This window comes from Galbibacter kalidii, assembly GCF_026241135.1.
GTDB lineage: Bacteria > Bacteroidota > Bacteroidia > Flavobacteriales > Flavobacteriaceae > Galbibacter.
Map to the genome: position 1 here is coordinate 1 of NZ_JAPFGA010000017.1, position 57,671 is coordinate 57,671.

At 38.8% G+C, this 57,671-nt stretch carries 56 protein-coding genes (1 of these 56 running past the window's edge); 28 read left to right on the forward strand and 28 right to left on the reverse strand.

What is annotated here, in order from left to right:
* Positions 1-135: 135 nt before the first annotated feature.
* Both OOZ15_RS15820 and OOZ15_RS15825 read right to left on the reverse strand, forming a co-directional pair.
* Positions 136-579, reverse strand: a complete 444-nt coding sequence (locus OOZ15_RS15820) for a thioredoxin family protein (protein ID WP_265957411.1) — start codon at positions 577-579, stop codon at positions 136-138.
* Between the two features lie 44 nt (positions 580-623).
* On the reverse strand, positions 624-947 hold the full coding sequence (locus OOZ15_RS15825) for a YbaB/EbfC family nucleoid-associated protein (protein WP_265957412.1): 324 nt from the start codon (positions 945-947) through the stop codon (positions 624-626).
* A gap of 143 nt (positions 948-1,090) precedes the next feature.
* Here OOZ15_RS15825 and OOZ15_RS15830 point away from each other — a divergent pair, with 143 nt between their 5' ends.
* The 5 genes from OOZ15_RS15830 to OOZ15_RS15850 all read left to right on the forward strand — a co-directional run bounded on the left by OOZ15_RS15830 (position 1,091) and on the right by OOZ15_RS15850 (position 7,079).
* Complete coding sequence (locus OOZ15_RS15830; RefSeq protein WP_265957413.1) at positions 1,091-3,148, forward strand: S9 family peptidase; 2,058 nt, start codon at positions 1,091-1,093, stop codon at positions 3,146-3,148.
* A gap of 71 nt (positions 3,149-3,219) precedes the next feature.
* The gene (capA, locus tag OOZ15_RS15835) at positions 3,220-4,260 is read left to right on the forward strand and encodes a cysteate synthase (protein ID WP_265957414.1); all 1,041 of its coding nucleotides are present in this window, start codon (positions 3,220-3,222) and stop codon (positions 4,258-4,260) included.
* Positions 4,261-4,483: 223 nt separating this feature from the next.
* A complete protein-coding gene (locus OOZ15_RS15840) occupies positions 4,484-5,344 on the forward strand; it encodes an SDR family oxidoreductase (RefSeq protein WP_265957415.1) in 861 nt (286 codons plus the stop codon).
* Positions 5,345-5,433: 89 nt separating this feature from the next.
* Positions 5,434-6,696: a cysteate-C-fatty acyltransferase gene (capB, locus tag OOZ15_RS15845; RefSeq protein ID WP_265957416.1), complete on the forward strand. Its 1,263-nt coding sequence runs from the start codon at positions 5,434-5,436 to the stop codon at positions 6,694-6,696.
* A 152-nt stretch (positions 6,697-6,848) separates the two neighbouring features.
* Positions 6,849-7,079 (forward strand): addiction module protein, encoded by a 231-nt coding sequence (locus tag OOZ15_RS15850; RefSeq protein WP_265957417.1) that lies wholly within the window; start codon positions 6,849-6,851, stop codon positions 7,077-7,079.
* Between the two features lie 308 nt (positions 7,080-7,387).
* On the opposite strand, the gene OOZ15_RS15855 is transcribed toward OOZ15_RS15850, so the two are convergent.
* Positions 7,388-8,506 carry a GNAT family N-acetyltransferase gene (locus OOZ15_RS15855; RefSeq protein ID WP_265957418.1) on the reverse strand — a complete coding sequence of 373 codons (1,119 nt, stop codon included), beginning with the start codon at positions 8,504-8,506 and terminating at the stop codon, positions 7,388-7,390.
* Positions 8,507-8,550: 44 nt separating this feature from the next.
* A complete protein-coding gene (locus OOZ15_RS15860; RefSeq protein WP_265957419.1) occupies positions 8,551-9,534 on the reverse strand; it encodes a transporter in 984 nt (327 codons plus the stop codon).
* Between the two features lie 375 nt (positions 9,535-9,909).
* Between OOZ15_RS15860 and OOZ15_RS15865 the strand changes: the two genes are divergently transcribed.
* From OOZ15_RS15865 to OOZ15_RS15880, 4 genes are read left to right on the forward strand one after another with little or no spacing between them, the layout of a single operon-like run.
* On the forward strand, positions 9,910-10,179 hold the full coding sequence (locus OOZ15_RS15865) for a DUF4834 family protein (RefSeq protein ID WP_265957420.1): 270 nt from the start codon (positions 9,910-9,912) through the stop codon (positions 10,177-10,179).
* Between the two features lie 15 nt (positions 10,180-10,194).
* Positions 10,195-12,654: a glycosyltransferase family protein gene (locus OOZ15_RS15870; protein WP_265957421.1), complete on the forward strand. Its 2,460-nt coding sequence runs from the start codon at positions 10,195-10,197 to the stop codon at positions 12,652-12,654.
* Between the two features lie 8 nt (positions 12,655-12,662).
* Positions 12,663-13,934 (forward strand): glycosyltransferase family 4 protein, encoded by a 1,272-nt coding sequence (locus tag OOZ15_RS15875; protein WP_265957422.1) that lies wholly within the window; start codon positions 12,663-12,665, stop codon positions 13,932-13,934.
* Positions 13,935-13,938: 4 nt separating this feature from the next.
* Positions 13,939-15,405: an oligosaccharide flippase family protein gene (locus tag OOZ15_RS15880; RefSeq protein ID WP_265957423.1), complete on the forward strand. Its 1,467-nt coding sequence runs from the start codon at positions 13,939-13,941 to the stop codon at positions 15,403-15,405.
* Between the two features lie 45 nt (positions 15,406-15,450).
* Here the strand turns inward: OOZ15_RS15880 and OOZ15_RS15885 are convergent, their stop codons facing one another.
* Positions 15,451-16,701 (reverse strand): hypothetical protein, encoded by a 1,251-nt coding sequence (locus OOZ15_RS15885; RefSeq protein ID WP_265957424.1) that lies wholly within the window; start codon positions 16,699-16,701, stop codon positions 15,451-15,453.
* A gap of 372 nt (positions 16,702-17,073) precedes the next feature.
* On the reverse strand, positions 17,074-19,851 hold the full coding sequence (gene uvrA / locus OOZ15_RS15890) for an excinuclease ABC subunit UvrA (protein WP_265957425.1): 2,778 nt from the start codon (positions 19,849-19,851) through the stop codon (positions 17,074-17,076).
* A 232-nt stretch (positions 19,852-20,083) separates the two neighbouring features.
* Here uvrA and OOZ15_RS15895 point away from each other — a divergent pair, with 232 nt between their 5' ends.
* Positions 20,084-20,665, forward strand: coding sequence for an RNA polymerase sigma factor (locus OOZ15_RS15895; protein ID WP_265957426.1), 582 nt, complete (start codon positions 20,084-20,086; stop codon positions 20,663-20,665).
* Positions 20,666-20,892: 227 nt separating this feature from the next.
* Here the strand turns inward: OOZ15_RS15895 and OOZ15_RS15900 are convergent, their stop codons facing one another.
* A complete protein-coding gene (locus OOZ15_RS15900; RefSeq protein ID WP_265957427.1) occupies positions 20,893-21,561 on the reverse strand; it encodes an endonuclease III domain-containing protein in 669 nt (222 codons plus the stop codon).
* A gap of 91 nt (positions 21,562-21,652) precedes the next feature.
* Here OOZ15_RS15900 and bcp point away from each other — a divergent pair, with 91 nt between their 5' ends.
* The gene (gene bcp / locus OOZ15_RS15905; protein WP_265957428.1) at positions 21,653-22,108 is read left to right on the forward strand and encodes a thioredoxin-dependent thiol peroxidase; all 456 of its coding nucleotides are present in this window, start codon (positions 21,653-21,655) and stop codon (positions 22,106-22,108) included.
* 181 nt (positions 22,109-22,289) lie between these two features.
* Here bcp and OOZ15_RS15910 read toward each other — a convergent pair whose 3' ends face one another.
* From OOZ15_RS15910 to OOZ15_RS15930, 5 genes are all read right to left on the reverse strand, one after another.
* Positions 22,290-22,991, reverse strand: a complete 702-nt coding sequence (locus OOZ15_RS15910; RefSeq protein ID WP_265957429.1) for a head GIN domain-containing protein — start codon at positions 22,989-22,991, stop codon at positions 22,290-22,292.
* Positions 22,992-23,042: 51 nt separating this feature from the next.
* The gene (locus OOZ15_RS15915; protein ID WP_265957430.1) at positions 23,043-24,116 is read right to left on the reverse strand and encodes a serine hydrolase domain-containing protein; all 1,074 of its coding nucleotides are present in this window, start codon (positions 24,114-24,116) and stop codon (positions 23,043-23,045) included.
* Between the two features lie 82 nt (positions 24,117-24,198).
* Positions 24,199-25,869, reverse strand: a complete 1,671-nt coding sequence (locus tag OOZ15_RS15920) for a PspC domain-containing protein (protein ID WP_265957431.1) — start codon at positions 25,867-25,869, stop codon at positions 24,199-24,201.
* 12 nt (positions 25,870-25,881) lie between these two features.
* On the reverse strand, positions 25,882-26,205 hold the full coding sequence (locus tag OOZ15_RS15925; protein WP_265957432.1) for a PadR family transcriptional regulator: 324 nt from the start codon (positions 26,203-26,205) through the stop codon (positions 25,882-25,884).
* A gap of 126 nt (positions 26,206-26,331) precedes the next feature.
* Positions 26,332-26,802 (reverse strand): DUF4870 domain-containing protein, encoded by a 471-nt coding sequence (locus tag OOZ15_RS15930; RefSeq protein WP_265957433.1) that lies wholly within the window; start codon positions 26,800-26,802, stop codon positions 26,332-26,334.
* Between the two features lie 192 nt (positions 26,803-26,994).
* On the opposite strand from OOZ15_RS15930, the gene OOZ15_RS15935 reads away from it, so the two are divergent.
* The 3 genes from OOZ15_RS15935 (at position 26,995) to OOZ15_RS15945 (ending at position 28,980) form a co-directional block, all read left to right on the forward strand.
* A complete protein-coding gene (locus OOZ15_RS15935; protein WP_265957434.1) occupies positions 26,995-27,450 on the forward strand; it encodes a DUF4442 domain-containing protein in 456 nt (151 codons plus the stop codon).
* An 83-nt stretch (positions 27,451-27,533) separates the two neighbouring features.
* The gene (locus OOZ15_RS15940; protein WP_265957435.1) at positions 27,534-28,079 is read left to right on the forward strand and encodes a TPM domain-containing protein; all 546 of its coding nucleotides are present in this window, start codon (positions 27,534-27,536) and stop codon (positions 28,077-28,079) included.
* A gap of 100 nt (positions 28,080-28,179) precedes the next feature.
* On the forward strand, positions 28,180-28,980 hold the full coding sequence (locus tag OOZ15_RS15945) for a TIGR00266 family protein (protein WP_265957436.1): 801 nt from the start codon (positions 28,180-28,182) through the stop codon (positions 28,978-28,980).
* Here the strand turns inward: OOZ15_RS15945 and OOZ15_RS15950 are convergent.
* Positions 28,977-30,239, reverse strand: a complete 1,263-nt coding sequence (locus OOZ15_RS15950) for a D-alanyl-D-alanine carboxypeptidase (protein WP_265957437.1) — start codon at positions 30,237-30,239, stop codon at positions 28,977-28,979. The two genes, OOZ15_RS15945 and OOZ15_RS15950, sit on opposite strands and share 4 nt — an antisense overlap.
* Positions 30,240-30,394: 155 nt before the next feature.
* Between OOZ15_RS15950 and OOZ15_RS15955 the strand changes: the two genes are divergently transcribed.
* Entirely contained in the window at positions 30,395-30,769 is a 375-nt protein-coding gene (locus tag OOZ15_RS15955; RefSeq protein ID WP_265957438.1) for a DUF805 domain-containing protein, read from the forward strand.
* 213 nt (positions 30,770-30,982) lie between these two features.
* A complete protein-coding gene (locus OOZ15_RS15960) occupies positions 30,983-31,183 on the forward strand; it encodes a hypothetical protein (protein ID WP_265957439.1) in 201 nt (66 codons plus the stop codon).
* 240 nt (positions 31,184-31,423) lie between these two features.
* Here OOZ15_RS15960 and OOZ15_RS15965 read toward each other — a convergent pair whose 3' ends face one another.
* The 7 genes from OOZ15_RS15965 to OOZ15_RS15995 all read right to left on the reverse strand — a co-directional run bounded on the left by OOZ15_RS15965 (position 31,424) and on the right by OOZ15_RS15995 (position 38,893).
* Positions 31,424-32,368 carry a LysR family transcriptional regulator gene (locus OOZ15_RS15965; protein ID WP_265957440.1) on the reverse strand — a complete coding sequence of 315 codons (945 nt, stop codon included), beginning with the start codon at positions 32,366-32,368 and terminating at the stop codon, positions 31,424-31,426.
* Positions 32,369-32,666: 298 nt separating this feature from the next.
* A complete protein-coding gene (locus tag OOZ15_RS15970; protein ID WP_265957441.1) occupies positions 32,667-33,998 on the reverse strand; it encodes a DUF58 domain-containing protein in 1,332 nt (443 codons plus the stop codon).
* Between the two features lie 4 nt (positions 33,999-34,002).
* Entirely contained in the window at positions 34,003-35,034 is a 1,032-nt protein-coding gene (locus OOZ15_RS15975; RefSeq protein WP_265957442.1) for an AAA family ATPase, read from the reverse strand.
* A 3-nt stretch (positions 35,035-35,037) separates the two neighbouring features.
* Positions 35,038-36,249: a DUF4350 domain-containing protein gene (locus OOZ15_RS15980; RefSeq protein ID WP_265957443.1), complete on the reverse strand. Its 1,212-nt coding sequence runs from the start codon at positions 36,247-36,249 to the stop codon at positions 35,038-35,040.
* A complete protein-coding gene (locus tag OOZ15_RS15985) occupies positions 36,246-36,989 on the reverse strand; it encodes a DUF4129 domain-containing protein (RefSeq protein WP_265957444.1) in 744 nt (247 codons plus the stop codon). Before OOZ15_RS15985 ends, OOZ15_RS15980 begins: the two co-directional genes overlap by 4 nt.
* 7 nt (positions 36,990-36,996) lie before the next feature.
* The gene (locus tag OOZ15_RS15990; RefSeq protein ID WP_265957445.1) at positions 36,997-37,929 is read right to left on the reverse strand and encodes a hypothetical protein; all 933 of its coding nucleotides are present in this window, start codon (positions 37,927-37,929) and stop codon (positions 36,997-36,999) included.
* A complete protein-coding gene (locus OOZ15_RS15995; protein ID WP_265957446.1) occupies positions 37,916-38,893 on the reverse strand; it encodes a stage II sporulation protein M in 978 nt (325 codons plus the stop codon). Before OOZ15_RS15995 ends, OOZ15_RS15990 begins: the two co-directional genes overlap by 14 nt.
* A gap of 60 nt (positions 38,894-38,953) precedes the next feature.
* Here OOZ15_RS15995 and OOZ15_RS16000 point away from each other — a divergent pair, with 60 nt between their 5' ends.
* The 9 genes from OOZ15_RS16000 (at position 38,954) to OOZ15_RS16040 (ending at position 49,817) form a co-directional block, all read left to right on the forward strand.
* The gene (locus OOZ15_RS16000; protein WP_265957447.1) at positions 38,954-39,697 is read left to right on the forward strand and encodes an RDD family protein; all 744 of its coding nucleotides are present in this window, start codon (positions 38,954-38,956) and stop codon (positions 39,695-39,697) included.
* Positions 39,698-40,315, forward strand: a complete 618-nt coding sequence (locus tag OOZ15_RS16005; protein WP_265957448.1) for a trimeric intracellular cation channel family protein — start codon at positions 39,698-39,700, stop codon at positions 40,313-40,315. It abuts the gene before it with no gap.
* Between the two features lie 341 nt (positions 40,316-40,656).
* Positions 40,657-43,470: a type I restriction endonuclease subunit R gene (locus OOZ15_RS16010; protein ID WP_265957449.1), complete on the forward strand. Its 2,814-nt coding sequence runs from the start codon at positions 40,657-40,659 to the stop codon at positions 43,468-43,470.
* A gap of 2 nt (positions 43,471-43,472) precedes the next feature.
* Complete coding sequence (locus tag OOZ15_RS16015; protein ID WP_265957450.1) at positions 43,473-44,744, forward strand: DUF6161 domain-containing protein; 1,272 nt, start codon at positions 43,473-43,475, stop codon at positions 44,742-44,744.
* A 193-nt stretch (positions 44,745-44,937) separates the two neighbouring features.
* A complete protein-coding gene (locus tag OOZ15_RS16020; protein WP_265957451.1) occupies positions 44,938-45,612 on the forward strand; it encodes a DUF433 domain-containing protein in 675 nt (224 codons plus the stop codon).
* Between the two features lie 20 nt (positions 45,613-45,632).
* Entirely contained in the window at positions 45,633-46,025 is a 393-nt protein-coding gene (locus OOZ15_RS16025; protein WP_265957452.1) for a PIN-like domain-containing protein, read from the forward strand.
* Between the two features lie 3 nt (positions 46,026-46,028).
* On the forward strand, positions 46,029-47,264 hold the full coding sequence (locus tag OOZ15_RS16030) for a restriction endonuclease subunit S (protein WP_265957453.1): 1,236 nt from the start codon (positions 46,029-46,031) through the stop codon (positions 47,262-47,264).
* Positions 47,261-48,784 carry a class I SAM-dependent DNA methyltransferase gene (locus OOZ15_RS16035; RefSeq protein ID WP_265957454.1) on the forward strand — a complete coding sequence of 508 codons (1,524 nt, stop codon included), beginning with the start codon at positions 47,261-47,263 and terminating at the stop codon, positions 48,782-48,784. Before OOZ15_RS16030 ends, OOZ15_RS16035 begins: the two co-directional genes overlap by 4 nt.
* Before the next feature lie 274 nt (positions 48,785-49,058).
* On the forward strand, positions 49,059-49,817 hold the full coding sequence (locus OOZ15_RS16040) for a glycosyltransferase family protein (RefSeq protein WP_265957455.1): 759 nt from the start codon (positions 49,059-49,061) through the stop codon (positions 49,815-49,817).
* A gap of 71 nt (positions 49,818-49,888) precedes the next feature.
* On the opposite strand, the gene OOZ15_RS16045 is transcribed toward OOZ15_RS16040, so the two are convergent.
* The gene (locus tag OOZ15_RS16045) at positions 49,889-50,104 is read right to left on the reverse strand and encodes a hypothetical protein (RefSeq protein ID WP_265957456.1); all 216 of its coding nucleotides are present in this window, start codon (positions 50,102-50,104) and stop codon (positions 49,889-49,891) included.
* 138 nt (positions 50,105-50,242) lie between these two features.
* Between OOZ15_RS16045 and OOZ15_RS16050 the strand changes: the two genes are divergently transcribed.
* Positions 50,243-50,677 (forward strand): hypothetical protein, encoded by a 435-nt coding sequence (locus OOZ15_RS16050; RefSeq protein WP_265957457.1) that lies wholly within the window; start codon positions 50,243-50,245, stop codon positions 50,675-50,677.
* 175 nt (positions 50,678-50,852) lie between these two features.
* Here the strand turns inward: OOZ15_RS16050 and OOZ15_RS16055 are convergent, their stop codons facing one another.
* Complete coding sequence (locus OOZ15_RS16055; RefSeq protein ID WP_265957458.1) at positions 50,853-51,572, reverse strand: peptidylprolyl isomerase; 720 nt, start codon at positions 51,570-51,572, stop codon at positions 50,853-50,855.
* Between OOZ15_RS16055 and OOZ15_RS16060 the strand changes: the two genes are divergently transcribed.
* Entirely contained in the window at positions 51,573-52,220 is a 648-nt protein-coding gene (locus tag OOZ15_RS16060; RefSeq protein ID WP_265957459.1) for an NUDIX hydrolase, read from the forward strand. It abuts the gene before it with no gap.
* 50 nt (positions 52,221-52,270) lie between these two features.
* On the forward strand, positions 52,271-53,074 hold the full coding sequence (locus OOZ15_RS16065) for a lysophospholipid acyltransferase family protein (RefSeq protein WP_265957460.1): 804 nt from the start codon (positions 52,271-52,273) through the stop codon (positions 53,072-53,074).
* 12 nt (positions 53,075-53,086) lie between these two features.
* Here the strand turns inward: OOZ15_RS16065 and OOZ15_RS16070 are convergent, their stop codons facing one another.
* From OOZ15_RS16070 to xerD, 6 genes are all read right to left on the reverse strand, one after another.
* Positions 53,087-53,590, reverse strand: a complete 504-nt coding sequence (locus OOZ15_RS16070; RefSeq protein WP_265957461.1) for a VOC family protein — start codon at positions 53,588-53,590, stop codon at positions 53,087-53,089.
* Positions 53,587-53,982: a DUF1801 domain-containing protein gene (locus tag OOZ15_RS16075; protein ID WP_265957462.1), complete on the reverse strand. Its 396-nt coding sequence runs from the start codon at positions 53,980-53,982 to the stop codon at positions 53,587-53,589. The genes OOZ15_RS16070 and OOZ15_RS16075 overlap by 4 nt, the downstream gene beginning before the upstream one ends.
* Positions 53,983-54,127: 145 nt before the next feature.
* Positions 54,128-55,414 carry a serine hydrolase domain-containing protein gene (locus tag OOZ15_RS16080; protein ID WP_265957463.1) on the reverse strand — a complete coding sequence of 429 codons (1,287 nt, stop codon included), beginning with the start codon at positions 55,412-55,414 and terminating at the stop codon, positions 54,128-54,130.
* Between the two features lie 179 nt (positions 55,415-55,593).
* Positions 55,594-56,220 (reverse strand): DUF8845 family protein, encoded by a 627-nt coding sequence (locus OOZ15_RS16085; RefSeq protein ID WP_265957464.1) that lies wholly within the window; start codon positions 56,218-56,220, stop codon positions 55,594-55,596.
* The gene (locus OOZ15_RS16090; RefSeq protein ID WP_265957465.1) at positions 56,217-56,711 is read right to left on the reverse strand and encodes an RNA polymerase sigma factor; all 495 of its coding nucleotides are present in this window, start codon (positions 56,709-56,711) and stop codon (positions 56,217-56,219) included. The genes OOZ15_RS16085 and OOZ15_RS16090 overlap by 4 nt, the downstream gene beginning before the upstream one ends.
* A 223-nt stretch (positions 56,712-56,934) precedes the next feature.
* Positions 56,935-57,671: the 3' portion of a site-specific tyrosine recombinase XerD gene (gene xerD / locus OOZ15_RS16095; protein ID WP_265957466.1), read on the reverse strand. 166 nt of this gene lie beyond the right edge of the window; 737 of the gene's 903 nt are visible here — the last part of the coding sequence; its start codon lies off the right edge, out of view; it ends in the stop codon at positions 56,935-56,937.

The window sequence follows — 57,671 nt, forward strand, 5'->3', positions numbered from 1 at the left end:
GTAAACAGAAGAACAGAATTCAGATTGATAAATAACTAATATCAACTCAGGATTATAAATATGAAAAGAGCCGCAATCTGTGGCTCTTTTTGTTTTTATCAACTGATTGTAGAACTAACCGTTAGATTTCAGTTACTACTTATATTTTTCGATAATTTCAAAATAATTACTCGGATCTCTCAGGGAGTTATAACCGGAAACCTCATCCATTTTCTTTCCGCGATGATTAAGGAAAACCATTTTCGGGAAAACTTTTTCCTCATTATATTCTCCAAGCATTTTTCGGTTTTTCTTAAGTTGTTCGGGAGTTATAATGTCAATTCTTCTTGGTATATCCACTTTTACCAAAACGTAGTTTTCAGACAATTTTGCGAATCTGTCACTGTCAAATAAATCCTCTTTTAGCATTTTACACGGACTGCACCAATCGCTTCCCGTAAAATACATCAGGATATTCTTATTCTCTTTTTTAGCTATATGTTTAGCCTCAGAGATATCAGTAAGCCATTCAACATTATTACTTGTTGTAGTATTTATATTGAATAGGACTAAAAAGAAAAAAGGAACTATAAATTTCATCTTTTTCGTTTTTCTGGTTACAAAGTAACAAATTCTAGGCCAAACTATTTAAACATGTCCATTCCGGGGATGTTGGGCATCCCTTCTTTGGCCACTGCTCCCAGCTCCGCTTCGTTTATTTTTGTCGCTTTTTCGATGGCTTTGTTGATGTGTAATACCAAATAATCCTCCAGTTGTTCTTTATCCTGCAACAACTCGTCAGACAGGGTAACGGATTTCAATTCCCTGTTGGCCGTCATGGTGACAGATATAAGCTTGTCATTGCTTTCCTCTGCTACGGTTATTGTATCCAGCCGTTTTTTTGTTTCCTCAATTTTTTGTTGGGTTTCTTTAAGTTTTCCCATCATTCCCATTAGGTCTCCAAACATAACTCACTAATTTTTTTATCTCGGTAAAATTACTAATTTAGGTGTAATTATTCCTAAAATTAATATAAATGAATTTACGCTCTTCTATTCTTGTCCTATGTGTTATTTTTGCGGCTTCCTGCAAAAAGAAAGACAAAAACACTATGAAACACATCATACCTCCAACAGCAGAAAAAAAACCTGTTAACCTGGAAAAGCATGGAGATATCAGAGTAGATGATTATTATTGGCTGAACGAAAGGGAGAATCCTGAAGTGATCGATTATCTGGAAAGGGAAAATGCCTATTACGATCAAATGACAGCCCATACCAATGACTTTAAGGAGGCTTTGTTTAAGGAAATGAAAGGGCGCATCAAGGAAGATGACGAGTCAGTTCCGTATAAATACAACGGCTATTGGTACATTACTAAATATGAAGAAGGAAAAGACTATCCCATATATATCAGAAAAAAAGATGGAGAAGGAGCCGAAGAAGAGGTGATGTTCGACTGCAACGAAATGGCTGAGGGCTATTCCTATTTTAATTTAAGGGGAATCAACATCAGTCCGGACAACAAATTAGCCGCTTTTGGGGTGGACACGCTCAGTAGAAGAAAATATACCATCAGAATAAAAAATCTGGAAACGGGCGAGATTTATCCGGCTACGATAGAAAACACCACGGCAGGGAGTACATGGGCAAATGACAATAAAACCTTGTTCTATACCCGAAAAGATCCTCAAACCCTACGCTCAGATAAGGTTTACAAGCATGTTTTAGGAACTGATGTCACTGAAGACGAATTGGTTTATCACGAAGAGGATGAAACTTTTAGCGCTTTTGTTTATAAGACGAAATCCAGAAAATACATCGTTTTTGGGTCGGGCAGCACTTTAACATCAGAATACAGTATTTTGGATGCCGATAGTCCTGATGATGAGCTTAAGGTCTTTCAACCAAGGGAAAGAGGCCTGGAATACAATATTGCCCATTATGAAGACTCATTTTATGTGATTACCAATGCCGACAAGGCGACCAATTTTAAATTGATGAAAACCCCAGTGGAAAAGACCACTAAGGAAAACTGGGAAGAAGTGATTCCACACAGGGAAAATGTGTTACTGGAAGATATCGATATCTTTATGGATTACCTGGTGGTGAGTGAGCGAAGCAATGGTTTGAACAAAATAAAAGTAAAACCTTGGGATGGAAGTGATGAATATTTCATTCCGTTCGACAACGAAACCTACACCGCTTTTCCTTCTACCAATCTGGAATTTGATACCAATACACTTCGTTATGTGTACAATTCCTTGACCACACCGGCTAGTACAATCGATTTTAACATGGTTACCAAGGAGAAAGTGGTAAAAAAGGAACAGGAAGTCCTGGGAGGAAAGTTTGATAAAGACAATTATACCTCTGAGCGTGTGTGGGCAAAAGCTGCGGATGGAACTATGATCCCAATTTCCATGGTCTATAAGAAAGGGATAAAGAAAAATGGCAAGAATCCGTTGTTGTTATACGGTTACGGTTCTTATGGAGCTACAATAGACCCGTATTTCTCTTCGGTACGTTTGTCTTTGTTGGATCGTGGCTTTATCTATGCGATAGCCCATATCAGAGGAGGGGAGTACCTTGGACGAAATTGGTATGAAAATGGCAAGTTAATGACAAAAAAGAATACGTTTACTGATTTTGTGGATTGTTCTAAGTTTTTGGTTGAAGGAAATTATACCTCAGAAGAGCATTTATATGCCATGGGAGGCTCAGCCGGAGGTTTGTTGATGGGAGCTGTGATCAATATTGCTCCGGAGCTTTATAACGGTGTGATCGCTGCTGTTCCATTTGTGGATGTGGTAACAACCATGCTGGACGAATCCATTCCGTTAACAACTTCGGAATATGACGAATGGGGGAATCCGAACAATAAAGAATATTACCATTATATCAAATCCTATTCACCATATGATAATGTGGAAACCAAAGAATACCCAAACTTATTTGTAACAACAGGGTTACACGATTCTCAAGTGCAGTATTGGGAACCGGCAAAGTGGGTGGCAAAGTTAAGAAATGTTAAAAAAGGCGATAATCAGCTCTTGTTTCATATTAATATGGATGCCGGTCATGGTGGGGCTTCAGGGAGATTTGAAGCTTTAAAAGAAGTCGCAGAAGAATATGCCTTTCTATTGGATTTAGAAGGAATTCAGGAGTGATTAAAAAAAAAGTAATTAAATTTGCAAGGTTTGAAGTAATTCATAACAAATTTGTATCTAACCAAATTTCTATGGAACAAAAGATAAAAGCTTACAACAATGTTTTAGATTTAATAGGAGATACTCCTTTACTAAAACTAAGCAAAATAACCCAAAATCTTACTGGTAATTTCTACGCTAAAGTAGAAGCTTTTAATCCGGGTCATTCAAGTAAAGACCGAATAGCACTTCACATTATTGAAGAGGCTGAAAGAAGAGGTCTTTTAAAACCGGGAGATACAATTATTGAAACCACATCGGGAAACACAGGTTTCAGCATCGCTATGGTCAGTGTGATCAAAGGTTATGAGTGCATACTTGCTGTAAGTTCCAAATCCTCAAAAGATAAAATCGATATGCTCCGTTCTATGGGAGCCAAAGTATATGTTTGTCCGGCACATGTTAGTGCAGACGATCCAAGGTCGTATTATCAGGTAGCGAGAAGAATTCATGAGGAAATGAAAGGCTCTATCTATATCAATCAGTATTTTAACCAATTGAATATGGATGCGCATTATCAAACCACAGGACCTGAAATATGGAAGCAAACCGGTGGACAACTCACGCATTTAATCGCATGTAGCGGTACCGGGGGAACTATTTCCGGAACAGGGCGTTATTTAAAGGAAAAAAATCCAAACATCAAGATAATAGGTGTTGATGCCTATGGTTCTGTACTGAAAAAATATCACGAAACCCGGGAATTTGATTCAGAAGAGATTTATCCGTACCGCATCGAAGGTTTAGGGAAAAACCTGATTCCTGCTGCAACAGATTTTGATGTGATCAATAAGTTTGTTAAAGTAACCGATGAGGAAAGTGCTCATACCGCAAGGGAGATTTCTAAAACAGAAGGCTGTTTTGTGGGATATACCAGTGGCGCAGTGATGCAAGCGGTAAAACAATTGGATAAAGAGAGCGAATTTTCTAAGGATAGCAATATCGTTATGATCTTCCCGGATCACGGTTCGCGTTATATGAGCAAGATCTACAGTGATGGCTGGATGCAAGCGCAAGGATTTTTTGATTCTGTCAACACAGAAGAAACTCAAAAAATAGAATATATAAAGTAGTTCACCTTGGGCACGAGGCATTACGTTGACTGCCCTTATGTGTTTTCAATACATTTCCAAACCCTAAAAAAAAGGTATATCCGTTTTTACCGAGTCAGTCGGGATTACTTTCCAACCTACCATTACCGATCCAACTGCGGGAAATACCAAAAAAGCCATAAAGGAATTGGAAAGAATGAACTAATACAATACCTTTCTGATCATTCAAGGAAAAATTTAATAAATGAAGAATATATTGATCACCGGAGTATCATCCGGTATTGGGTATGCAACCGCTAAACTTTTTTTAGATAAAGGGTTTAGGGTGTTTGGAAGCGTACGCAAACAAACTGATGCCGATGTGTTGACAAAAGAATTGGGTGAGCATTTTCATCCGTTGCTTTTCGACGTAACTGATGAAAAAGCCATCAAAGAAGCCTTAAAAGAAGTGGAAAGTGTTCTTGGAGATGCACCACTTGATTGTTTGGTGAATAATGCAGGAGTGTCTGTAAACGGACCTTTGGCTTATATCCCGCTTGATGAATTTTCCAATCAGCTGGATATAAATGTGATAGGAGTTATGAGGGTTACGCAAACTTTTTTACCTTTATTGGGATTTAATAACAACAAACCCAAGGGTAGGATCGTTAACATAAGCAGTGGTTCAGGAAGAGTTACCCGACCGTTTATGGCGCCCTATTCGGCTTCAAAATATGCTGTTGAAGCCATTTCTGATGGCTTGAGAAGGGAATTGCTCGATTTTGGGATCGATGTTACGGTTATAGAGCCGGGTCCAATTAAATCAGAAATATGGAACAAGGCTAAAGCCGATGCTGGAACACAAGTAGATAAATATAAAGACACGCCTTATGGGGAGATTTATACTCATATGAATAAGGTTGTAAAGCAGATGGAAAGCAACGCGCTGGATGCAAGTGAGGTAGCAACTTTGATTTATGGAATAACTGAAGGAAAAAAGAAAAAGACCCGATATTTGGTCGCTCCAAAAAAATGGTTATTTTGGTTGGCGATCCATGTACTGCCGGACAAGTTTTTGGACAAAATGTTTCAAATGCAATTCAAGAAGCTGGTAGAAGAAAAGTGAAAAGTTTATGATAAAAGCTTAAATTTAGTTACTTTTGCGTGCTATAAATTTTACATTTATTTCTAAACAAAAAGAAAACCTCCATTTACATGAGAGACTTATTTGATAGGATTATTGAGAACAAAGGGCCATTAGGAAAGTGGGCTTCTCAGGCAGAGGGATATTTTGTTTTTCCGAAGTTGGAAGGACAAATTTCTAACAGAATGAAGTTCAATGGAAAAGAAGTCATTACCTGGAGTATCAATGATTACCTTGGTCTTGCAAATCATCCCGAAGTGCTTAAAGCAGATGCAGCTGCTGCAGCAGAACACGGAGCAGCATACCCGATGGGAGCTAGGATGATGAGTGGGCATACTGACCTTCACGAACAACTACAAAACGAACTGGCGGAATTTGTAGACAAAGAATCTGCTTACTTATTGAACTTTGGTTATCAGGGAATGGTGTCGGCGATTGATGCTTTAGTAACCAAAGATGATATCATTGTTTATGATGTTGATGCACACGCCTGTATTATAGACGGGGTGCGACTCCATATGGGAAAACGCTTTACCTATCAGCACAACGATATGGAAAGTTTGGAAAAGAACTTGGAGCGTGCTACCAAAATGGCCGAACAGACCGGAGGAGGAATTTTAGTGATTTCTGAAGGGGTTTTCGGTATGAGAGGAGAACAAGGCCGTTTAAAGGAAATTATAGCGCTGAAAGAAAAATATACATTCAGATTGTTGGTTGATGATGCTCATGGATTCGGAACCCTTGGTGAAACAGGAGCCGGAGCCGGAGAGGAGCAAGGCGTTCAGGAAGATATCGATGTTTATTTTGCCACTTTTGCAAAGTCAATGGCGGGAATCGGTGCGTTTTTGGCCGGAGATAAAGAAGTGATCGACTATTTGAAATACAATTTACGTTCTCAAATGTTCGCAAAATCATTGCCGATGATTTACGTAAAAGGGGCTTTAAAGCGTTTGGAAATGCTGAGAAACATGCCTGAACTTAAAGCGAAGTTGTGGGAGAATGTAAATGCGCTTCAAAACGGACTTAAAGAAAGAGGTTTTGATATAGGAACTACACAAAGTTGTGTGACACCTGTTTACCTTAACGGAAGTATCCCGGAAGCCATGGCTTTAGTAAAAGATCTTAGGGAGAATTATGGGGTTTTCTGCTCGATAGTAGTATATCCGGTGATTCCAAAAGGATTGATCTTGTTGAGAATGATCCCAACAGCTACCCATACTATGGAAGATATTGAAGCTACGCTTGAAGCATTTTCAGCGATCAGGGATCGTTTGGAAAACGGAACCTACAAACGTCTTTCAGCAGCTGTAGAAGCCGCTATGGGCGATAAATAATTGAAACAGAACATGTCAATATAGAAAAATCCGCTTTTTAGCGGATTTTTTGTTTTTTCGGGTATATAGATTTATAAGATTAACGGTGTATTTGGATAGTAGGTAATTAATAATTTAAAAATAATGCTAACTTTGATATAAACGGCAGAATTATGAGTACTCAAGTAATACAAGATGACAACGGTAAGCCAACTGGTGTTTATATTCCTATTAAGGATTGGGAAAAAATAAAAATGCTGTATCCGGGAATTGAACAATTTGATGACGATTTACCGCAATGGGAAAAAGAACTTATCGATCAACGTTTGGCAACGATAGCCGAAAATCCTGAGAAGTTACAACCTATTGAGTCTTTATTTGCCGAATTAAAGCGTGAGATATAAATGTACAAAGTGCTATATTTTGATGAGGTTTTTACCGATATTCAAGATGCTAAAATCTGGTATAAAGAACAGTAAGAGGGATTAGAGAAGCGTTTTGCGTTGGCTATTCTCAAAATTATTAAAATGCCTACGGTTTATTCCATTCGTTACAAAAACATAAGAATAGCTCATCCGAAAATTTTTCCATATAATATTCACTTCTACATTGACGAATCTGTAAAAACGATTGTCATTATCGGTATTGTGCATAATAAACGACAAGATACCGTGGATTTAAATAGGATTTCAGAATAAATTTAAGATAAACCCTACAACTCCTTCCTATATGTCCGCCATTTCTTGATAAGCTGTGGATTGTAGTCTTTCCAAAGAGCTTGTACTTGGTTGTTGGTTTCCAATTCCGGATTGGTTTCTAAAGTTGTAATGCCCCTTTTTACAAAAACCTCATAACATTTGTGGAAAATAATGGCGGTAAGTCCTTTCCGCATATATTCTGGCGCAACGCCAATGAGTAGTAATGTAGCTTTAGCATTTTTCTTTTGTGCTTTCAACAAATGATAAAACCCAAAAGGGAAAAGTTTGCCTTTTGCTTTTTGTAAAGCCTTGGAAAAAGAAGGCATTATGACGGAAAAACCGACTAATTCTCCATTTTCATCAGCAATGAGATTGACGAAATCCGGATCGAGGAATTTGAGGTATTTGTCCTTGTAATGTTCAACTTGATAGGGTTTGATGGGAGTAAAGGACTCCAGGTGTTTATACGAACGGTTCATCAAATCAAAAATATCTTTAGCATAGGGGAGAAGTGCCTTGGTGTTGGGCAGATCAATGACCTTAAGTTTGAATTTCTTTGTTAGCAAATTGGAGAATTTGACTAATTTTTCAGGGACTTCAAGGGGTACCATGATTTCAAACTCTTTCCAATCGACTTCCTTTTTAAAACCAACCTGCTCTATATGCTTGGGATAGTAGGGATAGTTGTAGTTGGTAGGCATGCTGCCAATACGATCAAATCCTTCAATCAGCATTCCTGCTTTGTCCATATTGGAAAAACCTGCCGGGCCTTCTACATATTCCAATCGGTTTTGTTTTCCGATCTCAAAAACCTTGTCAAATAGCGCTTTCGTAACATCTACATCGTCTATCGCGTCAAACCAACCAAACCTAAGTTTGCTTTTACCCTGATTTTTCACCTCATTCCAATTGATAATCGCACAAACCCTTCCTGCAATTTTATTGTCTTTATAAGCGAGGAAAAAATAAGCGTCAGCATCTTTATAAGCCGGGTTTTTGTCTTCATCAAAATTAGCCAGCTCTTCTTTGATAATGGGTGGAACCCAGTTTTCGGAATTCTTATAGAGTCTAAACGGAAATTTAACAAACTGTTGTAACTGTTTCTTTGTAGTTACTTGTTTTATCTCAATCATAGATTTTTTGATTCGTTATTTTGATTTTTGGGGAGGGTTGTCTATCACTCCTGATTTTGGTCAATTTCTTCAAAAGGATTTTCCTTGTTTTTCTTGCCTCCAAACAATCCTTTTAAAAACCCTTTCTTCTCTCCGGAAAATTCATCTGTGGATTTCCATTTATCTTGATGAAAATCCAATCGATAGGAGAGTCCTGCTGCTCCAAAAAACCGTGAAGGCGTATCTTTTATGTTAACACCCATAGAGATATCAACTTGCATATTGTCACCAAACAACCGGGCTGCTCCGCCTCTAAAGACACCATCACCATAGGCATCACTTTTAAAGCCTTGGTGTTCTATAAAAACGGAATATCTCGGATCGGGCAGGGCATGTGTTAGTGTCATAACATAGTTGAATATGGGATCGTCTGAAGTAAACTTATCATATATAAAATTCATCACCAACACCCAATTTGCGCCAAGATGATTTTGAGTAGCAACCATTACTTTTGGGGTTACGGTGGGCTCGTCCGGATAAAACGGATTGTCGCCAAGGTTGAAATTAGCTCCGGCATAAACAGCTACAGCGGGGATCAAATCACGCCATTGCACATAGTTGTTAGCTTTCCAGCTGTATAAATTAGGTTTGTTCTTTTCAGGATTTCTAAAAGGGTCAAATACCAAGTATTTGGCTCCGATGGTGTTTTTGGTAAAATTACTCCGACTGTATTCCGCCGAAGGCGATGTGGAAAGATCAGTTATATTTTCTTTGGTATAAGTTCCGTCAACAATAAGTTCGAGTTGCTCAAAAAGGAAGCCGTATCGAATAACATAGTCCATACCATAACGATTACCTTCAGTCTCAAAACCTGAGTGATCCCTACGTTCATAATAAAATCCGGCTTCGCCTTGTATCACTTTGGTTCCAACAGCAAAAGCACTGTAGGATGCCCCGGGTCTGTTTGAATTGATGATTTCGGTATACTGGGAGCGCACTTGTAGGCTTGTTAGTGACAGGATAGTGATGAGGCAGAAAAACTTATTCATATCAAAATCAGGTTTTATTCAACGAAAATAATTTTTTTAAGGCAAATCAGACTATAAAGATCGTGAAAAATATATTATCGGCTATTGATTCAAGGTTTATGGTTTAATATTCAAGGGTTTTTTGATTTTGTCTACCCCTGTGTGGATCTGTCAGGTTTTGAAAACCTGAGGAAGTTTCAAAGGGTAACCAACACCCAAAAAAGTATAATAATATCGGGTTTTACGGGATTTTATTATTTTTTTAAGGGATAAAATCCGGTTTTAAGCCCAATGTATTGTATTTTTGAATTATTAATCAACTACCTCGGGGCAAGCCTATGAGGTATTCAAACAAATAAATAAAACCCACTTAGTGGGATTCAAAAGAAACGATTTATGCAGTTATTAAGAACCATATTGATCATACTTCTTGTCTATTACGGCATCAAGATATTGTCACGTTTATTTGGGCCTTATCTGATGAAATATGCCTCTAAAAAGATGGAGAAGAAATTTAGCGAGAAATTCGGACAACAATATCAGAAACAACAAGAACCGGTTTATAAAGAAGGAGAAACGGTAATTGATAAAAAACCGGGCAATTCACAAAACGAAAAATCCTCTGAAAAAGTTGGAGAATATATCGAATTTGAGGAAATTGACTAACCTAAATCCGTATTAATGACTGACCAATTGAAAAGAATATGGCCACATGCTGTGGTTTTTTTAGTTTTTATCCTTGCCTCTTTAGTCTATTTCTCGCCGGTTCTTCAAGGAAAAAAGATCTTCCAAAGCGATATTGTTCAATATATCGGGATGTCTGAAGAGCGTGATAACTACAAAGAACAAACAGGGGAGGAATCCTATTGGACCAACAGTGCGTTTGGTGGGATGCCTACCTATCAACTCGGGGCAAACTATCCGCATAACTATATCAAAAAACTAGATAAAACGATTCGTTTTTTACCAAGACCTGCCGATTATCTATTCTTATATTTTATAGGATTTTATGTCTTGCTTCTGGTCTTGAAAGTAGACTGGAAACTGGCAGCTATAGGAGCGCTGGCCTTTGGTTTTTCTACCTATCTGATCAGTATTCTAGGGGTAGGACATAACGCTAAGGCGCATGCAGTAGGGTATTTCCCTTTTGTGTTGGCAGGGATTGTGTTGGCTTTCAGAAAAAAATATGTGGTTGGATTTTTATTGACGGCCTTTGCCATGGCTTTGGAAATTGGTGCAAATCACGTTCAGATGACTTATTATTTGTTGCTCTTGGTCTTGGTGATGGGCATAGTGTATCTTATCGACGCATTTAAAAAGAAAGAATTATCTCATTTTTTCAAAACTGTAGGAATTCTTGCGGTAGCTGTGGTTTTGGCTATTGCGACCAACGCGACGAATTTGATGGCTACACAGGAATATGCACAGTGGAGTACGAGGGGGGAAAGTGAACTGACCATCAATCCGGATGGTATGCCTAAAGAGCAGACCAGTGGCTTGGATAAAGAATACATTACACAATATAGTTACGGACTATTCGAATCTTTAAATCTTTATATTCCGAGACTGACAGGTGGAGGAACCGACGAAGATCTGGGAGATAATTCGAGCACCTATCAATATTTGGTGAATCAAGGCGTGCCAGCCAATCAGGCGCAGGAATTTGTGAAAGGCCAAGCCTCCAGAATGATGTACTGGGGCGATCAACCTATTGTAGCTGCTCCGTTTTATATCGGTGCAGTGGTTATTTTCTTGTTCATCATGAGCTTGTTTTTGGTGGTAGGAAAGCTGAAATGGTGGCTCCTTGGAGGAACTGTGCTTTCTCTGGCCTTGTCCTGGGGGAAGCATTTTGGGATTCTAACCGATCTAATGATTGATTATTTCCCCATGTACAACAAATTTCGGGCGGTAACTTCAATTCAAGTGATACTTCAACTGTGTGTTCCCGTGTTGGCTGTACTCGGACTCCAACGCCTGTTTAACAATAAAATTGATAAAAATGAAAAGCTAAAAGCCTTAAAATGGTCGGCTATCGTTGCTTTGGGAATGATTGTATTGCTTTTTGTTTTTAAAGGAACATTGGACTTTTCCCATGCTAATGATGCTTATTACCGTCAGCAGTTTGATGAAATGGGACTGAACCAATTGATGGCTAAAATTAAAGAAGACAGGATGTCGCTGTACAACAAAGATTTGTTCAGGAATTTTGTTTTGGTGGCTATTGCTGCGGGACTATTGTGGTTATTTATTAAAGAAAAACTTAAGCAAAACTACCTGATTATCGCTATCGGACTATTATTTCTGATCGATCTTGTAGGCGTGGATAAACAATATGTAAACGATGATAGTTTTGTAACAGCAAGGATGTTGGATACCCCTTTCCAAGCATCAGCTGTGGATAAGCAAATCCTTGGAGATAAAGGATATTACAGGGTTTTTAATACTTCGGAAGGCGTTAACGGAGCGAGTACTTCCTTTTATCATAAATCTATAGGTGGATATCATGCGGCAAAACCAAAACGTTTACAAGATTTGTTTGAATATCAGATCGCGAACAACAATGTCGGTGTCTTGAATATGCTGAATGTAAAATACATTATCCGTCCGAATGACAAAGGTCAATTGTACCCTGCAAACAATCCTTATGCAAACGGTCCGGCATGGTTTGTTGAGAAGTTGATTCCGGTGAACAATGCGGATGAAGAAATGCAGGCTTTGGACAGTCTGAATGTAAAAACGGAAGCTGTTTTTGATCAAAATAAATTCAATGATGTTGATGGGGCACAATTTACAGTAGATTCAACAGCAACCATCGAACTCACGGAATACGAACCCAATCGATTGACCTACAAATCGGCTAACTCACAAAAAGGAATTGCTGTTTTTTCAGAGATGTACTATCCGCATGGATGGAAGGTGAGTATCGGCGGACAAGAAGTAGAGGAATTCAGGGCAAATTACGCTTTGCGGGCTTTGGAAATTCCGGCAGGAGCGCATGAAATCACTTTTGTTTTCGATCCGGATGTGGTCAAAAAAGGAAGTAAAATAGCACTTGCGAGTTCGCTTTTGCTAGGTCTTTTATTGTTGGGCGGTATCTTTTATACTTTTAAGAAGAAATCTTCTGAATCAACAGATAAGTAAGCTCCGGCATGAGGAAGGTATTGATCATATGCTATTATTGGCCTCCTGCAGGAGGGCCGGGAGTACAGCGTTGGTTGAATTTTGTAAAATACCTGCCTGAATTTGGGATCGAACCCGTAGTGTATGTTCCTGAAAATCCGCATTACCCGATGGAGGACGCTTCATTTTTGTCTGAAGTGCCCCAAGATTTGAAAGTTATCAAAAAACCGATTGTAGAGCCCTACCGTTGGGCATCTATCTTTTCAAAAAAGAAAACAAAGCAGATTAGTAAGGGGATCATTTCAGCTAAAAAACAATCACTGGTTGAAAAATTGCTTTTGTGGATCCGAGGGAATTTCTTTATCCCCGATGCCAGAAAATATTGGATAAACCCTTCGGTTACTTATTTAAAACCCTTTCTTAAAAAAGAAAAGATCGATACGGTCATTACCACAGGCCCGCCACATAGTTTGCATATCATAGGTTTAAAGCTGAAAGAACAATTGGGAATCAATTGGGTGGTCGATTTTCGAGATCCGTGGACCAATATCGGTTATCATTCTGAATTGAAATTGACGACCTATGCGCAAAAACAACACAAAAAACTGGAAAGAAAAGTGTTGAATATGGCAGACAAGATCATAACCACCAGCTTTACCACCAAAGCGGAATTTGAAAGCATCAGCAAACAACCTATTGAGGTCATTACCAATGGTTTTACAGCACATCAATTAGAAAAAATAAACTTAGATAAAAAGTTTACACTATCACACATAGGTTCTTTGTTATCAGGTCGCAACCCTGAAATTTTATGGGAATCCATCGAGGAATTGATCCGGGAACACAAAACCTTTAAGGATGATGTTCAGTTAAACCTCACCGGTGTGGTTAGTGAAGATGTTTTGGCGAGTATACACAAAGCCGGGTTGGAACCGTATTTAAAATTGTCCGGATATATTTCCCACGAAGAAGCCTTAAAATGTCAACACTCGGCTCAGGTGTTGTTGCTCATCGAGATTGATGCTGAAAAAACACGAGGGATTATCCCCGGAAAACTTTTTGAATACATGGCTGCGGAGCGGCCTATTTTAGCAGTTGGACCAAAAGATTGGGATGTCGAGCGTATATTAAAAGAAACAAATACAGGGGCATATTTTGCTTATCAGGATAAGGAAAGGCTCAAGAAAAAGCTACTTTCCCTGTATGAAGCCTATAAAAATGAGAATTTGTATGTAAATTCATCGGCGATCGATAAGTTTCACCGAAAATCATTGACAAAGCGTTTAGCCGATTTTATTTGAGCTCATGGGGATAGTTATTAAGCAGACTTTTAAGAACACAATCACCACCTACCTCGGTTTTGCCATTGGTGCGGTAAATACCTTGTTTTTATACACCAATTTTTTAACTGATGAATACTACGGACTGGTGGGTTATTTACTTTCAGCGGCAAATGTGATGATGCCCTTGATGGCATTTGGGGTGCAAAACACCTTGGTGAAGTTCTACAGTTCGTATCAAGAGAAAAAAGAACTCCATGCGTTTACGGGCTTTATGTTTCTTCTTCCTTTATTGATGATGATTCCCGTAGGGTTAATTGGTGTTTTGTGCTATGATTGGATCGTTTCCTTATTGACAAAAACCAATACCATTTTAACTCCCTATGTGTGGACGGTTTTTGTGATTGCTTTTTCCATGGCCTATTTTGAAGTGTTTTTTGCATGGGCAAAGGTGCATATGAAATCGGTTTACGGGAATTTCCTGAAGGAAGTCTATCACAGGGCTGTGATTATGGTCTTGCTCCTTTTGGTGTTTTATGGTTATTTGAATGTAATACAGTTCATTTATCTGTTAATGGCGGTCTATTTGTCCAGAATGTTTTTGATGGTAATAAGTGCTTATATGATTAAAAAGCCGGTTTTCACTTTCAAACTGCCCAAAAATTATAACAGTGTTTTAAAATATTCTTTTCTGATTATCCTAACGGGTTCGATTGCGGCTGTTTTACTGGATATTGACAAGGTAATGCTGGGTCAATTTGAAGCGATTGAAAACATTGCCTACTACAATGTGGCTGTTTTTATAGCAGTGGTCATTGCGGTTCCGGCACGGGCGATGCATCAAATCACATACCCAATCACCAGTAAATTGTTGAACACCGGAAATTCTTCAGAATTGAAAGTGCTCTACAAAAAAAGTTCGATCAATCTTTTTATCATTGGCGGGTTCATCTTTTTACTGATTGTTTTGAATATTAACGAACTCTACAAATTACTGCCGGAGCAATACAGCGGGGGAGTGGTAGTGGTTTTTTTGATTTCACTGGCCAAACTGTTCGACAATCTGATGGGAAACAACAATGCGATTATCTTCAATTCTGATTATTACAGAATGGTGCTGTTCTTTGGAGTATTGTTGGCTGTGCTTACTATAGTGCTGAACATCATTTTTATTCCACTTTGGGGAATTAACGGAGCTGCATTTGCTACTTTTATAGCTTTTGTTATTTACAATACCATCAAACTATATTTTGTGAATGCCAAACTGCACATGCATCCTTTTACGTGGAAAACATTGAAGGCGCTTGGCGTGATCGCTTTTCTTCTACTCGTTTTTTATTATTGGAACTTTAACTTCCATCCCATCATAAACATTGTTTTAAAATCAATTTTGATATCAATTTTGTTTGTCGGTGCCATCTACACATTAAAACTTTCCGAAGACATCAACGGACTGATAGGTAAGTATATAAAAAAAGATCCGCGAGAATGATTTCCCACGGATCCCTAACGAACTATTTAACTAACAAACTTAAGTCTATCCTCTATCTCTTGTTCTTGCACTTCTGCTTTTGCTTGAAGAACTCGACTTTGTAGCTTTTCTGTACGTTCTCGCTTTTGAAGCAGAACTACTCATGTTACGCGAGCTACTTCTTTTTACCTTTGCAGAAGGCTGACGTTGAACAGACCTTGATGGTCTTTCTACTCTAGTCGATGATCTTTTTTGCACACTTCTGTTATTGGTGCTAGGTCTGTTTACTCTTGCTTTTGTGCTAGACTTTTTTGTTGCTCGTGTAGGAGTCTTTATAGTCCTGCTTTTAGAGTTTGCCCTAGTCTGTGCGGGAGTTTTTCTCACACTGGTCCTGTTATCCATACTTGTACTTTTTGAAGTACGTGCCTTACTACGGCTGTTGTTCGGACTGAAACTAGTACGTGTTCTGGCGCTGTTACGTGCTTCAGTGTTGTTGCCGGCACGGTTTTCAGAACGAACACTATTACGTGTTCTGGCACTGTTGTTTCTGGCAGTGGCCGATCTAGTGTTGTTACTTCTCAAACTTCTGTTACGTATATTGCTTATAGTAGCATTATCTCTTCTTCTTACCACACGTCTATCGTTTCTATAAATCGATCTTCGTGAGTTGTTTTCCTTATAGTGATACGTTCTACCTACATTGGCATAAGCCCTTCTGCGATTGTTTCTGTAAGGTTTGTAGTATGTATATCTATAAGGTGTGTAATACCTTCTGTAAGGTCTGTTGTAGACCATGCAGAATCCAATTCTCGGTCTCACAAAAAACCTGTGGAATGGTCTGTATACATACCCTCTGTTATATATGTTGATATAACCGCTAAAGTGTGAAAACGCAACACCGTTGTAATAAACATGAAGTCCACCTACACGATATACACGGTTATGTCTATAAAGGATATCAACTCTTCCGATCCTTGACACACGTCCGTAAAAGTCATAATAAATAGGTGTGTTTTCAACTTGAATCACCGCTCCATAATCGTCATACTGAACATAGGGGTCATAATATCCGTGACCGGAATTAAAACTGATATTTACATTTCCTGTGCGGATGTCTGCTCCAAAATAGGAAGGGTTGTCGATATAAAAATCGAATTCACCATCAGGATATACTGAAAATGTAACTCCATCTTCAACAAATATAATTGAGTTTCCATACCTGGGAGTCAGCATTTCTATATTCTTCTCATTAGTTCCTGCGATACTTGTAAAAGTACCTAAGAACACTGCTATCGTTAAAATAATTAATCGCTTCATAATTTCTAGGGTTTAATATAAAATCACATAAATATGATTTTCACTCTATAAGGTTCAAACTCTGTGCCAAAAAATAAAATTGAGTTCAATGGTGTTTATATATAACTGATTATTAGTTAATTATATGTTTGTTGCTTTTATATAAAGAAAACCTCGATATTTTGAAAAAGATCAAGGTCACGAGGTTTTCTTAACTAACCAACCAAAAAATTCAACTGTATAAAGAACTATGATGTTTCAGTTGATGTTCAACTGAAAAAGTTCATCAGGTAAATTTCATCTTAATTATGTGTGATGAGATTTACTGTTTAATATAACTCAAACAGCATGCCAAAAATGTATTTATCGCTTGAAAGGTAGGCTGTGTAGGGCTTAAAGTTTAGACTTTAAATAATGCCCGGTATGGCTCTTTTTTACTTTTACGACTTGTTCAGGAGTTCCTGAAGCGACTAGATTTCCGCCTTTTTCACCACCATCAGGACCGAGATCAATAATATGGTCAGCACATTTTATCAGATCTAGGTTGTGCTCAATTACAATAATGGAATGTCCGTTTTCCAACAGGGCATCAAAAGATTTCAACAGTTTTTTGATATCGTGGAAGTGGAGTCCGGTTGTCGGTTCATCAAAAATAAAGAGGGTTTTGTTTTTTGTTTGACCCTTTACCAAAAAGGAAGCTAGTTTTATACGCTGTGCCTCGCCACCGGAAAGGGTAGAGGATGATTGTCCGAGTGTGACATATCCCAAACCTACATCTTGCAAAGGTTTTAGTTTGCCCGTGATTTTTGTTTGTTTGTGTTTGTTGAAGAAGTCCACCGCATCGTCGATAGTCATATTCAAAACATTGTCGATGTTCTTTTCTTCAAATTTTACTTCAAGAATCTCTTTTTTGAAACGTTTTCCGTTGCAGGTTTCACATTCTAGATGTACATCGGCCATAAATTGCATTTCGATAGTCACTTCACCTTCACCTTTACAGGTTTCACAACGTCCGCCATCTACATTAAAAGAGAAGTGTTTCGGTTGATATCCCCGGATTTTTGATAGTTTTTGCTTGGAAAAAAGTGCTCTGATATCGTCATAAGCCTTAATATAGGTCACCGGATTGGACCTTGAAGAACGCCCAATCGGATTTTGATCGATAAACTCTACACTGGAGAGGTTGCTGTATTTTCCATCAATCTTTGTGAACTGCCCGGCTTTTTCGCCATAACCACCGGTTTCTTTTAGAATGGCCGGATATAATATTTTTTTCACCAAGGTGCTTTTCCCGCTTCCGGAAACACCGGTCACTACGGTAAACGTATTCAAGGGGAAAGTGACATCAATATTTTGCAGGTTGTTTTCACGACCACCCACAATTTGAATAAAATACTTGCTCGTTCTCCGATTTTTAGGGACGGGGATTTCGTCTTTTCCGTTAAGATAGTTGGCTGTGAGGGTGTTTTTGCTCAGGATGGTATCAAAATCCCCTGTAGCGACCACTTCACCACCCAAAGTCCCTGCTTCGGGACCAATATCGATGATCTCGTCGGCTGCTTTCATGATGTCTTCATCGTGTTCGACCACAATTACCGTATTGCCTAAATTCCGAAGGGATTGAAGCACAGAAATAAGCCTTTCTGTGTCTTTTGGGTGTAAACCTATGCTGGGTTCGTCCAAAATGTACATAGAACCTACCAAGCTACTTCCCAAAGAAGTTGCGAGATTGATACGCTGGGACTCCCCTCCGGAAAGGGTGTTCGATTTTCTGTTGAGGGTCAGGTAATCGAGTCCGACATCAGTCAAAAATTGAACACGATTGTTGATTTCTTTCAGCAATCGCTTTGAAATCGCTTCATCGTTTTTATCGAGTTTAAGCCGGTTAAAGAAATCCTTGAGCCTGTGTAACGGCATGCTTACCAGCTCACTAATGGTTTTATCACCAACTTTCACATAATTGGCTTCTTCACGGAGTCGGGCGCCTTTACACAAAGGACATCTGGTCTTTCCGCGATAGCGGGAAAGCATCACCCTGTTTTGGATTTTATAACTTTTTTCTTCCAGCTCAGCAAAAAAATCGGTTAATCCGGTAAAATATTTATTTCCTTTCCAAACCAGCTCCTTTTGTTTTTCAGTAAGATCATACCAAGGTTTGTGAATGGGAAAATCAAATTTATAGGCATTGTTGACCAATTGATCCCGAAACCAGCTCATGCTATCACCACGCCAAGCGAAAATGGCATTCTCATAGATAGAAAGTGCTGTATTGGGAACAATAAGATCTTCGTCCAAACCGATCACATCCCCATAGCCTTCACATTTCGGACAAGCCCCGTATGGATTGTTAAAACTGAACAAATGAACGTTGGGTTCCGGGAATTGAATACCATCCAATTCAAATTTATTGCTGAATGTAGTTTGTTGCTTGTTTTCCAGATTTTCGATGATGCATTTGCCTTTACCTTCAAAGAAGGAAGTATCAACAGCATCGGCAAGACGATTGTAGAAGTCTTCGTCGTTTTTGACGATGATTCGATCCACCACCAAAAAGAAATCGTGCTCTATTTCTTCTTCAATTTCATCAATGCGAAGCACTTGATTCTTATATTTAATACGCGCGTACCCTTGTTGGGAAAGGATTTCGAGTGTTTTTAAAACGTTTCGTTCTTCAGGAATATGAACAGGAGCCAACAATAAGAGTTTGCTACGCTCTTCAAAAGTCTTTACAAAATTGATCACATCGCTCACAGTGTGCTTCCTGACTTCCTTTCCCGATACCGGAGAAAAGGTCTTACCAATACGAGCGTACAGCAACTTTAAATAATCATAAATCTCTGTTGTGGTACCGACGGTAGATCGCGGGTTGGTAGAGTTGACTTTCTGTTCGATAGCTATGGCAGGGGCGATCCCTTTGATATAATCCACCTTAGGTTTGTTGAGCCTCCCGAGGAATTGCCGTGCGTATGATGATAAGCTTTCTACATACCTGCGTTGCCCTTCGGCATAAAGTGTATCAAAAGCTAAAGAAGATTTCCCACTTCCCGAAAGTCCGGTTATGACCACCAATTTGTTTCTTGGGATAATAACATTGATGTTTTTCAGGTTGTGGAGTTTAGCTCCTTTTATTATGATGTTTTCCTTTGGATTTACAGTGGTGATGTCTGTCATAGCGTTAAAACAAACCACAAAGATAACAATCTAATGCCAGCTATTGAAACGGACTTAAAAAAGAAAAATTATGATTTTTACCTAAAAAATTATTTTGTTTTTCATAAAAAATATTATATTTGATTGCTATCAACTCAATAAATGAACGCCTATACAATAAAATTACTTTATAAATTAATGTATTAAAGAGTTGCTTTCGGGCAACCTCAATTTGTTTATTAAAAGTAATTTTATGGAGCAAACACTTCAAGATTCTGCCCTTGTGGCAAAGTATATAAAAGGCGACGAAAAAGCACTTGAGATGTTGATCAACAGGCATTCTCATCGTATTTACAGTTTTATTTTCTCTAAAGTTTATGATAAGGATATTACAGAAGATATCTTTCAGGATACTTTCATTAAAGTGATCAGGACTTTAAAACGGGGAAATTATAACGAAGAAGGGAAGTTCCTGCCATGGGTAATGCGTATTTCCCATAATTTGGTGATAGACCATTTCAGAAAAAATTCAAGAATGCCCAAGTTTGAAGGGAGTGAGGATTTCAACATCTTTTCTGTTTTAGGGGATCCGGCTTTGAATGCCGAGAAGCAGATCATTAAAAATCAAGTAGAAACCGATGTAAAAAAACTGATCGAAGAGCTGCCTGAAGATCAAAAAGAAGTATTGATGATGCGTTTGTACAGGGACATGAGTTTTAAGGAGATTGCTGAACAAACAGATGTGAGCATCAACACGGCTTTAGGGCGAATGCGCTATGCTATTATCAACCTCAGGAAAATAATTGAAAAAAACAATATAGTTTTAACAAATTAACACAATATTAAGTGTCTGACTCCGTTATTTTATTATTATTAAAATATTTGGGGCAGCATGGAAAAACTTTACTCTTATCAAGATTTTGAATTAGAACGACTACAACCCAAGGAATCTACCATTGAATTTATACTTGGTTATTCTAAGGCTTTAAGTGTTATTAAGTACAAAAAGTTGGAGTTTGATACACTCCTTAATTAAAAGTTTTGTCAGAAAAGGCTCGTTGTTTAATGGGCCTTTTTTGCTTTTGAAGCATAATATTCTTTTATAACGCTTTTTCTTCCAATGGTTTTTGTGATGATATCCTTTTCGAGCTTCCAACCTCTGGCAGGAGAATATTCCCTTGCGTAATAAATAATTTGAAGGTGGAGTTTGTTCCATTTTTCCTTTGGAAATAAACGCTTGGCATCTTTTTCGGTCTGTTTCACATTTTTTCCGTTAGACAACCCCCACCGGTGCATCAAACGATGGATGTGTGTATCTACCGGAAATGCCGGAATACCAAAAGCTTGGGACATAACCACGCTGGCGGTTTTATGACCTACGGCAGGAAGCGACTCCAAAGCTTCAAAATCCGCCGGAACCTCACCGTTGTATTTGTCGATAAGAATATGGGACAGTTCATAAATACCTTTCGATTTCATAGGGGAGAGCCCTACCGGTTTGATGATTTCCCTGATTTCATCGACTGAAAGCTTGATCATTTGATACGGATTGGACGCCCTGTCAAACAATAAAGGTGTGATTTGGTTAACCCGGGCATCGGTACTTTGAGCGGAAAGCAATACGGCTATTAAAAGCGTATAGGGATCGGTATGGTCGAGGGGAATCGGTACGGTTGGATAGATGTTTTCGAGCGTATCTACAACAAAATCAACCTTTTCTGTTTTGGTCATTTTTACGTAATTTTAGAAACCCGTTTAAGCTTTTTTGATTGAAACGGACTCTAGGCAAAAATAACAAACAATATCAAAATAAAAACTGTTTATGGATACATTAAAAGCAGGAGACAAAGTACCTGATTTTACAGTAGCAGATCAAGATGGCAATAAGGTCTCATTATCAGACTACAAAGGAAAAAAACTGGTTGTTTTCTTTTATCCGAAGGCGAGCACTCCGGGATGTACGGCAGAAGCCTGCAACTTGCGTGATCACTATCAGGAATTAAAAGATAAGGGCTATAGTCTTTTAGGGGTAAGTGCTGATTCGCAGCGACGACAGACTAATTTTAAAAATAAATACGAATTCCCATTTCCACTTTTGGCGGATGAAGACAAAGAAGTGATCAATGCCTTTGGTGTTTGGGGACCGAAAAAGTTTATGGGAAGGGAATTTGACGGAATCCACAGAAAAACATTTATTGTCAACGAAAATGGAGTAGTGGAGCGTGTTATCGACAAGGTAAAAACCAAAGATCACGCCGCTCAGATTTTAGCGGAATAAGTAAGAATAAGCTTAAGAATGAATAACTTGAACGTTGTCAGGTTGAGCGCAGTCGAAACCTAATTTGTTTAGTTCTCGACTGCGCTCGAACTGACAGTTATCATAACCTCTTTTGTTCGGTAAATATCTCAGGGGTAATCCTCCTACAAGATATTCAATGGAATAAACCCCACTAAGTGGGTTAAAACATACTTTCCTTGCTCACCACCTGTGGATCTCCTTTATAGTCCACATCGCCACCGGAGCTGGTGCTTATGGAAATCTTTTCTTTGGCATGGACCGAAATCCTGCCACCGCTACTTGCTTTGGCTTTTACTGAGTTTGTTTCCAGTTTTTCTGCTTCAATTTCAGCGCCGCTGCTTGCCCTGGCTTCCAGAAAATTAGCAACTCCATACACAACGATTTCGGCACCGCTGCTTGATTCAGAATTAATATCCTTGGCTTGGATCTCCACATCGAGTTCACTCCCACTACTGGCATCCAGTGTGATAGCATCGCCTTTTATGGTACCGATGCTGCTAAGCTCTGCTCCGCTGGAACTTTTTAACGCGGTAATTTCAGGAATGGTGACATAAACTTTCTTTGTGGCATTGCCAATAGGGTCTTCACAATCGATATGTAATTCTCCGTTTGATACTTGGGTGCGGATCAAGTCGATTACGTTTTCATCGGCTTCTACCTTGATAGTCGTTTTCGGACCTTGGCTTACAAATACATCCAGGCCTTCTGTGGCTTTGATAGCACTAAAGGTTTGATCAACCTCACGTTGATGGGTTACTACATTTCCGTTTCCTTTAACTCCACTTAGATTGATGTCGAATTGACAAGAGGTTAGAAAAATGGAAATAACCAGTGCGATTACTACTTTGATTAGTGTGCTCATAATGTTCGTTTTTTTTGATTTTGTCCTGACATTTATCGTCAGGATGATAGTTTATAATTCATTGATTGCCATAGTGGCAATATCTTTAGTGAGTTGTGTGGGCGAATTACAATCGCAATTGCTAAGCCCAAGTACATAAATGTCTTTTTCAGGAACATAAACCCCCATAGATTTATACCCAAAAATACTTCCGCCATGCTGACGGGTATTTTGCTCTTCAATTTCTTTCAACCACCACCCGTAGCCGTAGGAGATTTGCTCGCCATTATTTAAGGTATAATCGGTAAAGACCTTTTTTATGGTTGAAGGTTTTACCAGTTTATTGGTGTTAAGCGCATTTTGCCATATAAGCATATCGTCTGTGGTAGACATAAGTGAACCTGCTGCGTATGGAATACTATGGCTGATGTATATTTTGTTGACAAGCCCATCTCTGTCGTAATACCCCGATGCCCTGTTTTTAACGATATCCATATCACTTGTATAGCAGGAATTTTCCATTCCTATTTTTTGAAAAATATGGGTTTCAATAAAATTTTCATAGGTTTCACCTGAAACCAATTCAATAATGTAGCCTAAAATAACATAGCCTGAATTACAGTATTTAAACTGTTCACCCGGATCGAAGTCCATAGGTTCATTCTTAAAAAAGTCAACCAATTCCTTTGGTGATAGGTCGTCTTTAGCAATATCCATAATCGACTTTAGGCTGGTGTAATTCTTTATTCCCGATGTATGGGTAAGCAGGTGATGAATAGTGATGCTTTTACCACGGGTTGGGTAATCAGGGATATGTTTTGTAATGTCGTCATTCAAACTTAGCTTCCCTTGTTCTTCCAACATTAAAATTGAGATAGCGGTAAATTGCTTGGTCATAGAACCTATTTGAAAGACACTTTCAGGTGTCATATTTACATCCAATTCAAGGTTGGCTTTGCCAAAAGCCTTTCTGTAAACAGGTTTACCATCTTTGGCGATTAAGAATGATACGCCCGGGCCATCTTGGGAAAAGGTATCTAAAAGCATGCTATCGATTTTGGTTTCAAAACTCTGACTGTAAGTTAGGTGCACCAGCAATACAGCGAGACATAAGGTTAAATTCTTAATTAGAAAGGTTGATTTCATATGTTCGTTTTTTGATTTTATCCTGACATTTATCGTCAGGATGATGATTTATCTTGGTTTGACTGATGTTTCTTGTTTATGGTTACATGATACTGTCCGTTTTTACAGAATCAACAGCGATACTGTCTTTTTCCTCAGGTTCAACTTCTTTTTTGTCTTCTTCCTCTCCGTTCCATTCTTTTTCCGGACAATCCAAACAATTCAAAATACCTTGGTTGTCCATTTTCCAAACGTGATTGGCCAAACTTCTGTGGTAATAATTTTTATTGTTTTTTATTCCGTAGCCAATATGATTGTGGGTGGAATGGTGAAGCTTCAGAATAGTGTTTTCAGGAACGTAGATAGTGATGTTTACTTCCTGATCCCTGAATTTGTTATCGATATCAGTAGTCAGATAATGGTTCAGTAAAATACTATTGTCTACGACTTCATATGAATATTCAATCTGTTCAGCCCTTTCAAAAGCATTGTTATAATTGTTGCCCTGTGAGGTTTTTTCAATTTCAACACGGGCTTGTCCGTTGCTCGATGGTTTTATATTGAAATCCACATCTTCACTATAGATCATTTTTTTGTTATTCTCGATCACAATATCAAAATCGGCATTGTTGTAATATCTGCTTTTCAGATCGTTGGTGTTTAAAACTTTTACTTCCAAAGTGTCGTTTACATCAAATTGAAAGTTTTCCGTTTCGGTAGCCGAGGCTTCAAAAGAATATTCCGTAGCTGTTTTTATTCCAAAACTGATGAGTCCGATGAGGGACAAAAGCCAAACGCCAAGCAAGGTGAATTTTGCTGTGTTTCCAATTGATTTCAGATTGTTGACCAATATTTTCATTCCCAGATAAAACAGGAAGAAAAATGGAATACCAATCGCAAAGAATGCCAATATTGATATCAACCAAACCGGAGTGTCTACCGTTGTGTCTATATATTCCCTCCACGGTTGCGCGCCAAAAATATCGATGGTTCCAGCAGTAAAGAGACTTACAAAAAGACCGATGAGGACAGCAGCGGAGGTAATAAGAATGATAATACCTATAAATTTTGCTGTTACTTTCACCAAAAACATCACGATTCCGGCCAAGCCGTCAAAAACACTTTTTGAACTTTTTTTTACAGATTCTCCCATTTTGTCATAATCGACGCTTTTTACTTTCTCGGTGACGTCGTCCAATCCTTCACGGATTTTTTTTTCAATATTACTGATGTTTACCGGTTCTCCGGTCATAGCAATCTTTTGCGCCGTAGTAACGGCTTCAGGCACGAGAATCCAGAACAGTATATAAATAAGAATACCAAAACCGGAAGAAAGAATCGTTATCAAAATAAAAATCAAACGAACCCACAATACGTCGATACCCAAATAATAACTCAATCCTGCACAAACACCTCCAATGTATTTTCGATCGATATCCCGATAGAGTTGTTTGTGGTTTTTCTGGAATTCCGTTTTTTTAGCTTTGGGTTCATCTTCAAAAATCTCTTCATCTACGAGATAGTCTTCAGGTTGTCCCATGATGGCAATGATCTCATCGACCTCTTTATTGGTGATGACCTGCCGTTCGTTTTGTATTCTTTCAGTAAACAACTCGGCAATACGCGCTTCGATATCGGCAATGATTTCGGCTTTACCCTGTGAATCGGTAAAAGAACGTTTTATGGCATCGAGATAGCCCTGTAGTTTCTTATAGGCATCTTCATCGATGTGGAAAAATGTATTTGCCAGATTAATATTGATTGTTTTGTTCATTGTTAGTGTTTTTTATTTCGTTACCAGGTTGACTGCGTTCCTCAACTCATCCCAAGTGGTGTTGAGTTCTTTTAAAAATAACTTTCCGTTTTCTGTGAGGGTATAATATTTTCTAGGCGGCCCCGAAGTGGATTCTTCCCAACGGTAATTTAGCAAGCCCGCATTTTTCAATCTTGTGAGCAGGGGGTAGATAGTCCCTTCAACCACAAGCATTTTTGCGTCTTTTAAGGTTTTAAGGATCTCTGAAGCATACTTATCTTCATTTTCAATGATCGATAAAATGCAGTATTCCAAAACCCCCTTGCGCATTTGTGCTTTTGTATTCTCTATATTCATGGTTTCATGATACTTTATTAATAGTTACTGTTCGTTTTTTGATTTTATCCTGACTCCCTAGCTATTGGGACGTCTGGATGATGAATTTTGATTGATGATGATTGATGAATAAGTATTGATTGATGATTATTTAATAAATTTTATACTGAACGGATATTGATACTTAATCCCTTCATTGGCCCTGATGGTTGCAATGATACTGCAAAACACATCCACAACAAGGAGCCCCACACTTAAGATTCCCAACAGACCTAAAAAGATGACATGAATCCCAAACTCTGATAGGTGATCAAAATCAAAATCGATGTCATGCCTGTTGTGCTCCATAATATTGACAAAGCCGATAAAATCCCATGCCGAAAACAGCACAATGGGGATAGCGATAATCCCTAAAGCGATGCTGTAAAGCAAAATACTGATCTGGAAATTGATGGCCTGTTTTCCGTTGAAATCCACAAAAGCGGATTTTTCTTTATTGGATGTCCACAACAATAAGGGAATAATAAAATTCCCAAACGGAATAAGGTACTTTGAGAAAGTGGACAAATGTATAAATGCCGACACGTTTCTTTGATGTTTGTCTATGGATTCTTCCATGGTTGATTACTTTTTTTGATTGATCTTTTCAGCTTAAAAATACATAACAAGCTAATTTCTATTGCAAATATATATCTAAAAAAAGGTATTATGCAAAACATAGTACTAAAATTTAACAAAACATTAAGATTTTAAGTTTGAACAATATTTGAGAAATAATGAATATCTTGTGCCTTATAAAACACATATTACATGAACTTAACATCTTCTCAACTCAATAAATTTTCCATGTTAAAACTTCCGTCAGCTTGGTTGTGTGGGGTTAGGGTAGCGGCTATTGATGACACTCAGTGTCTTACAACCGTTAAACACCGTTGGATCAATCAAAATCCGTTTAACTCCATGCTTTGGGCGGTGCAAGGGATGGCGGCAGAACTTTCCACCGGGGCTATGGTCATTGGGAAAATAAGGGAAAAGAAAGAGAAGATCTCGATGTTGGTAGCCAACAACAATGCCAATTTCTCAAAAAAAGCCAAAGGAAAAATCACTTTTGAATGTAACGACGGACATCTCATCGATGCTGCTATAGAAAAAACGATAGCAACAGGGGAGGGACAAACTTTTTGGATGAAATCCGTTGGAAAAGACGAAGCCGGCGATGTGGTTTCTACCTTTAATTTTGAATGGACAGTGAAGGTGAAGGGGTGATTTGAAGTGTGGAATTAGAAGTAAGAAGTTAGAAATTTTGAACCTGGTCAACTCTAATCAGGGACGTACAGACCAAAACAATAATGAAAACAGGAAAAGTAATATTAACTCTAATTCTGGCTTTAAGTTTAGTTTCTTATAAGGGTTCTGCTCAAAAAAAGGAAACTAAAATATCGACTCCTGAATTTGACTTTTCGGAAACAGAAAAAAATAAATTCCCGGAACCGGTTGGATATGTTAATGACTTTGAAGAATTATTTACAGCTGAACAAAAAAACGAACTCGAAAAAAGCATTTCGGATTACGAAAATGAAACAACAAGAGAAATTGCAATTGTAACAGTAAATTCCATAGCACCTTATGATAACATAGCAGATTTTGCAACTGACTTATCAAATAAATGGGGAGTTGGAAAAGCAATGATTGACAACGGACTTGTAATCGTATTCAGTAAATCACTTCGAAAAATTCGTATTTCAACAGGAAATGGAACTGAAAAAATACTAACGGATGAAATCTGTAAAAATATACTTGATCAAACTATCATTCCCGAGTTTAAAAAAGGAAAATATTATAGTGGAATTGAAAAAGGATTAGCTGAGTTGATAGATAAATGGGATGGGTATTGAATTCTGTTTTTATAAATGAGTTGTGTGTGATTGAATACTTAATTGTAACTTTTTAAATTAAACCCTGACTAATAAAATGAATCAATAAAACCAAAACAAAATGACTTCACACGAGATAGATTACCACATATACGGAGAGGAAATGCAATATGTAGAGATCGAACTGGATCCTCAAGAGGCTGTAGTGGCAGAGGCCGGGAGTTTTATGATGATGGACAACGGACTAAAAATGGATACGATTTTTGGAGACGGTTCTAATCAGGATGAAGGAGTTCTGGGGAAATTGTTTTCTGCAGGAAAACGTTTGCTTACAGGAGAAAGCCTTTTTATGACTGCTTTTCTGAATGTGGATAGCAACAAGCGCAAAGTGAGTTTTGCTTCACCTTATCCCGGGAAGATTATTCCCATAGATTTGACTAAATATCAAGGAAAATTTATTTGTCAAAAAGATGCATTTCTTTGTGCAGCTAAAGGGGTTTCGGTCGGTATCGAATTTTCCAAAAAGTTGGGTCGCGGACTCTTTGGTGGTGAAGGTTTTATCATGCAAAAACTGGAAGGCGACGGAATGGCTTTTGTGCATGCCGGGGGTACTTTGGCAAGAAAAGAACTGGCAGCCGGGGAAACCCTGAAAGTCGATACCGGATGTATTGTAGGTTTTACAAAGGAAGTGGATTATAACATCGAGTTTGTCGGGGGGATAAAGAACACGGTTTTTGGAGGTGAAGGACTGTTTTTTGCCACACTTCGCGGACCGGGGGCAGTGTATATCCAATCCTTACCATTCAGCCGATTGGCAAATCGTGTGTTGGCGTCTGCACCGCGACAAGGCGGAAAAAGCAAAGGTGAAGGCAGTATTTTAGGAGGTATTGGCGATATCCTGGATGGAGACAACAGGTTTTAGTAATTATCCCGAATCCACTCCAATAAAGGTGTCATTTGTTGTTTTACTTCGGTGCTCCCACCGCGGTAATGATTGTTCATGAAACTGAAAATAAGGGTCTTACCTGATTTTGTGATCAGATAACCACTCAAGCAGTAATTATTACTCAGCGTACCTGTTTTTGCGTGGATGTAAGGTTCGGGATCTCCTTTAAAATAATTTTCCAAGGTTCCTGTTTCCCCGCCGGTAGGGAAGATGTCAAACAATTTTTCTTTGGAGATTTCTTTATAGAGTTCGTTGAGCACAAACACAATGGATTGTGGTGTAAACAAATTATATCGCGACAAACCGGAACCGTCAACCCAACGCGGATTTTGCTGGATCTCCGAAAGTTCGTTTTCAAGGATATGCTTGCGCGCTTTTCCACCATTCAAAGTATCTGAAAGGGTAGAGGAAGCGAGGATCAAAAGCTGTTCGGCTATAAAATTATCGCTTACCCACATCATTCTTTTGTAAACGGAGTCGGCTTTAATTCCGTAGATCAATTTCTTCTCCTCTTCGGGAAAATACCGGGTGATTTGTATTTCTTGATCTATAACATCTTCCAATACTTTTTTTATGGTGACACTATCAGTAATGAATGGGACTGCTATGGTGTCTTTCCTCGTTGGGGGAAGATAAAACTTGTTTTCAGATTGCACTCTTCTGTACGTATTGTTGGCAACGATAACGTCCTTGCTGAAATAATTCGGGGAAACATAAAGTGAGTCCCCTTTTGACAAACCAACGACATTTCCATACAAAGGCAAGGCACTGCGTTCGGGGGAGTAATAGGTATCATAATCATCCCAAGCCCATCCGGGACCAAGACTCTTATCTTCAAGATTCTTGAGATAGAGCTTTATATTGTTTTGTTTTTTTAGGAAATTGACCAGGGAGCTGTCTTTTAGATAGGGGTGCAGACTTGCCGGATTTCCGATTCCTTCCATATATATAGTGTCATTGTGTACTGCATATCTTAAAGTAGGAAGATATTCCGGGAGTAATTTATGGGCGGTATAGAACGTAAATATTTTCGTATTGCTGGCCGGAGTGAAATATTTTTCCCCGTTGTAATTGATCAGCGTATCTCCCGTAGCCGGATGATACACAAAAAGTCCGGTAAACTGATTTTTATAAAAACCGGATTCCAAATTGCGGTCTACTTCTTTTATTAATAACCGATTTGAAGAGCATCCAACGAGGAATAAAGCAAGGAGTAAACTAAGGGTTTTCTGCATTTTTATGGTATTATATTGAGAATTGAAAATTAATAAAAAAACAAAGAATATGTGTTTATACAGCATAAGTATTATTGAAATAGCTGCATTTCATCGAAAAAATTAATAAAAGCTAAATAAATTTATATATTTGTTAGTCCTAAATCTTAATTACTATGTTTAAAAAACCTTTTTCTTTCGATGGAAGAATTAGACGAACTGAATATGGACTAAGTCTGATTCTTTATGTAATTGCCTACTCTGCTGCTATTATTTTAACTTCTGTGATATCAAACGCTGTTGATACCGATGCCACCGGAATTTCCTTATTGTTTTGGGTGTTTTTTGTCCCTGTATTATGGTTCAATATTGCACAAAACACAAAAAGATGCCATGACCTTGGTAACAGTGGTTGGTATCAACTAATACCGTTCTATGTATTTTGGCTTTTGTTTGCTGAAGGGGAATCTGGATCTAATGAATATGGCTCCAACCCTAAAGAAGTCGGAAACTATGATGAATTATCTAAAATAGGTAGGGCGGAGCGTTAAAAAATAGTCTATTGGACTACTTTAGCGAACGAGCCAGGTGGTGCGCTGATATTAATTATGCTCAAAAGAGCTCCCAACGTTTTGGGATTTAACCAATTGGAAAAAATTTAAATCATTTCATTAACATTTTTATGGTTGGATTTAACGATTAACCAACAATTTTGTATATTAAGGAACGTTATCTTTAAACCAACTATCATAAATAAACCAAAAATGGCAAGAGCTATGTTTGAGTACACCAAAACGGTGCTACAAAAAGTGAGTTTTGACCCTATACTATTTTGTAAAGAATTGGAAAAAGCCGTAAAAAGGCTGTTACCCTACGAATTGGATGAATTGAGAATTTGGATTAATTATTACATTCAGGGTAAACCGGAATTGTCTAGATGCTTGATTTATTTCAATCAAAGTTAAAAATCCTGGAAATTGTCAGGTAATCTCCACATATTAGAGTAAAACTGACATAAATTCTTTATAAAAAAACGTCTTTATTAAGACTGTGATTAATCGTACAAGTAACCGAGAAACTTTATCTATTACGGTAAAGTTTTTTGGTTATTTTTTTATCCCCACCTAGTCTCCCGCCCGAGGCGGGGAGGATTTTTTAATCGCCATTTTGAGGTGTAGAGGAAATTTAATCTTCTTTTAACAATCCTACTTCCCTGAAGAAACCGGACTTATGATCTTTACATTCTGAAAAGCAATGGCCCCGCGGACAACACCGGCGATAGTGTCTCTCAAGGCTTCTGTAATCTGAAGTTTCAATTCGTTTTTATGATAGATCAGGCTTACTTCCCTTGCCGGATTGGGGTCTTCAAAATAACGTAAATGTACTTTTTGGGCTTCACTGATCTCCATAGTGTGCAAATAGGGGAGCAAGGTCATGCCCATACCTTCATCGGCGAGTTTCATCATGGTTTCAAAGCTTCCGCTTTCCAATTGAAAATGCTCGTTATTGAAACCTTTTTTGCTCTTGCACAGGTTGATAACTCCTTCCCGGAAACAATGACCGTCTTCGAGCAATAAAATGTCGTCCAGGTTAAGGTCACTTACCTTTATTTTTTTCAGTTTGTTTAAGCGATGGTTTGATGGAACATAGGCCACAAAAGGTTCATAATACAATACGCGCTCTTTGATGTTTTCATTTTCCAATGGTGTAGCTGCAATAGCGGCATCCAAATACCCTTCTTCCAGCTTTTCCATAAGGATATTGGTGCTTTGCTCTTCTATTTTAAGGTTAACTTTGGGGTACTTTTTGATGAAATTATTTAAAAACAAAGGCAGCAGGGTAGGCATGATCGTCGGAATGATCCCCAAGCGGTATTCGCCTCCGATATACCCTTTTTCCTGATCGACAATATCCTGAATGCGATAGGATTCATTAACAATGTTTTTGGCCTGTTCAACGATCTTTTTTCCTACTTGAGTGAGCTGTATCGGTTTTTTGCTTCTGTCAAAGATGAGTACGTCGAGTTCGTCTTCCAGCTTTTGTATCTGCATACTCAGGGTAGGTTGTGTGACGAAGCTTTTTTCAGCCGCATGGGTAAAGTTTTGATATTCTGCTACGGCGAGCACATATTGTAGTTGGGTAATGGTCATATTCAATTTTTTTAATCTTAAAAATTCTCCGTATGCCTACCTATCAGCAGACAGGTTTGTATCGGGGTGTCCTATTTACCTCTTCCGCCTTAGGCGGATCAGAACCACTATTTTCAGCAGTTCTGGGTGAGGCATCAAAACTACAAAAACTATTAGAAAAGTTTATCGCTATATGTGTTTTTGATTCAAAAAACTGATTATAAAGTTGTTTTGTCACAATTTGGATATGTTACTGTATAGATACAACCGAACCCTTCGAGGGTTTCAAACCCTCGAAGGGTTAAGGAGGATGTCCTTATCAAATAAGCCCCCTCGCTTTAATTTCCAAATACTTGTTAATCGTATCTATGGTAAGATCCTGTGGAGTAGTGAGAATGGAATAGATCCCGTATTTTTTCAGTTCGTTGACGATAAGACGTTTTTCAAAAGCAAATTTCTCTGCGATCACCTTGTCATAGACCTCTTGTATGGAGTCAGCTTTTTTGTTGATGAGACTGTCCAACTCTGTATTTTTAAAAAAGATAACGACCAACAGATGGTGTTTTGCAATGGCTTTGAGATAGGGGAGCTGCCGGTGGAGCGCATCCAGTGTTTCAAAATTGGTATAAAGAAAAACGAGGCTCCGCTGCCTGATATTCGTTTTGATATCGACGTAGAGTCGGTTAAAATCACTTTCAAAAAAGTCGGTTTCAATATTGTAGAGCGTTTCCAGAATAAGGTTCATCTGGCTGTTCCTGCGTTCTGCTACTACGATATTTTCTACCTTCTTGGAGAAGGTAAACATGCCCGCCTTATCTTGTTTCCGAAGGGCAACACTACTGATTACCAATGAAGAGTTAATCGCATAGTCAAGCAAGCTCAATCCATCAAAAGGCATTTTCATCACCCTTCCCTTATCAATAACAGAATACACCGGTTGTGACTTTTCATCCTGATATTGATTGACCATAAGTTGGTTTTTTTTGGCGGTCGCTTTCCAGTTGACAGTCCTGATGTCGTCTCCCTGAACATATTCCTTGATTTGTTCAAATTCCATAGTGTGACCAATGCGGCGGATCTTTTTGATACCATACATATGCAAGTTGTTGGAAATTGCCAGTAAATCGTATTTTTTTAACTGAAGAAATGCAGGATAGGTAGGGATCATCGTCTTATCTGAAAAAATGTAGCGCTTGGAAACCAGCCCCATAAAACTCGACGCATAGACATTCAGTTTTCCGAAGTGGTATTCGCCCCTTTCCGTAGGTCTTAACTCGTATTTTACCGTGGAGATTTCTGAGGGTTTTAATTTCCGTTTGATCTTGAAGTTCCGAATTTGAAACTGTTCCGGAATTTCATCAATAACCATAACATTTACCGGAAAAGTATAATGATTTTCAAGGCGGATATAAATGGGATTTTGATCGCCGTTTGAAAATTTATCGGGTAATTCCCGTTGTGCGATCAGGCCTCGTCTAACAAAGAAGAGAATAAGAATATCTAAAACAAAAAAGCTTAGCAGGATAAAAAGTGCCAGTTGCGCAATAGAAAACAAGGGCTCAACAATAAAACTCAACAAAAAGAGCAGCACGACACCCACGGCGCCATAGTAAAATCGGTTTTCTATGTAGAGGCGTTTGATGAATTTCATCGTTTTATCTTGGGATCTCGATGGATTGTATAATCTGATTTACAATCTGTTTGCTCGTCATTCCTTCCATCTCACGTTCGGGCGTGATGATAATTCGGTGTTGAATTACGGGTAAAGCCACAGCCTTGATATCTTCCGGAGTCACAAAATCGCGTCCGTTGATGGCGGCATAAGCTTTGGAAGCTTTTAAAATCGCAATCGAAGCCCTTGGCGATGCCCCCATATAGAGGAATTCGTTGTTTCTGGTGTTGTTGATGATCTCGGCGATGTATTTTATCAAATGGGGTTCTACAACAATCTCGTGTACCAAGGTTTGATATTTCATGACTTGTTCTTTCGAGAGAAATGCAGTTACCTGATCGATCTTCTTGTTTTCTTTCAGCTGGTGTTCCCGTAAAATAATTTCCACTTCATCATCCAATGTTGGATAATCGATCTCGATCTTAAAAAGAAAACGATCCAATTGCGCTTCGGGAAGTCTGTAGGTTCCCTCTTGCTCAATGGGGTTTTGTGTGGCCAATACCATAAATGGCGGAGGCAATAAAAAGCGATGTCCGTCGATAGTGATTTGTTTTTCTTCCATCACTTCAAAAAGGGCAGCCTGGGTTTTTGCCGGGGCACGGTTGATCTCATCAATCAGCAACATATTGGTGAAAACCGGTCCTTTTTTGAACTCAAATTCAGATTTTTTCAGATCGAAGACCGAAGTCCCCAAAATATCCGAAGGCATCAGATCGGGGGTGAATTGTATTCTGTTGAAATCGGCTGTGAGGGTTTTTGCCAGCAGTTTGGCGGTAAGGGTTTTGGCGATCCCGGGAACGCCTTCGATCAATACATGTCCGTTGGCCAAAAGGGCGGTGAGGAGCATGTCGATCATCTGCTTCTGACCTACGATAACGTTACCCAGTTCTTTTTTGATCTGATTCACGGCCTGCTGCAACTCACTCAGGTCGATCCTGTTTCGGAAGGTCAGGTCGTTGTTGTCAGGTTGTGTGCTGTTATTTTGTTCTTCGGACGGATTGTTTAGCTGATCCATAAATTATTCTTTACGTTGGTAAAAATCTTCGATATGTTTGTTTAAATCTATAAGGTTTTGTTCGCTGTGCTGTTCACTACGCTTTAAAAGTAGGATAAAATCAACGAGTTTCTTCACTTTGTTTTCTGAATTTCCTGATTTTAACGCCAGTTGATGAATGAATTTCTCATCCAATTGCTGGGTGTTCAAATGATAATCGCTTCGTATGCGCTCTAGGAAAAAAGTAATTTTTTTATCGATGATATTGCTGTGATCCTTGGTTTCATAATATAGATTAGCCACCGTTTTTGTGAATTGAACCGTGGTGTTCTGCAACGGTTGGATAATCCTGATAATACGCTGCCTTCTTTTGGCGTTGAAAAGCATAAACGTGATAATAAAAAGAAGCGACAGCAACCAAGCCCAATGCAAAGCCGGTTGTGAAAAAATAAAACGCAGGGGCGAATTGCCCATTTCAAAAGCGGTTTTGTTTACCGAATCAAAAAATACGGGAGCATCCGGGAGGTAGGACAACACCGCTTCGGTATATTGATAATGATCGTCTTTCAGCAGGTGATAATTGGTAAAAACATAAGGTTGGGTGTGTAACAGAAAAGCGCCATTCCCGTGTTCTATTTTTACGAAGTTGATGTGCTCTTCATCAAAAGTTTGAGTTCCTAAAGCGGTGGTTTTAAGACTGTCTAACTTACTAAAATAAACATTATTCAATCCTCTTTTAATATGAATGGAATCGGCTGAAAAATTTTCATTGTAGAATACAAGTTTCGCTTCTCCTTTAAAATCATACTTATTGTCGAGTTTAAAATTAAGGGTATCTGACAAATATGCAGGGAAATATTCCGAAGAAATAAAAATGGTGTTCCCCTCAGCAGCAAAATTTAAGAGTTCGTCTATAGAAACATTGTCGACATCAAAATAGTTCTTGATATAAAGATAATTTCCGTTGATAGTATAAGCATAAGTGGAATCTTCATACCGATACTCATAAAACGAATCCAAAAACTCATAGGCACTGCTATGGACATCAGTAACGGAATCGTTCGGAAGCAAATCCGGCAACTGATCGTGAAGCACTTTCAATCCGTAGGGGATGCTGTGTTTTTCATTGAATGTAGGCGACCAATCGATGGGCTTCGGACGTAAAACCTCAAAAACAACAGCCCCGATAAACAACAAGGCCAAGATGCCGATATATATTTTTATCGTCTTGTTCATTTTCCTCCGCTGTTTATAAAGGTTTGAAATCGTTTTGAGGTAGTTTCATATTCCGCTTCAGCTATACTGAATTCCCCATACCAAACATAGTTGTACAGATAGGAAGCGTAGGAGAATTGCTTTTTTAGGGAGTCGCCTTCCAGTTCGTTCACATAATCGCTATTGGTTTTTTCTACGTCATATTCGATGAGTTCTTTATTTGAAAGCACTTTCAGCAACCATAAATAATAATAACGGATGGCGAGCCTGTAATCCCGATCTTTTTCGGCATCGGCAATCAGTGTTGGAAAATCTACCTGATGAATATTGTTCTCAACATCCTGGATTTTCGATAGTTTTTTGTCGGAATACCTTCCGAAGATCCAGTTCCCTTCCTTGTTCAGTATCGCCCTTACGATAAAATAGATTACCAGCAGCACGATAACAGCATAAAGCACCCGCATCAGGATTCTTGAGATTTCCGCAGCCTTTTCTTGATTCCCTAAATTGAACAGTCTGTTGATAAGATCGTTAAACCATTGTTTTAACCGGTTGAACCAATTGTTGGGATTGACCACGGTTTCGTAGATATATTCTTTTCCGCTGTACTGCTCTTTAAAACCCTCCGGGAATGTACGCCTGTCCATTACCGTAGCCCGGTCTGTTTTTAGGGTGTCACTCGGAATTTCAGCCACAGCCGAAAACCCCAAAGCAATATTGGCGATACAGATAAAGGCAAATAATAGCAGGCGTTTTTGCATATCGATCTTAAGAATTCCCTATTTCGTCAATAACACTGGTGGAATGAATGTTTTCGTTTTCTTCTTTAAGGCTGTAATAGATAATACTTTGGTTGGTTTCCAAAACGGTCGAGAGGAACAAATTCAGGAAAAAAGAAATCATATAGACCAAGGTGAGCATACCTACAAATGTAGATGTATTCCCTTGCATGGGATCATCTGATACTTCAAAACCGGAATATATCGAAGCAAAACCGAGTAAATACGGAACCAGGGTAATAACGGTTTGTACCACTTGAATCATCAGATAGAAAAGTGCGATACAACCCGTAGTCGCCCAAAACTTCTTGAAAGAAAGGCTAAAACTGTAGGAGAAACACTCAAAAACACCTTTGTCACTTTTCAGATATTCTATAAAAGCGATATAGTAGAACAAGCCAAGCCAACCAAACACTATAAGAATCAAAGGAATACCAATCATGGTCACGGCAAGCCCTACGACAGCAATTCCGGCAATTATAAGTAAGGGAATGCTGATCAATAAACTGGCAAAAGTATAGAGGATAACTTTCCCAAAACGTTTTTTTAAAGCATTGATCAAATCTTTACTTGTAAAATCGTTTCCGTTCTTCTCTTCATACAAAATAAAATAAACAGGAGTGTAGGCATAATTGATAATAACTATCAACACGAAAACAATCATAAAGAGAAAGAAAAACAAGGCAAAACCTACCAAGTTATCCTCCATATAGGTACTCATGGTGCCGGTGCCGGTGCCCATCGAACTTGCCAAAAAAGTAGAATACATCCTCCCAAAAAAATAGGTCATGATCAACAGGATAAGGATAAAAATACCGTTGATGAGGAAGTAGTTCCTGTAAAAATGCTTTCCGTTGTTTTTTATAAAGCTGAAAGTGTCTGAGAAGTAATCTCCAAAAGACCTTGATTTATAGAGTTGCATAGTTTTTGGTTAGTTTTTTATGGACAAAATAAGGGTAAATTAAATAGTAAAAAGAGATAATTGCAAGTGTTATGACGATAATTCCGCCCGAAACCACATTCGGCATGGTGTTGGAATAGCGGGTCACAAAACCCTCCAAAAATCCGGCGGCAAAAGTAAAAGGAAAAGTGCTGATCAATATTTTCACTCCGTCTTTTACGCCCATTTTAAAAGAATCTATCCGTGAAAAAGTTTTAGGGAACAAAATACTGGCACCGAGCACCAATCCGGCAGCACCTTCGATAACGATGGCAAATATTTCCATCGCCCCGTGGATCCATATCCCTCTCACACTTTCCCAAAGCACGCCTTCGGCCTGAAACATATATTGAAATGCGCCCAGCATGATTCCATTGTTCAAAAGCACCCAAGCCGTTCCCAAGCCACCAAAAACCCCGAAGATAAACGATTTTATCCCCACATAGAGGTTGTTGAGCGTTATTCCGACAAAGCTTCCCCAATTGCTTCCGCTTTTATAGATCGCTACGGGATCCCCTTTTTCGATATTCTCTAAGGTAGTGTTTACATAATGATCCCCTAGAATAAGGCGGACAAAAGTGTCGTCATAAGCAGCAGAGATCACCCCGATGGACACAAAAGCGAAGAAAAGTACAAAAGCATACAGCACATAACGCCGGTACTGATATACAATAAGTGGCGCTTCGGTTTTCCAGAAATAGGTAAACCTGTTGGTGTCCTGCCTTTTGGTCTTGTATATTTTCTGAAAAGCTTTGGCCGCCAGTTGGTTCAAATATTTAATAAGCTTACTTTTGGGATAATAGGTTTGTGCAAAAGCAAGATCATTGATCAGTTGGATGTACTGTGAAGCCAGATCGTCCGGGTCTTTAAAACGATTATTGAAGATGGCCTTTTCAAAACTTAGCCATTTTTCTTTATTTTGTTTAATGAATGCGACTTCCCTCATGGTGTGATGAAACGGGCATGAATAAATTTAAGTGTATAAAAATCTAAATTAAGAAATAAAATGTCAGAGTTACAAATAAATACTACGCAAAATGTGAACATTTCGTTCACCGCCGCATCTATAGGAGAGCGAATTCTGGCGTATTTAGCTGATTTATTGATCAAAGCAGCTTATGTATCGACCATCGGATTTTTTGTGTTCAACCTTATGGGCTTGTGGGAAACCATTTCACAAATGGACGATTGGTCGATGGCAGCCGTGATCATTTTCTTCCTGCTCCCCGTCATGTTTTATTCCCTAGTATTTGAGTCTTTGCTTGAAGGACAAACCATAGGAAAACGGGTAACCAAAATAAAAGTGGTAAAGATCGACGGATACCAAGCCTCATTTCCCGATTATGTGGTACGTTGGTTTTTCAGGATTATTGATATTAATATGATGAGCGGACTTATCGGACTCATATCAGTAATCATCAGTAATAAAAGTCAGCGTCTGGGTGATATCACGGCGGGCACTTCCGTTATCAGTCTAAAGAACAAGGTCAACATCAGCCATACCATATTAGAACACCTCAAGGAAGATTACAAACCTACCTATCCCGATGTGATCAAACTGAGTGACAACGACGCACGCATTATCAAGGAAACCTTTAAAACCGCCAAGAATGCGATGGACCATAAAACCATGATCAAGTTAAAGAACAAGATTGAAGAAGTCACCGGCATTCAGTCCCAACACAGCGACGCACATAGCTTTATACGAACTGTTTTAAAGGATTATAACTACTATACACAACATATGTAAATGTTTTATTACGCCATAGATTTATTAGGTACGCTAGCTTTTACCATCTCAGGAGTATTAGCGGCGATGGACAAAAAACTCGATCCTTTCGGGATTTTTATCATTGGTTTTGTCACCGCCCTGGGCGGAGGGACCATTCGTGATCTTCTTTTAGGGGTAACCCCCGTCACTTGGTTGATCAACCCCACTTATATGTATGTAATCATAGCCACCGTAATCCTTGCCGTGATTTTCAGGAACCAATTAAAATATTTCAGAACCTCCCTCTTTTTGTTTGACACCATCGGTATCGGACTTTACACCGTAGTGGGCTTGGAAAAAGGGGTCGCCGCCGGACTGCACCCCATAATGTGTATCGCCTTGGGGACAGTAAGTGCCTGTTTCGGTGGGGTGCTCCGAGATATTTTGTGTAACGAGATTCCTGTCATCTTCAGGAAAAAAGAAATTTATGCCACCGCCTGCGTCGCCGGGGGCGTAAGCTATTTCTTTATGAAACTCTTTCCCATCCGCAACGACATTGTCTTTGCCGTCCCCATAGTTGTGGTCATCGCGATCCGTTTGATAGCTGTAAAATATAAACTGTCACTGCCATCGGTTTATCGGAGGACCGAGCGTTAAAAAAACATCCAGTGGATATTTTTAGCGATGGGGCCAGCTGGCGCGCTGGCAAATCACCATCGGCTTGCCACATTGGCAGATAGAGCTAGCCGGCGGGCGGGGAATGTTTTTGTTGATTGAGTTAATTGGGAGTCGGAAGCTTGATATTTGGAATTTGGTATTTGGTATTTGGCACTTGGAGTTTGGTGTACATCCCTAAATAAGGTTGACCGTTTTTAAAAACTTCTAACTACATACTCCTCGTATAGAGAAGAACAGACGACAAATGCTGCATCCTCGCATTCTCAACATTCCATTAACCAAAAATTATGTATTTTGGTAAACTAAACTAATATAATATAATGACTGAAAACCTTAACCAAAACCCTGAACAAATAGCCCGTGACAAAATAGACGATATGTTGCGTGCTGCTGGATGGTTGGTACAGTCTAAAAGTAAAATAGATTTATCTTTCGGTAAAGGAATTGCCGTTCGTGAATATCAAACCGATGTTGGTCCTGCCGATTATGTATTGTTTGTAGATAGAAAACCTGTAGGCATCATAGAAGCCAAACGCGAAGATGAAGGTCACAGGCTTACCGTGGTTGAAGAACAATCCACGGAATACGCCAAGGCAAAACTAAAATACCTCAACAACGACCCCTTGCCTTTTGTGTATGAAAGTACTGGCACTATCACACGGTTTACTGATTATCGCGATCCCAAACCAAGAGGGCGCAATGTGTTCAGTTTTCACAAACCCGAAACCATTGCTCAATGGCTTAAAAAGAAAAAAAGCCTTCGTGAACGTTTGTTGTTCATTCCCGCTTTGGACACAACAGGACTTCGCCCTGCGCAGATTGTGGCCATCAATAACCTGGAACAGTCCTTTAAAAACAACCGCCCCAAGGCCTTGATACAAATGGCCACGGGTGCAGGAAAAACCTTTACGGCTGCTACTTTTATCTATCGCCTGCTTAAACACGCAGACGCTAAACGCATTTTATTTTTGGTGGACACTAAAAATTTGGGTGAACAAGCAGAACAGGAATTTATGACCTATCAACCCACAGACGACAACCGAAAATTCATTGAGCTGTACAACGTGCAGCGGTTGTCATCAAGCCATATTGCTTCTGATAGTCAAGTGTGTATTTCAACCATACAACGCCTTTATTCTATTTTAAAAGGCGAAGAATTGGATGAAAGTGCCGAAGAGGAAAACCCTGAAGAGAACACTTGGCTCAAAAAACAAATGAGCAAAGCCAAAGCCATTCCGGTAGAATACACGCCAAACGTGCCTATAGAACAGTTTGATTTTATTGTGATTGACGAGTGCCACCGTTCCATTTACAACCTTTGGAAGCAAGTTTTAGACTATTTTGATGCTTTCCTCATAGGTTTAACCGCTACACCCGACAAAAGAACCTTTGGTTTTTTCAATGAAAATGTGGTAAGTGAATACACCTATGAAGAATCGGTGACAGATGGTGTAAATGTGCCTTACGATGTTTATACGATAGAAACCGAAATATCAAAACACGGCGAAACCGTAAAAGCAGGTTGGTTTGTTGATAGGCGTGATAAACTAACACGAAAAAAGCGTTGGCAGCAAGAAGATGAAGACACCCAATACCAACGCAATGATTTGGATAAAAAGGTAGTCAACCCAAGCCAAATTAGAAACATCATTCGGGAATACAAAAAGGCCCTAAAAACGACTATTTACCCAAACCGTGTGGACGAAAACGGCGAATACGAAGTGCCTAAAACCCTTGTTTTTGCTAAAACCGATAGCCATGCAGACGATATCATCAAAATAATCCGTGAAGAATTTGACGAAGGCAATGACTTTTGCAAAAAAGTAACCTACAAAATAGACGAAGACCCAAAATCTGTCTTGAACCGTTTTAGAAATTCCTATTACCCGCGTATTGCCGTTACGGTTGATATGATTGCAACGGGAACAGATGTAAAACCTTTGGAAGTTTTATTGTTTATGCGTGATGTAAAAAGCATCAACTATTTTGAACAAATGAAAGGCCGCGGTACACGCACAATCAATAGTGATTCTTTTCAAAAAGTTACCAAAACAGCTAAAAGCAAAACCCACTTTGTTATTGTAGATGCCGTAGGCGCTACAAGGTCTAAAAAGACCGATAGCCGTCCGCTGGAACGCAAAAAATCGGTGCCCATGAAAGATTTGTTGGGTGCAGTAACCATGGGCGTAGCAGACGAAGATTTATTTTTATCATTGGCCAACCGCCTAATTCGTTTAGAAAAGCAAATCACAGAAAAGGAAAAGGATAAGTTACTCGAATTTTCCTGTGGTAAAAACTTAAAACAAATTACCAAAGAACTGATTACCGCCTATGACCAAGACGCCATTGACGAAAAAGCACAAGTAGAAATCAATAAAATTCCTGAACAGGACAGAACACCTGCTTTGGTTGAAGAAGCTAAAAAGAAAGCCCAAGAACAACTTATTTTGGAAGCCGGCACAACCTTCAATGGCGAGCTCAACGACTATCTGGAAAACGTACGCAAACAGCACGAACAAATTATAGACAGTGTAAACATAGACACCGTTATCAAAAGTGAGTGGGACACCACCTCTGTAGATAAAGCCAAAGAAATTATCCAGGATTTTACCGAATATCTCGAAGCCAACAAAGACGAAATTAAAGCCCTGAGCATCTTTTACAACCAACCCTATAACCGCAGGAACATTACGTTTAACATGATAAAAGACATCATGGAAAAATTGCGCTTGGAAAAACCACTCTTGGTACCCGATTATGTTTGGGAGGCCTATACGCAAATAGAAGATGTAAAAAGTAAGCAACCCAAAGACGAACTGACTGCTTTGGTCTCGTTAATACGCAAGGCTTGTGGTATAGACCAAGAGTTAAAGCCTTTCGACAAAACTATTGAAGCCAATTTTAACCAGTGGATTTTTAAACAGCACACCGGGCAGCACAACCGCTTTACACCAGAGCAACTGGACTGGCTACGTATGATAAAAGACCACGTAACCAGCAGTTACCATATAGATATAGACGATTTGGATTATACCCCTTTTGATGCCCACGGCGGCAAGGGTAAAATGTACCAATTGTTTGGTAAGGATATGAACGAGATTATTAACGAACTGAATGAAGTTCTAGCAGCGTAGATATGACAATAAAAGAACTCAAATCAGCCATACAAAATGCACAATCCCCTGATTGGTTTAAAAGTGCTACATTAAGCCTTAGCTTCACCACTATTGGGCTAGCCGAAAGCCTCGAAAGTTTTACTAGTATTTATCTATATTTTCAGAAACAAAAGGAAGGCTGGGACAACCTTGACAATATTCCTCCAACACTTCAAAACTCAGTTAATTTTTTCATCAACACATTAAACAACTTAGACCGAATTGTTGCAAATTCTGAAACTTGGAATGAGAATCAACTTGTCAATCAGTGGAATAATATTTCTAGAACAGTTACAGTCAATCATACAAAGATTGTTTATACTTATGATTGTCCTCAAACTGAGTTTTTGATTAAGGTCAATATCGAACAACCAGAATATAATCAAGATGTATTCAATTTTCTGAATGCGCTAGGGATCAATCAAAATATAGCACCTAACACCGCAAAAAGTTTCACAGCTTATTTGATGGCGTATGAATTTATTCAAAAAGACCACACTCTAATTACTGAAAGACGCAATGCGGAAAAAGCCTCAATCACAAGACTACGTAACGATTTTAATAAATATCTGAATAAATCGGAAAAGCATTTAAATGAATACCTTGACGAAGCAAAGCAAAAAGGTGAAGATTACGCCAAAGCTATTGATGAAACCAAAGAAACCAAAGAAACAGCATACGACACTTGGTTTAATGCAGCTAAAGATAAGCATGATAATTTTATTTCTGACACTGAAAAACACCGTTCAGATTTAGAAAAAACATACAGAGAATTATTAAGATTAAAATCACCTGCCGAATTTTGGAGCAAAAGAGCTATAGCCTTAAAACGTGATGGAAAAAAATATATGGCGTGGTTGGTTGCTTTAGTGGTTTTTGCTGCCGGACTGTTGTATTTTGTATTGGGTGCTATTTCTAACGATTCTATTAGTTTGATATTTAAAAATGTAGGAACCGCTATAAAATGGTCAATTGTTTTCATTTCGTTTCTTTCTCTACTGGCTTATGGAATTAAAATTTTAGCTAAATTGAGTTTTAGTTCATTCCATTTGGCAAGAGATGCTGAAGAAAGAGAACAACTAACCTATTTGTATTTAGCACTACGAAAAGATGGAAATGTAGAAGATGGCGACAGGCAGATGGTTTTACAAGCGTTGTTTAGCAGAGCCGATACTGGATTATTAAAAGACGTATCTTCCCCTTCTATGCCCGGAAGCGCGACAAATGTTGTTGAAAAAATCATGATGAAGTAATGAAAGAAGATTGGATTGAATGTACTTTGGGGGATATTGCTATAATTTATAACGGAAACAGTACCAATTGTTTGACACGGATATGGATTCTATTATCAATAAATTAAATGAAGTATTGGCAGCTTAATGTTAAATGTGCTATTTTAATAACAAAAACATCATAAATTTGAATTTGATAACACAAAACAACTTAATGAACTTCGAAAATGCACCTAAATTAGGAATTGGTATTTATACGGCTAGTGAAATAGCCCAAATACTTCGTGTGCCATATCAAAAGGTGTATACTTGGATGAATAAGTATTGGGATGGTAAATTAGGGAAAATATACGGTTCTAAATACTCTTGGCAAATGCATGGCACAAGAGCAGTGAGTTTTCACACATTTGTAGAATTCTATATAATGATGTTGTTATCTGAAGCCGGGGTTAAACCAAAAGAAGTGCTCAACGCTCACAAAGAATTAATGGAAATGTTCAAAACCCCTTTTCCTTTTGCGAAAAAAAAGGTTTTGGAAAGCCTCAGAAGTGATGGTAAAAAAATCTTTTTTGAAACCAACTCTGATACAATACTACAACTTGACGGCACTAAACAGTTCAATTTAAGTATTGTCAAGAAGTTTTTTGTGAACCTTGATTTTGACAATAATGACCTTGCTACCAGATTTTGGCCTATAGGAAAAGATAAATCAATTCTGGTAGACCCCAAAAGAAGATTTGGTCATCCTGTAATCGATGGAAAAAATATCTTTCCAGAGATAATCCACAAACACCATAGTGCCGGAGATCCCGTAAACTATATTGCTCATGTTTACGGACTTACAGAAGACGAAGTAAATCATGCTATTGAATTTTGTACTGCAGCATGATTATTTATCTTGACGAAAATATGCCCAAGCATCTAGCGGATGGTTTCAACACCATTCAAGCTCCAGAAAATCTAAAGACCGGTAATAATATTGAGGTTAAGTATTTACCTGATGTTTATGGCTATGGCGCAAAAGATATTGATTGGATACCCAAGGTAGGTAAACAAAAAGCTTGCGTTATAACACAAGATATTAATATTACTAGACGAAAAGATGAACTGGAATTATATAAAAAGAATAATGTGGGGCTGTTTTTGTTAAGAGGACCAAGCAAGAAGAAAGGACTTGCCATTATGGAAATGGTAGAAGCTATTGCTAAAAATTGGAAAGAAATATGTGATATTGCCATAAAAGGGAATAAACCTTTTGCATATACCTTTACATTGAGGGGAAAAATGAAAAAGCTACCTTAAAAGATGACAAAACAAGATTGGGCAGAGTGTTGCTTTCAAGACTTATTGGATTACGAACAACCAACAAGATATATAGTTAAAAGCACCAAGTATAATGACAGTTATAAGACACCTGTTTTAACTGCCGGTAAAACTTTTATTAAAGGGTACACCAATGAAACTGATGGTGTTTTCGACAATTTACCAACTATAATTTTTGATGATTTTACAACTGCTTCACAATTTGTAAATTTTAAATTTAAAGTAAAATCATCTGCAATGAAAATACTTGTGCCAACCAGCAAATTGGTGAATATACCTTTTGTTTATTATGCAATGCAGGTAAATCAAGTTAGAAGCGATACACATAAGAGATATTGGATTTCGGTTTTCTCAAAAAAGAAGTTCCTTTTACCACCTTTACCAGAAAAACACGCCATCGTCCAAAAAATAGAAACCCTCTTTAGCAGTCTGGACAACGGTATAGCCGACCTTAAAAAAGCCCAAGACCAACTTAAAACCTATCGCCAAGCCGTACTTAAAAAGGCGTTTGAGGGAATTGAGGAATTAGTTCCTTTAAATGAATGTGGTGAATGGAAAGGTGGTGGTACACCAAGTAAAAGAATAAATGAGTATTGGGAAAATGGTGATATTCCTTGGGTTAGTTCACGTGATGTAAAAACAAAAGAAATTCACGATACAGAAAGGCACATTACAGAATTAGCAATACCAAATTCTAGTACTAAATGGATAGAAAAAGAATCTCTTTTATTTGTAATGAGAAGTGGTATTTTAAGAAGAATATTCCCTATTGCAATTGCTAAAAGAAGACTGTGCGTAAATCAAGATATACAAACAGTTTTTCTAAATGAAAATTGGTATTCGGAATATGTTTATTGGTATTTATTAGGAAATGAATCTGATATACGACATTCCTGTTCAAAAGACGGAACAACTGTTGAGAGTATTGATGCAAATTCATTAAAATCATATCAGGTTCCCTTATGTTCAATCCAAGAACAACACCGCATCGTCCACGAAATAGAAAGCCGCCTATCGGTTTGTGATGCCGTAGAGCAAAACATAGCGGACAGCCTCGAAAAAGCTCAAGCCCTACGCCAAAGCATCTTGAAAAAAGCCTTTGAGGGCAAGCTGCTTAGTGAAGAAGAAATAGCAAAGTGCAAACAGCATAAGGATTATGAGCCGGCTTCGGTTTTATTAGAAAAAATTAAAGCAGAAAAAAACAAAAATAAAGAATGACAGATTCAACAATCATATCAAAAATATGGAACCTAGCCAACGTACTACGCGACGATGGCGTAGGTTATGGAGATTATTTAGAACAAATTACCTATTTGCTGTTCTTAAAAATGGCAGATGAGCTTAACAAACCGCCCTATAACAAAGGTTTAAAATTCCCTAAACTAAAAGACGTAGAAGGCAACGAACAGCCTGATGCCGAAACCTGCAATTGGGAAACGCTGTCAAGCAAGCGCGGTGCCGAATTGGAAGCTTTTTACAGTCAGTTGTTGCGTACCCTTTCCACAGAAAAAGGCATGCTCGGGCAAATTTTTACCAAAAGCCAAAACAAAATTCAGGATCCGGCCAAACTGCTCAGGGTTATCGATATGATAGATCGCGAAGATTGGAATATGATGGGCGCGGATATTAAAGGTAAAATTTACGAAGGTTTATTACAGAAAAATGCCGAAGACACCAAAAGTGGTGCCGGCCAGTATTTTACGCCCCGTGCCCTGATAAAAACCATGGTGGCTTGTGTACAGCCCAAGCCGCTAAAAACCATTGCCGATCCGGCCTGTGGCACGGGCGGTTTCTTTCTGACCGCTTACGATTGGATTACAAAACACAATAAACTGGATCGAGAAGAGAAAGAGTTTATAAAAAACTCGACTTTTCACGGAAACGAAATTGTAGCCAATACCCGCCGAATGTGTTTAATGAATATGTACTTGCACAACATTGGTGAAATAGATGGAGAATCATATATAAGCCCTAATGATGCCTTGATAGCAGATGATGGAAAACGCTTTGATTATGTGTTGGCAAACCCACCTTTTGGCAAAAAAAGTAGTATGACAATCACCAATGAAGAAGGTGAAGCAGAAAAAGAAGATTTAAGTTACAACCGTCAAGACTTTTGGGAAACCACATCAAACAAACAACTCAACTTTTTGCAGCACATAAAAACCATGCTAAAAATAAATGGCGAAGCTGCGGTGGTATTACCTGACAATGTGTTGTTTGAAGGTGGTGCAGGAGAGGAAGTGCGCAAGCAGTTGATGAAAACAACAGAGTTGCATACTGTTTTCCGATTACCGACAGGAATATTTTATCGCCCGGGAGTAAAAGCCAATGTTTTGTTTTTTAACAACAAGCCCGCAAGCAAAGACCCGTGGACAAAAGAGATTTGGTTTTATGATTACCGCACCAATGTTCACCATACCTTAAAGAAAAAAACCATGACTGAGGCCGATTTGGCTGAGTTTGTCAAACTTTATAATCCCGGTAACATCAACAAACGTAAAGAAACTTGGAGTGTAGAAAATGAAGAGGGCAGGTGGCGTAAATACAGTTATGAAGAAATCATGGCGAGGGACAAAACCAGTTTGGATATTTTTTGGCTAAAAGACAAGAGTTTGACCGATTTAGATAATTTACCGGATCCGGACATTTTAGCAAGTGAAATAATTGAAAACATCGAATCCGGACTAAATAGTTTCAGGGAAATCATGGAAACGATAAACGGGGAAATAGAATAAATCAACGCTTTATGCTAGTGGAAAATCAGCTCCGAAAAGTCTCCCGACTTTGAGGGTCAACATTCCAACAAACCCAATAAAACAAATTTCCAATCTTTAATTTTAAACCTTAAACCACCAATCAAACCGCAAAAATCCCTTAAGGTTTTGAAACTTTATAGCGTTTTGTTTCCTTATTACAACCTCTTTTTGTAATATAAATACGCTGTTTATAGGAAATTAATGATATAAGTTATATGTTTATACGTAGTAATAAACCTAAATAATTTATAATATGAATCAAACTTATGAGACCGGCCATGCTATAAATGTGGCCAACCTACAGAAAATGATCGAACAAATTTCCGTGTTCGGAGCCTACAATCCATCGGTAGAGGAGTTAAAAAAAGAAAACCTCACACAGTTGTACACCAAGGCGACGGAAGTCTTAAACAAGGTGGAAGAAAAACGCACCATCAACAAGCAAGCCATCCACGCCAGACAGGATGCCTATGAAGAGCTGAGACCAACCACCACAAGGATCGTCAACCATCTGGACATTCTCAATCTTCCCGATGGGGATTTTGCCCAGGCCAAGTCCTTAAACAACCTGATCCACGGCAATAGAAAGAGGGGCGGAGCGTTAAAAAAAGATCCAGTGGATGTTTTTAGCGACGAGCCAGCCGGCGTGGGGGCAAAAGGAACAACCACCACAGTCTCAACCTCCCGCCAATCCTATACACAATTGGCAGACAATTTTTCAAAATTGTTACAACTGTTGGAAAACATACCCAGCTATAATCCCAATATAGAAGAGCTAAAATTGGAAGAATTAAAAAACTTTCAAACAACCATGGTCGAAAGCACCAAAGCCGTAGACCAAACCGAAGCCGAACTCAACGCCGCACTAATAGAGCGAAACGAGTTGTTGTATGCCGAAGACACCGGCTTGTATGACATTGCCTTGGATGTAAAAAAATACGTCAAAAGTGTATATGGTGCTACCGCTCCAGAGTACACCAAGGTGTCCGGGATAAAATTTACAAACCCTTAATACATAATAACAAACCCAATTTAACAGGAACAGACCCCAATTTTACTTTGGGGCGTTCCTATGTTACTTTCTTACATCCCCATTTTACTTTTTTGCATCCCTACTTTACTTTGTAGTATCCCCATTTTACTTTTTTGTATCCCTATTTTACTTTTCTGCATCCCTACTTTACTTTGTAGCATCCCTATTTTACTTTTCTGCATCCCTACTTTATTTTGTAGCGCCCCCATTTTACTTTCTTGCATCCCTAATTTACTTTGTAGCGTCCCCGTTTTACTTTCTTGCATCCTTAATTTATTATGAAAACTTCCCACTTCTAACCTCTAACTTCCTATATGGAATATTAAATTTTTGTGCTTAAAACATCTTTATTGTGCATTGGGCTCGTATATCTTACAAGTAGGAACTTACAAAAATTAATTAAAATGAAAACAAGAACAATATTGAATGTAGCATTATTAGCCGGATTTTTAGGCGTTGCCCAAACCGGATTTTCTCAAGAACTTAATGTTGAGCAAGCTACAGAAGTCAATGCTGAGGTAAAAACCGATGCAGCTACTGATGCCGTAGAAATGGCCACCGAAAAAAAGGAGGCTGCACTTGAAAAAGCTACAGAAGTAAAAGAAGCTGCAGTAGAAAAAGCAGCTGAAAAGAAAGAGGCCGCTGTTGAAACAGCCGTTGAGACTGAAGAAGAAGCCAAAGCAGAAGCTACAGAAAAATCTACCGAAACAGTAGATGCCAAAGCTGAAATGGATTCTGAAGTAGAAACAAAGGTTGAAGCCAAAAAAGCAGAAGTAGAGACAAATGCAGAGACAAAAGCTGACGTAAAAGCAAAAAAGGATGAATCTAAGCGTAAATAATAGCTAAGAATTCCCTTTTTAAAAATAAAAAAAGCTGTTTCTAAACTATAGAAGCAGCTTTTTTGTTACCTGAAAACAACCCAAGCTCCCTTTAAAAACACCTGTCATCGGTCACCTGCTCTCCGACTTATTCACAACTTTCCACTTCTAACTTCGTATTTCTAATTTCTTATTTTCACTCCACAATCTCCACAGACTCAATGATCACGTTTTTCATCGGCCATTCTCCTTCATCAGTAGGCACGTGGTTGATTTTATCCACCACATTCATTCCGGAGATCACCCTGCCAAAGGCGGTGTACTTTCCATCGAGGTGATACGACCCCGGACGGGTGGTCACGATAAAGAATTCGTAGGGAGAAGCCAGTTTATGCGGATTGCTCACATCGTCACTGCTGGGCATGGAGATTACGCCACGGTGGTGCTTAAAACCCTTTCGGGTGTCGGGAGGCAATAAATACAGTCCGATACTGTCCCTCTTTTTTGCGGTAGAAAGCATATCGGTATTCCCACCCTGAATGATAAAATTCTTCACCACCCGGTGGAAATAGGTATTGTTGAAATATTTCTTTTTGGTCAGATAGATAAAGTTCGCTCTGTGATAAGGCGTTTGCTCATAGAGATCAACCACAAAACTCCCCATGGAAGTATTGATCTTAACGATGTGTTCTTTGTGTTCCTTTTGGTATTCAAAGAAAAAAGGGATTGCGTTTTCATCAGTCAGTCTAAAGGGTTCTTCCTCCTTTTCTTCTTCTTTAACCGTAGCAGAATCTACAGCAATGGTATCTTTAACAACAGTTTGCTCTGTTTTGGTCTTTTTTTTGGAAGTTTCACCACAAGCCGATAAAATAAATAATAGTAATATTGTAGCTATCTGATAACAATATGTCCGCATATGAAGTTTGATAATTTTTACGATTTGATCCCAAAAATAAAAAATATGCCACTCCCCGGGCAAGATTCCCACAACAAAATGACACCTTTGTTCAGAATCGAATACATGAACCAAATCGATCTCAATGAAATCGACGTCAAGCAATCGGCTGTGGCAGCACTGTTTTACCCGGCTACAGACGGACAAACCCGTTTTTTGTTGATTCTGCGGAAAGCCTACAATGGCGTACATTCCAATCAGGTTGGATTTCCGGGTGGGAAAGTAGAGGAGGAAGACAGAAACCTTGAAGACACAGCCCTGCGGGAAACCCAAGAAGAAGTAGGGGTGGACCCGGAGGATATTCAACTGATAAAAAAACTAACACCCTTATACATTCCGCCGAGTAATTATATGGTACATCCTTTCTTGTGCGTTTCTGAAAAGCCGTTGCGTTTTGTTCCCGAGGAAGAGGAAGTAGAAGAGATCATAGAAGCCTCTTTTTCCGATTTGATAGATGAAAACACGGTTTGTAAAGAAAATATTACAACATCCTATGCTGAAAATATGGAGGTACCCACCTTTAAATTAAATCGTTATACCGTTTGGGGAGCTACCGCTATGATGTTGAGCGAGGTTAAAGAAATGTTTAAAGAACTGAGCAATGCCTAAGTTTTCGTATTTTTGTCGCTTTGTAAACACTAGCATATAACTACAACTAAATGGGATTATTCAAAGAAAATCCTTTTGGACATATTTTATTTTTAAAGAAATGGCTTATCCGCATTGCAGGGGTCATGACGCATAGAAGGTACCGGGGGTTTAACGAATTGCAGATCGAAGGGTCTGAAGTAATCAAAAACCTACCCGATACCGGAGTACTTTTCGTATCCAATCACCAAACCTATTTTGCGGATGTGGTGGCTATGTTCCACGTGTTTAATGCAAGTTTGAGCAATCGGGGAGACAGTATCAAGGATGTTAGTTACCTATGGCAGCCCAAACTCAATATTTATTATATAGCCGCCAAGGAAACCATGAAATCGGGGCTATTGCCAAAAATATTGGCTTATGCGGGGGCGATTACGGTAGAGCGTACATGGAGGTCTAAAGGAAAAGAGGTAAAAAGGGAAGTCAACCCCAATGATACAGAAAGTATAGGCATAGCTTTGGAAGACGGTTGGGTGATCACATTTCCGCAGGGGACAACGCGCCCCTGGAAGCCTATCAGAAAGGGAACGGCCCATATCATCAAACAATACAAACCCATTGTGATCCCGGTGGTGATAGACGGATTCAGAAGATCGTTTGACAGAAAAGGACTCCGGGTAAAGAAAAAAGGGATACTACAATCGATGGTCATCAAAGAGCCTCTGGAAATTGATTATGATAACGAATCCATCGACGAAATCGTTGAAAAAATTGAATACGCCATAGAACAGCATCCTTCATTCCTCAAAGTAATTCCTGAGAAAGAAATAGAAGAGATGGAAAGTCTAAACCAAAACCGGAAATGGCGTTATTGATGGTTAGCACCTTCATTTCTCTTTAATCTCACTCAATAAATCAATAAGGTTCAGCGGTCTGGTATACATAGCTATGGAGCCATCATCTTTGGTAGGCCATTGATCCCGGGGTCTGTCCCAGTAGAGTTCAACACCATTTCCATCGGGATCATCAAGGTATAAAGCTTCAGAAACCCCGTGGTCTGACGCACCTGTAAACGGATAATCAGCTTTTTGCAATCGCTGGAAGATCGTGGCAAGGTCTTTTCGAGTAGGATATAAAATGGCAGTATGAAAAAGTCCGGGTGTATTTTTGGGAGCCGGTGGTGCATTTTTGCTGTACCAGACGTTCAAACCAATATGATGGTGGTATCCTCCTGCGGAAATAAAAGCGGCATCAGTGCCATAGGTAGTAATCAGTTCAAACCCTAACAAGCCGCAATAAAAGTCAAGGGACCGTTGTATATCGGCTACTTTTAGATGTATGTGTCCGATTCGGGTTTTTGCCGGTATTTTATAGTCGCTTTCAGCTTTCATTTCTTCTTTTTTAGCTGTTTGTCAACCTTAACTGCATCAAAGATATAAGTCTTCAGAAGGTCAACATCAATCGCTTTGATGTCCGTAAAAGTTTTGCTGTACACTTGTTTTCTACCCCCTTTGTCGAGATAATTGAGTTCATCTTGCAATAAGTTACCATTACAAAAACCCAATTGCACTCCTGCTTTTACTTTTCCCCAAGGAACAGACGAAGGCCATATAAAGCATATTCTTGCGTGTCGGTAATAAAAAGGAACATTATAGGATAGCTTTTCAGTACAACCGGGGATACATTCAAGAATGATGCGCCGCAGGTAGTCAACAATCTTTCTTTCGTTGTCGGGCAGATAGTCGAGAAAGTCGTCTACCGTGTCAAAATCTATATTTTGCATCTTATTTGCTCCCTATTTTTTCACGTACTTAGTGAGTAAACCATTAAGGAGTTAATGTAATTAAGGTATTTTTTAAGCAACTTAATGTCTCTTAATGCCTTAATGGTTTTTATTTTCAGATATTTAATTAATAATCGAACTCAGGCTAATCAATTAATGCCTGATAGATCAATGCTCTTAATTTATTGTGATCGTCGAGTCCGCCGTCAGGGATCAGTTGCGTGAAATAAACCACCACAAGCTCTTCCTGAGGATCCACCCAATACGTAGAATGATAGGCTCCGCCCCAACCATATTCTCCTTCCGATCCCAACAGGCCTCTAGCGCCCAGATCTTCCACCACGGAAAAGCCCAAACCAAAACCGGTACCTCCAACCCAAGGAAAAGACGCCTCAGTCAAGTGATTGACGGTCATGAGTTCTACTGTTTTAGGGGAGATGATACGTTTTCCGTTAAGCTCTCCACCATTCAGCATCATTTGAAGGAACTTTGCATAATCCATTGCGGTACTTAGAAAACCAGCACCCCCGGAAAAACTCATTCGGGGTCCGTCTACATATTCCCCCTGACCAACCATACCACCCGGAGCGGGAGCTTTTTTCAAGTCATCTTCAGCCGGAGAATAAACAACGGCCAGGCGTTCTTCTTTATTTTTTGGAAGGTAAAAATGCGTATCGTTCATTCCCAAAGGGTCAAGGATACGTTTTTGAAGGAATTTGTCAAGAGGTTCCCCCGATACCACTTCAATCAATGCACCGAGGATATCGGTGTTGTATCCATATACAAATTTTTCTCCCGGTTGGGATTCAAATGGTAGATCGGCCATTCTTTTCACGGTTTCCAGGATGGGTTCGTTCCGGTCTGCAAAATACCAGCCTTGTATCTTTGCTTTTTCCCAAAGATCGGCTGCGATTCCACCTCCATATCCAATTCCTGAAGTGTGTGTGAGTAAGTCGCGGATGGTAATGGGTCTCTTGGCTTTTACAATTTCATAACCGCCGTCTTCTTTTGGTTCTGCAACGGTGGTTTCCTGAAAATCGGGAATATATTTCCCTACCGGATCGGTGATCAATAGTTTGCCTTCTTCTTGAAGCATCATGATGCCAACACTTACGATGGCTTTTGTTTGGGAGGCGATACGGAAAATGGAATTCTTTTCCATTAAAGTGTTGTTTTCAATATCACTCCTTCCAAAAGCATTAAAATAGGCGATCTGTCCCCGTCTTGCTACCAAGGCCACTCCACCCGATAATTTTGAGTTGTCTGCGTACTGTTCAAGGGTGTTGGTTAAAAACTCAAGCCTTTCCGAAGACATCCCCACTTTTTCGGGAGCTACTTCTTCTAATGTCTGGGCAGAGAGGTTAGAGAGGTTGAAATAGAATGTAAATGCTAAAAGAAATGCGATGAGCTTCGCTGAATGTTTTGTATTCATGGAGGTTGGTTTTTTAATGAATTATAAATGATCCTCAATAGGGTTTTGTTTTTTCTATTGATAAACCGAAGATAAAAAATTTGTGTGGAATTGACACCAAAATTTCAATCCCGATGGCCATCGGGATTAAATTCCAAGCACCAAATTCCAAAACCTTGAACTTTAAATTTTAAACCCCATTACTCATCTCCCTCCATCTTTTTCAGGTGTTTATAATTCCGTTTCAGGCGTTTCAGCAAAATTCCGTAGAGCAGGTAATAGATAGCGAGGAAAACACCAAGGATCAAGGCTGTAGCCACAATGGCGATCAGTATGAAAGTAAAATATTCTTTCAGTTTTTCCGAACTTGAGAGTTGTTCCCAATCCTCATTTAATTGGATAAAAGTCGCGGTAAGACTAATAATGGAAATAATACCCCCAAGGCAAATATTGATAAGAATATAGAGTTTAACGGTGCGTCGGGCTTTTAAAATACTTTTCATCAATTCTTTAACTGATGCGGTTGTGGAAATCTGTTGGTAGTTCTTAAAAAAGCGATAGATAAAATAGATAATAATGGGAATGGTTATAAGGTATATGAAATCCATAAAACGGGGCAGCGGAAATTCTTTTTCATAAGATGGGTGATAAAAGATAGCCACCAAAATCCCGAGGCCTAGCTCTATGATGCTGATATAAAAGATCCACTTTACATATGAAGATGACTTTTTCAACATCATCTTATAGATATCATCATGGGAAAGCTTAGGAAACTCCTGTTCCCTTTTTTTCCAGTCCTTTTTTAAAAGTTCCAACTCATCCATCATGGATTCAATATTTTTTTAAGTTTTGTCTTGATCCTGTTCATTTTAACCCGTGCGTTTACATCGGTTATTCCCAGGGTTTCTGCAATTTCTTTATAGTTCTTATCTTCCAGATATAAAAAAACAAGGGCTTTTTCAATATCGTTAAGCTGTTTGATAGCTTGATACATCAATTTTAGCTGCTGTTCTTCGGTATCGTCATATTGTCGTGCTTTTACTTTGTGAATTACACTGTCATATCCCTGTGTTTTAATCTGTCTTTTCGACTTTCTGTAGAGTGTGATGGCAGTGTTTAGTGCGATTCGGTACATCCACGTGCTGAATTTCGCATCTCCTCTAAATTTAGGATAGGCTTTCCAAAGCTGGATGGTAATTTCCTGGAATAAATCGTTATGTGCATCAGGAGAATCAGCATATATCCTGCATATTTTATGCACAATATTCTGATTTTTCTCCAGTTCACTTACAAATTTATGTTCCAGTTCTTGCGTCACTAATATAGGTTGGTGGTCTGTTCAATTAGTTGCCAAAGTTAATGGAATGTTACATTTATCGTAAAATTTTGTTGGGAAATTGGTTTTGAATACAAAACATCAAATTCAAATCCCCCTCCGGCTTCCCCAAAGGGGGGAGGAAATGTCACACTGGATTGCACATCCCTGATTAGAGTTGACCGTTTTTCAAAATTTCTAATTTCGTATTTCCCATCTTCCGGTTTTATAAATTTTTCCTCGGATGGAATTCATCAATGGCTTTGGCCAAGTCTTTTCTGTTCAGGTGCATATAAACCTCGGTAGTGGTAATGCTTTCATGTCCCAACATTTGTTGGATCGCCCTCAAATCAGCACCACCCTGAAGCAAATGAGTGGCAAAAGAATGCCGGAAGGTATGCGGACTGATATTTTTCTTAATACCGGCTTTTTCCGTAGTTCGTTTTATCACGGTAAATATCATGGCGCGGGTAAGGCCTTTTCCCCGACGGTTTAAAAACACATGATCTTCATATCCTTTTTGAACATTGATATGCGGACGAATTTCCTTTAAATAGATATTGATGTATTTCATCGCTATAGGCGCTATGGGAACAAAACGCTGCTTATTGCCCTTACCGCTTACTTTGATAAACCCTTCATCAAAAAAGAGGTCTGAAATTTTAAGGTTGACCAATTCAGAGACCCGTAGTCCACAACTGTACATGGTTTCGAGCATAGTTCTGTTGCGTTCACCTTCCGGGGTGCTGAGATCTATGGCAGCGATAATGGTGTCAATTTCTTCAGGAGAAAGGGTGTCGGGAAGTTTACGACCTATTTTTGGAGATTCGATAAGCTCCAAAGGATTGTCTTTGCGGTAATCTTCAAAGATCAAGTAGTTAAAAAAACTTTTTAAACCCGAGATCAATCGGGCTTGGGTACGGGCACTGACGGATTTTGCAGCTTCGTATATAAATTGTTGCA

Coding starts and splice junctions, on each gene's coding strand:
- OOZ15_RS15820 (WP_265957411.1), bottom strand. CDS start 579: ATGAAATTTATAGTTCCTTTTTTCTTTTTAGTCCTATTCAATATAAAT.
- OOZ15_RS15825 (WP_265957412.1), bottom strand. CDS start 947: ATGTTTGGAGACCTAATGGGAATGATGGGAAAACTTAAAGAAACCCAA.
- OOZ15_RS15830 (WP_265957413.1), top strand. CDS start 1,091: ATGAAACACATCATACCTCCAACAGCAGAAAAAAAACCTGTTAACCTG.
- capA (WP_265957414.1), top strand. CDS start 3,220: ATGGAACAAAAGATAAAAGCTTACAACAATGTTTTAGATTTAATAGGA.
- OOZ15_RS15840 (WP_265957415.1), top strand. CDS start 4,484: ATGAAGAATATATTGATCACCGGAGTATCATCCGGTATTGGGTATGCA.
- capB (WP_265957416.1), top strand. CDS start 5,434: ATGAGAGACTTATTTGATAGGATTATTGAGAACAAAGGGCCATTAGGA.
- OOZ15_RS15850 (WP_265957417.1), top strand. CDS start 6,849: ATGAGTACTCAAGTAATACAAGATGACAACGGTAAGCCAACTGGTGTT.
- OOZ15_RS15855 (WP_265957418.1), bottom strand. CDS start 8,506: ATGATTGAGATAAAACAAGTAACTACAAAGAAACAGTTACAACAGTTT.
- OOZ15_RS15860 (WP_265957419.1), bottom strand. CDS start 9,534: ATGAATAAGTTTTTCTGCCTCATCACTATCCTGTCACTAACAAGCCTA.
- OOZ15_RS15865 (WP_265957420.1), top strand. CDS start 9,910: ATGCAGTTATTAAGAACCATATTGATCATACTTCTTGTCTATTACGGC.
- OOZ15_RS15870 (WP_265957421.1), top strand. CDS start 10,195: ATGACTGACCAATTGAAAAGAATATGGCCACATGCTGTGGTTTTTTTA.
- OOZ15_RS15875 (WP_265957422.1), top strand. CDS start 12,663: ATGAGGAAGGTATTGATCATATGCTATTATTGGCCTCCTGCAGGAGGG.
- OOZ15_RS15880 (WP_265957423.1), top strand. CDS start 13,939: ATGGGGATAGTTATTAAGCAGACTTTTAAGAACACAATCACCACCTAC.
- OOZ15_RS15885 (WP_265957424.1), bottom strand. CDS start 16,701: ATGAAGCGATTAATTATTTTAACGATAGCAGTGTTCTTAGGTACTTTT.
- uvrA (WP_265957425.1), bottom strand. CDS start 19,851: ATGACAGACATCACCACTGTAAATCCAAAGGAAAACATCATAATAAAA.
- OOZ15_RS15895 (WP_265957426.1), top strand. CDS start 20,084: ATGGAGCAAACACTTCAAGATTCTGCCCTTGTGGCAAAGTATATAAAA.
- OOZ15_RS15900 (WP_265957427.1), bottom strand. CDS start 21,561: ATGACCAAAACAGAAAAGGTTGATTTTGTTGTAGATACGCTCGAAAAC.
- bcp (WP_265957428.1), top strand. CDS start 21,653: ATGGATACATTAAAAGCAGGAGACAAAGTACCTGATTTTACAGTAGCA.
- OOZ15_RS15910 (WP_265957429.1), bottom strand. CDS start 22,991: ATGAGCACACTAATCAAAGTAGTAATCGCACTGGTTATTTCCATTTTT.
- OOZ15_RS15915 (WP_265957430.1), bottom strand. CDS start 24,116: ATGAAATCAACCTTTCTAATTAAGAATTTAACCTTATGTCTCGCTGTA.
- OOZ15_RS15920 (WP_265957431.1), bottom strand. CDS start 25,869: ATGAACAAAACAATCAATATTAATCTGGCAAATACATTTTTCCACATC.
- OOZ15_RS15925 (WP_265957432.1), bottom strand. CDS start 26,205: ATGAATATAGAGAATACAAAAGCACAAATGCGCAAGGGGGTTTTGGAA.
- OOZ15_RS15930 (WP_265957433.1), bottom strand. CDS start 26,802: ATGGAAGAATCCATAGACAAACATCAAAGAAACGTGTCGGCATTTATA.
- OOZ15_RS15935 (WP_265957434.1), top strand. CDS start 26,995: ATGAACTTAACATCTTCTCAACTCAATAAATTTTCCATGTTAAAACTT.
- OOZ15_RS15940 (WP_265957435.1), top strand. CDS start 27,534: ATGAAAACAGGAAAAGTAATATTAACTCTAATTCTGGCTTTAAGTTTA.
- OOZ15_RS15945 (WP_265957436.1), top strand. CDS start 28,180: ATGACTTCACACGAGATAGATTACCACATATACGGAGAGGAAATGCAA.
- OOZ15_RS15950 (WP_265957437.1), bottom strand. CDS start 30,239: ATGCAGAAAACCCTTAGTTTACTCCTTGCTTTATTCCTCGTTGGATGC.
- OOZ15_RS15955 (WP_265957438.1), top strand. CDS start 30,395: ATGTTTAAAAAACCTTTTTCTTTCGATGGAAGAATTAGACGAACTGAA.
- OOZ15_RS15960 (WP_265957439.1), top strand. CDS start 30,983: ATGGCAAGAGCTATGTTTGAGTACACCAAAACGGTGCTACAAAAAGTG.
- OOZ15_RS15965 (WP_265957440.1), bottom strand. CDS start 32,368: ATGACCATTACCCAACTACAATATGTGCTCGCCGTAGCAGAATATCAA.
- OOZ15_RS15970 (WP_265957441.1), bottom strand. CDS start 33,998: ATGAAATTCATCAAACGCCTCTACATAGAAAACCGATTTTACTATGGC.
- OOZ15_RS15975 (WP_265957442.1), bottom strand. CDS start 35,034: ATGGATCAGCTAAACAATCCGTCCGAAGAACAAAATAACAGCACACAA.
- OOZ15_RS15980 (WP_265957443.1), bottom strand. CDS start 36,249: ATGAACAAGACGATAAAAATATATATCGGCATCTTGGCCTTGTTGTTT.
- OOZ15_RS15985 (WP_265957444.1), bottom strand. CDS start 36,989: ATGCAAAAACGCCTGCTATTATTTGCCTTTATCTGTATCGCCAATATT.
- OOZ15_RS15990 (WP_265957445.1), bottom strand. CDS start 37,929: ATGCAACTCTATAAATCAAGGTCTTTTGGAGATTACTTCTCAGACACT.
- OOZ15_RS15995 (WP_265957446.1), bottom strand. CDS start 38,893: ATGAGGGAAGTCGCATTCATTAAACAAAATAAAGAAAAATGGCTAAGT.
- OOZ15_RS16000 (WP_265957447.1), top strand. CDS start 38,954: ATGTCAGAGTTACAAATAAATACTACGCAAAATGTGAACATTTCGTTC.
- OOZ15_RS16005 (WP_265957448.1), top strand. CDS start 39,698: ATGTTTTATTACGCCATAGATTTATTAGGTACGCTAGCTTTTACCATC.
- OOZ15_RS16010 (WP_265957449.1), top strand. CDS start 40,657: ATGACTGAAAACCTTAACCAAAACCCTGAACAAATAGCCCGTGACAAA.
- OOZ15_RS16015 (WP_265957450.1), top strand. CDS start 43,473: ATGACAATAAAAGAACTCAAATCAGCCATACAAAATGCACAATCCCCT.
- OOZ15_RS16020 (WP_265957451.1), top strand. CDS start 44,938: ATGAACTTCGAAAATGCACCTAAATTAGGAATTGGTATTTATACGGCT.
- OOZ15_RS16025 (WP_265957452.1), top strand. CDS start 45,633: ATGCCCAAGCATCTAGCGGATGGTTTCAACACCATTCAAGCTCCAGAA.
- OOZ15_RS16030 (WP_265957453.1), top strand. CDS start 46,029: ATGACAAAACAAGATTGGGCAGAGTGTTGCTTTCAAGACTTATTGGAT.
- OOZ15_RS16035 (WP_265957454.1), top strand. CDS start 47,261: ATGACAGATTCAACAATCATATCAAAAATATGGAACCTAGCCAACGTA.
- OOZ15_RS16040 (WP_265957455.1), top strand. CDS start 49,059: ATGAATCAAACTTATGAGACCGGCCATGCTATAAATGTGGCCAACCTA.
- OOZ15_RS16045 (WP_265957456.1), bottom strand. CDS start 50,104: ATGCAAGAAAGTAAAACGGGGACGCTACAAAGTAAATTAGGGATGCAA.
- OOZ15_RS16050 (WP_265957457.1), top strand. CDS start 50,243: ATGAAAACAAGAACAATATTGAATGTAGCATTATTAGCCGGATTTTTA.
- OOZ15_RS16055 (WP_265957458.1), bottom strand. CDS start 51,572: ATGCGGACATATTGTTATCAGATAGCTACAATATTACTATTATTTATT.
- OOZ15_RS16060 (WP_265957459.1), top strand. CDS start 51,573: ATGAAGTTTGATAATTTTTACGATTTGATCCCAAAAATAAAAAATATG.
- OOZ15_RS16065 (WP_265957460.1), top strand. CDS start 52,271: ATGGGATTATTCAAAGAAAATCCTTTTGGACATATTTTATTTTTAAAG.
- OOZ15_RS16070 (WP_265957461.1), bottom strand. CDS start 53,590: ATGAAAGCTGAAAGCGACTATAAAATACCGGCAAAAACCCGAATCGGA.
- OOZ15_RS16075 (WP_265957462.1), bottom strand. CDS start 53,982: ATGCAAAATATAGATTTTGACACGGTAGACGACTTTCTCGACTATCTG.
- OOZ15_RS16080 (WP_265957463.1), bottom strand. CDS start 55,414: ATGAATACAAAACATTCAGCGAAGCTCATCGCATTTCTTTTAGCATTT.
- OOZ15_RS16085 (WP_265957464.1), bottom strand. CDS start 56,220: ATGATGGATGAGTTGGAACTTTTAAAAAAGGACTGGAAAAAAAGGGAA.